The sequence below is a fragment of the Amycolatopsis acididurans genome (assembly GCF_012328925.1).
Classification (GTDB): Bacteria; Actinomycetota; Actinomycetes; order Mycobacteriales; family Pseudonocardiaceae; genus Amycolatopsis_E; species Amycolatopsis_E acididurans.
In genome coordinates this window covers 1-55,935 of the sequence record NZ_JAAXLS010000024.1, presented here as the reverse complement: position 1 = coordinate 55,935, position 55,935 = coordinate 1, and the positions used below count along the sequence as shown (strand labels likewise).

Here is a 55,935-nt window from a genome sequence, read left to right as displayed (position 1 = left end):
CGTTGTGCCGCTTACTGCCCGGCGCGATGCTCGGACCGACATGACCGCTCCCGGCGACAGCGGGTGACCGTGCTGTTCCGCAATGTTCAAAAGTCCTTTGTGGACGGCCGCGCGGGCTGATTCGACAAGTTGTGCTCGCCCCGGCACGTTTCTGTATTGATCCACTGTGGACCGGCTTCCACCGCCGGTCGGCGCCGGTGGTCAACCTCGACTTAAGTTGAAGTTCGGGCTAAGCTGGCGGCGTGAGCAAGCTTGCCGACCACCTCAGCATCGGGCAGGTCGCGGAACGCAGCGGCGTGCCGCATACGGCCCTACGGTTCTACGAGGACCGCGGGCTGATCTTCTCAGAGCGCTCCGCGGGCAACCAACGACGGTATTCGCGCTCCGTACTGCGGCGCATCGCGTTCATCCGCGCGGCGCAGCGGGTGGGCCTGAGCCTGGAGGAGATCAGCGAGGCACTGGTCACCCTGCCGCACGACCACGCCCCCACCAAGGCCGACTGGGCGCGCCTGTCCCGCACCTGGCAGGACGAGCTCGACGCGCGGATCGACGCCCTGCGGCGGCTGCGGGACCGGCTGACCGGGTGCGTGGGCTGCGGCTGCCTGTCGCTGCGGGCGTGCGGGCTGTACAACCAGGACGACCAGATGGCGAAGTTCGGCCCCGGCGCGCGGCTGCTCAAGCCCGCCACCGAGGGCGGCGCCTGAGCGTCCCTGGACGACGACGGACCGGTAGCGCTCTCCAAGCGGCTTTCCCGCCACCTCCGGCACACGCCGCACGACATCAGCCCCACGAGTTCCGCGTCAGTGCGAACGGGGTCTGGCTCACCGCGCACGTGCCACCCCGCTTCCTGCGCGAGCCAGCACAATAAGGGCGTGCACATCAGGCCCGCGGACGTCACCGACGCCGATGCCGTGTTCGAGCTGCTCCGGCAGTTCGTGACCGGCTACCCGGCGCGGCGCCAGGCCTTCGACCGGGACTACGAGTATCTGCTAGCCCAGACCTACGACGGCACCGACCTGCTGGTCGCCGACGACGAGGGCGCCGTGATCGGCTACGCGCTCGCCACCCGGTTCCTCGTCTTCTACGCGGGCGGCCAGGTGTGCGAACTGCAGGAACTCATGGTCGCCCCGGAGCACCGCGGCAGGGGCGTCGGCAGACAACTCGTCGACGCGGTCGTCGCCCGCGCACGCGCGGCCGGCGCGATCGAGGTCCTCGTGCCCACCCGGTGCGCCCGCGACTACTACCGCGCCCTCGGCTTCACCGAGGCGGCCACCGTGCTCAAGCTGCCCCTGACCTGACCTTTCTCGGCCTGCCGAGCAGCTTGCGCCCGACCTCCAGCAGGCTCTCGCGGAGCTTGTCGTCCTCGATACCGGCGAAATCGTGCGCACCGCCGGTCAGCGCGATTCCGGCGATCGCCGCGTGCACGGCCACCGCCCGGCTCACCCCGCCGTCCGGACCGGTCAGGATCTCCGTCATCCGGACGCTGAAGTTCTCCCGCCCCGACCACGACCGGGTGAGCGCACGCATGACGCCGGGATCGCGGCTGACCAGCGCGACGAGCGAGCGGTAGCGCACCACGACGTCCACGAAACCGGCCAGCAGATGGTCGATCCGGGCACCCGGCCTGCGCATCGCGGCGGCCTCGGTGACGATCTGGTCGAGCTCCCGCAGGCCCGGCTCGGCGACCGCCTCGGTGATCTCGTCCTTGGTCTTGAAGTGGTAGTACACGGCGGCCTTCGTGACCCCGAGCGCGTCGGCGATCATCTGCAGCGACGTGCCCTCGACACCGTGCTCGGAGAACAGCCGCAACGCGGTCGCGAGCAGGCGCGCGCGGGTGCCCTCCTGGCCACGCGACGTCGCGCTGGCCGCTTCGGCCGTCATCTGACCTCCCTGTGAGCAGGCCGAGGATACGTGGCCTTTTCACCAAGAGGCAACCGCGAAACCCCTAGCCGTGCGGCTAGTCACACACTAGCCGATCGGCTTGTTGATGACCTTGCCGATCGGCTAGCGTTTTCATCACCCGAAGGAATGACGAACGGAGCACGACCGTGGCCACCCTGCTTTACCGGCTCGCCCGGGTCTCCTTCCGCCACCGCTGGCGGATCGTCGGCCTCTGGGTGGTGGCGCTGATCGCGCTCGGCGCCGGCGCGCTGACGCTGTCCGGGCAGATGTCCAACTCCGTGACCATTCCCGGCACGGAGTCGCAGCGCGCGATCGACCACCTCAAGGAACGCTTTCCGCAGGCGCAGGTCGGGGGCGCGACCGCGAGGGTCGCGATCGAGGCACCATCGGGACAGAAGCTCACCGATCCGGTCAACCACGCCGCCGTCGAACAGCTGGTGACCGAGCTGAAGACCGCGCCGAAGGCCCGCATGGTCGCGGATCCGTTCCAGGGCAGGACGATCTCGCCGGACGGCCGGATCGCGCTGGTCCAGGTCAGCTACGGAGTGCAGGCGTCCGAGATCACCGACGGGGATCGCGCGGCACTGACGACGCCCGCGGACACGTTGCGGCACGACGGTTTCACGGTCGAGTTCGGCGGTGACGCCATCCAGGGCGTCCCGGCGACCGGTGCCACGGAAGGCATCGGCGTCATCGTCGCGGCGATCGTGCTGACCGTGACGTTCGGCTCGCTGATCGCCGCCGGGCTGCCGCTGCTGACCGCGCTGATCGGCGTGGGCGTCGGGATGACCGGGATCATGACCGTCTCCGGTTTCGTCGAGCTGAACTCGAACACCCCGATCCTCGCGTTGATGCTCGGCTTGGCCGTCGGCATCGACTACGCGTTGTTCATCGTCTCGCGGTACCGGCACGAGCTCGGTGCCGGCCATGAGCCCGAAGAGGCGGCCGCGCGCAGTGTCGGCACGGCGGGTTCGGCGGTCGTGTTCGCCGGGCTGACGGTGATCATCGCGCTGGTGGGGCTGACCGTCGTCGGCATCCCGTTCCTCGGCCAGATGGGCATCGCCGCCGCGGCCACGGTCGCGATCGCCGTGCTCATCGCGCTCACCCTGCTGCCCGCGATCCTGGGCTTCGCCGGGCGCAAGGTGCTGCCGAAGCGGGCGCCGAAGCCCAGCGGTGGCGCGGGCCGGCGGTGGGCGGGGTTCGTCGCGAAGCACCGGGTTCCGGCCCTGTTGCTGGGTGTCGCCGGGCTGCTCGTGGTCGCGATCCCCGCGCTGAGCATGCAGCTCGGTCTGCCCAACGACGCCACGGCGGCGCCCGATTCCACGCAGCGCAAGGCTTACGAGATGGTCAGCCGCGGGTTCGGTGCGGGGACCAACGGCCCGCTGATCGTGGTGGTGTCCGACGCGACGACGGCCGCCGCGACGCAGGCCGCCGACGACGTGTCGCGGCTGGGCGACGTGGCCGCGGTGACGCAGCCGATGTTCAACGCGCAACGGGACACGGCGATGTTCACGGTGATCCCGAAGAGCGGGCCGAGCAGCGACCAGACCGAGCAGCTGGTGAGCGACATCCGCGCGCTGCCGAGTGACGCGCAGTTGTCGGTGACCGGGCAGACCGCGATGCAGATCGACGTGTCGAAGAAGCTCGGCGCGGCGATGCTGCCCTATCTGGTGCTGATCGTCGGGCTGGCGTTCCTGTTGCTGATGCTGGTCTTCCGGTCGGTCGTGGTGCCGCTGAAGGCGACGCTCGGGTTCCTCGGTTCGGTCGTCGCGACGTTCGGTGCGGTGGTCGCGGTGTTCCAGTGGGGCTGGCTCACGAATCTGCTCGGTGTCTCCTCGACCGGGCCGATCATGAGCATGCTGCCGATCCTGCTGATCGGTGTGCTGTTCGGGCTCGCGATGGACTACCAGGTGTTCCTGGTGACGCGGATGCGCGAGGAACACGTGCACGGCGCCGACCCGCAGGAGGCGATGGTGACCGGTTTCCACCACGGTTCACGCGTCGTCGTCGCGGCCGCGCTGATCATGATCAGTGTGTTCGCGGGTTTCGTGCTGGCCGATTCGAGCCTGATCCAGTCGATCGGTTTCGCGCTGGCGTTCGGGGTCGCGGTGGACGCGTTCGTGGTGCGCATGACGATCGTGCCCGCGGTGATGTCGCTGCTGGGCAAGGGAGCCTGGTGGCTGCCGAAGTGGCTGGACCGCGTCCTGCCGGACATCGACGTCGAGGGCTCACGCCTGGCCCACCGCCTCGAGAAGCGCGTGCCGGAGAAGGTCTGATCGAACGCTCTTCAAAAGTGGCGGAGCGGATTTCCTGCGAACAGTCCCTAGCCGACGAACCAGATGATGGCGCCGCCCAGCGCGAGCAGGGCGGCGACCATCAGGAGTCCGGCCAGCAGCTTGGCCGTCTTCCACGTGCTGTAGACCCCGCCGGCGAGGAATCCCGCCACGGCGAGCAGGATGATCCCGACGACCTCCTTGCTCACAGCACTCCCTTGGTCGACGGGATGCCGCCCGCGCGCGGGTCGGCTTCGGTGGCCGCGCGCAGTGCCCTCGCGACCGCCTTGAACTCGGCTTCGGTGATGTGGTGCGGGTCCCGGCCGTGGACGACCCGCACGTGCAGCGCGATCTGCGCGTGGAACGACAGCGAGTCGAACACGTGCCGGTTCAGCACGAACGGGTAGTTGCCGCCGATGGTGAACGTGTTGAACTCGGCAGGCTCGCCCACGTGCACGCAGTACGGCCGCCCCGACACGTCGATCGCGGCGTGGGCGAGGGTTTCGTCCATCGGGATCCACGCGTCGCCGAAGCGGCGGATGCCCTTCTTGTCCCCCAGCGCCTGCCGCAGCGCCTGCCCCAGCACGATGGCGGTGTCCTCGACCGTGTGGTGCGCGTCGATGTGCACGTCACCGGTCGCCTCGATCTTCAGATCCAGCGAACCGTGCACGCCGAACGAGTGCAGCATGTGGTCGTAGAACGGCACGCCCGTGGAGACCTCGACCTCCCCGGTGCCGTCGAGGTCGAGCACGACCGAGATCGAGGACTCCTTGGTGGTCCTGGAAACCTTGCCGACCCGGGTCACCGGGGCACCTCCTTGCTCGCCGCCAGGAAGGCGTCGTTCTCCTCCGGGGTGCCGATCGTGACGCGCAGGTGCCCTTCGATACCCACGTCCCGGATCAGCACTCCGGCATCCACATAGGACTGCCAGCTGGCCTTGGCGTCGTTGAACCGTCCGAACAGGACGAAGTTGGCGTCACTGGGCACCGGGGTGAAACCCAGTCCCAGCAAGGCTTCCACCACCCGGTCCCGCTCCGCGGCGAGCTTCGCGACCGTCGCGAGCGTCGCGTCGGCGTGCCGCAGCGCGGCCCGCGCCGCCGCCTGCGTCAGCAGCGAGAGGTGATAGGGCAACCGCACCAGCTGCAGCGCGTCCACGACCGCGGGCGCCGCCGCGAGATAGCCCAGCCTGCCGCCCGCGAACGCGAACGCCTTGCTCATCGTGCGCGACACGATCAGCTTGGCCGGGAATTCCGCCAGCAGCCGGGTGGCGCTGGGCTGCGAGGAGAACTCCGCGTAGGCCTCGTCCACCACCACGATCCCCGGCGCCGCGCGCAGCAGGGATTCCAGCTCCGCCAACGGAATCGAGCCGCCGGTCGGATTGTTCGGGCTCGTCACGAACACGACGTCGGGCTTGCGCTCGGCCACGATCTCCGCGGCCCGCGCGGTGTCCAGGGTGAAGTCCGCCCGGCGCGGCGTCGGCGCCCATTCGGTGCGCGTGCCGGCCGCGATGATCGGGTGCATCGAGTACGACGGCTCGAAGCCCAGCGCGGTGCGGCCGGGCCCGCCGAAGGCCTGCAGGATCTGCTGCAGCACCTCGTTGGAACCGTTGGCGGCCCACAGGTTGCGCTCCGACAACGCCACGCCCGTCGAGCGGCTCAGGTAGCTCGCCAGATCCTGCCGCAAGGCGATCGCGTCCCGGTCCGGGTAGCGGTGCAGCCCGGCGGCGGCCTCGCGCACCGCCGCGGTCACGTCGTCGACCAGCTCGGGCGGCGGCGGGTACGGGTTCTCGTTGGTGTTGAGCCGGACCGGCACGTCCAGCTGCGGCGCGCCATACGGGCTGCGGCCGCGCAGGTCCTCGCGCAGCGGCAGGTCGTCCAGCGTCACATCGTCGGTGCTCACGAAGCTCCTCGCGTAAAGCGCGCCGTCACGGCCTCACCGTGGGCGGGCAGGTCCTCGGCGTTGGCCAGCGCGACCACCTTGTCCGCCACCTCGCGCAACGCCTGTTCGCTGTAGTCGATCACGTGGATGCCGCGCAGGAAGCTCTGCACGGACAGCCCCGAGGAATGCCGTGCGAAACCGCCGGTGGGCAGCACGTGGTTCGAACCGGCGCAGTAGTCGCCGAGCGAGACGGGCGCGTACGGCCCGACGAACACCGCGCCCGCGTTGCGCACCCGCGCCGCGACCTCGCGCGCGTTGGCGGTCTGAATCTCCAGGTGCTCGGCCGCGTAGGCGTCGACCACCTTCAGCCCGTCATCCACAGTGGACACCAGGACGACGCCGGACTGCTTGCCCCGCAACGCTTCCCCGACGCGTTCGGTGTGCTTGGTCGCGGCGACGCGGGAGTCCAGCTCGCGGTCGACCGCGTCGGCCAGCTCGGGTGAGGTGGTGACGAGCACGCTCGCGGCGAGCGTGTCGTGCTCGGCCTGGCTGATCAGGTCCGCGGCGACGTGGCCGGCGTCGGCGGTCTCGTCGGCAAGGATCGCGATCTCGGTCGGCCCGGCCTCGGAGTCGATGCCGATGATGCCGCGCAGCATGCGCTTGGCGGCGGTCAGGTAGATGTTGCCGGGACCGGTCACCATGTCGACCGGGGCCAGCTCGCCGCCGTCGGTGTCGGTGCCGCCGTAGGCCATCAGCGCCACGGCCTGCGCGCCGCCCGCCGCCCACACCTCGTCCACGCCGAGCAGCGCGGCCGCGGCCAGTGTCGCCGGGTGCGGCCTGCCGCCGAACTCGGCCTGCGGCGGCGTGCACAGCACGAGCGAACCGACGCCCGCGGCCTGCGCCGGCACCACGTTCATCACGACGCTGGACGGATACACCGCGAGCCCGCCCGGGGCGTAGAGCCCGACGCGCTCGACCGGCACCCAGCGCTCGGTGACCGTGCCGCCCTCGGCGACCTTCGTGGTCACGTCGGCGCGGCGCTGGTCGGCGTGCACCTTGCGGGCCCGCGCGATGGCCTCCTCCAGCGCGGCGCGCACGGCCGGGTCGAGCTCGGCCAGCGCCTTGTTCAGCTCCGCGGCGGGCACCCGCACGGTCGACGGGCGCACCCGGTCGAACTGCTCGGTGTACTGCAGCACCGCTTCGACACCGCGGTCGCGCACCGCCTCCACCACCGGGCGGACCCGATGCAGCGCGGCGTCCACGTCGATCTCGGCGCGGGGCAGCGTGGTGCGCAGCTCGGCGGCGGACGGGACCTTTCCACGCAGGTCGGTGCGGTTCAGCATGGGTCTAGGGTACGAGCCGGGAGGTCACCCGCGACGACCGGCCGGGCGCGGGTGCCCCGCACCACACGGGAGGTTGCTGTGCTGCGCGTCGGCTTGTGTCAGGTCACATCGGGCGAGAACCCGGCCGGGAACATCGAACTGATCCGCGAGCAGGTGGCCAGGGCCGCGGCCGAGGGCGCTCGCGTGGTCGTGTTCCCGGAAGCGGCGATGGCGCGGTTCGGCGTTTCGCTGAAACCGCTGGCCGAGCCGCTCGACGGGCCGTGGGCCAAGGCGGTGGCCGGGATCGCGACCGAGCACGACGTGCTCGTCGTCGCGGGCATGTTCACGCCGGCCGACGACGGGCGCGTGCGCAACACGCTGCTCATCACCGGTCTCGGCGAGCACCGCGGCTACGACAAGATCCACCTCTACGACGCGTTCGGCTTCCGCGAGTCGGATACGGTCGCACCGGGTGAGGAGGTCGTGACGCTCGATGTCGACGGTGTCACGCTCGGCTTCGCGACGTGCTACGACATCCGCTTCCCCGAACTGTTCCGCCGCCTCGGCGACCACGGCGCTTCGGCGATCGTGGTGCCGACGTCCTGGGGCGCGGGCGAGGGCAAGCGGGAGCAGTGGGAGGTGCTGGTGCGCGCCCGCGCGCTGGACTCCGGCTGCTGGGTGCTGGGCTGCGGGCAGGCCGATCCGGCCGCGACCGGCACGACGGTGAACCCGAAGGCACCGACCGGCATCGGCTACTCGATCGCCGCGGACGGTTTCGGCAAGGTGCACGCGCAACTCGGGCCGGGGCCGGAGATCGTCGTCGTGGACGTCGATCCGGCCGTAACGGACAAGGCGCGCGCGGCGACGGGAGCGCTGGCGAACCGCCGCCTGGGCTAGACGGCAACCTCACAGGCGCTACGGCTACAGTGGGCGCTCCCCGCCAAACCCCCCGCAGAAAATGCCGCGTAGATGCCCCCACACCTCACGGTCCACCTGCCCGCTTTCGGTTCGCTGCTGCGGCACGCCGGAAAGCATTTGCTCGAATCGACAATCGTGCCGCTCGGCCTGTTCTACGTCATGCTCACGCTGGTGAGCTTCGACGGCGGGCTGATCGCGGCGCTGGCCTGGTCGCTGCTGGCGCTGGTCCGCCGCGTCGTGCTGCGCCGCCCCATGCCCGCCGTACTCCTGCTGACCACGACGCTGCTGGTGGCCAGGACGATCCTCGGCCTGGCCACGGGAAGCGCGTTCCTGTACTTCCTGCAGCCCACCTTGCAGAACTTCCTGATCGCCGTCGTGCTGGTGGCCTCGGTGCCGCAGCGGCGCCCGTTCATCGCGAAGCTCGCCGACGACTTCTGCGCGTTCCCCGACGCGCTCAGCAGGCATCCGCGTGTGCTGGTGGTGTTCCGGCAGCTGTCCCTGCTGTGGGCGCTGGTGTTCGTCACCAACGGCGCCGTCACGCTGTGGATGCTCGCGCAGCGCACCATCGGGAACTTCCTGCTGGTCTCCACGGCAGGCTCGTGGAGCATCATCGGGCTGGCGATCGTGGTGTCGCTGCTGTGGTTCCGCCGCGCGCTGCGTGGTGAGGGCATCGCCCTGCGGATGGGCGCTCCCGCCTAGGTGATGCCCTCCTCGATCGCGAACCGCGTCAGGTCGGGGCGGCGGCGCCGGCCCGTCTTGTCGCGGATGCGTTCGAGATAGGAGCGCACCGTACGGACACTGATCGACATGGCCTCGGCGATGTCGGCGTCGCGTTCCCCCGCCGCGACGAGCGAGAGCACCTGGCGCTCCCGCTCGGACAGGATGCTTTTCGCGCCACGCGTGGAGTTCAGCAGGAACGACGCGAGTGCCGGCGAGACGTAGGTGCTGCCCGCCGCGATCTCCCGCACCGCCCGCAGGATGTCCGCCCCGTCCGCGTCCTTCGACAGGTACCCGCGTGCCCCGGCGGAAATGGCGCCGAGCACCTCCTCCTGGCCCGCGTGCGCGGAGACGACGAGTACCTTGTGCCCCATCCCGACGACCTTCTGCACCGCCGCGGAATCGGTGACACCACGCAACTTCAGATCAAGGACCACAACGCATCCGGCTGGTTCCCGCGCCGCCGCGAACGCGGGCACCGAATCGGCCACCGGGGCCAGCTCGATGTCCTCGGCCTCCGACAGGACCCGGGCCACCGCGGCACGGTACAGCGGGTGATCCTCGATCACGCCCACCCGAATCATCTGCCCTCCTGTGGACATTTCTACCGGCAGAAAACGCCACGCAGGCGTTTATTCTGTACCAGAAAGCAACGAGAGGCGTCGAATTTGACCACCGCCGATGCCCGCATCCCGGGTTTTCCCGGGGACGGCGACGCACACACCAGCCGGACCGGCAGGCTCGCCGCACGCATGCTACCGATCCGGCTGACCCAGCTGGCGGCCTGGGAAGCCGCGATCGTCGCGATCCCGCTGACGTTCGGGCTGGTCGGCCTGCCGGGGCGTCTCGCGATCGGGATCGCCGCACTGCTCGTCGTCGCCACCACGTCGGTCCGCGTCGCGGGGCGGCATTTCGCGGGCTGGACGCTGACCTGGATCTCCTACCGGCTGCTGCAGCACGACGACCGCAAGCTGGCCCGCGATCCGCTTCTCGTGCTGGTGCCGGATTTCCGGATGCGCCAGCACATCGACCGGGCGGGCAATCGCTACGGGGTCGTGGGCGTGGGCGACGGGTGGAGCGCGGTGCTGCGCGTGCACGGCGAACCGGATGTCGAGGCCGTGTCCGAGCTGCTGCGAAAAGCCTGCGATGACGCCGAAATCCCGCTCGCCGGCGCGCAACTCACGATCCGCACCGACGGCGTGGCCAGGGCGTACCTGGTTGCGGTGCGTTACCGGCCCGCCGACGCGCCGCTGGCCGCACTGTCCCGGGGCCGCGGCGAACTCGGCGAACTCCGCGCCACCACGCGTGCGGCGCTCGGCGTGCTGGGCACGCTCGCCGAGGCCGGTTACCGCGCCTCGGTGCTGGAAGCCGGTGAGCTGGCGGCCGAACTGCGCACCAGCCTCGGCGGACCCGGCCCGGACGCCGTGGTGGACGACGGCTGGCACGCGTGGTCCGCGGGCACCGTCAGCCACGCCGCTTTCGCCGCGAACGCCGACGCACTCGGCGCGCACGCCCGCGGTGCGCTGTTCACCGTCTCCTCCCGCACGCTGATCCGGACGCCGGGCGCGGGCGTGCGGGAGGAAATCACGGTGCGCGCCGCCGCCGGGCACGCCCCGCCGGCCACCCGGGACTTCGACGTCCCCGTCGTTACGCTGTACGGGCGTCAGGAGCCCGCCGTCCGACGCAGTCTCCCACTCGCCCTCACCCGCTGAAACGCTTTCCCGACTTCCGTAGGTACCTCGTTATCCGGCAACGAAATACGTTCGGCGTGTCGTTCTTCCCTTCAACGCCGGAGGTAATTTCCCATGCGAAAGATGGGTGCGATCCTGCTCGCCGCGACGGCCATCGCGGGCGCGGGCACCGTGACCGCGCAGGCCGCCGAACCCCTCATCATCGGTGGCGACACGGTGAGTTCCGCGCCGTGGGGCGCCCAGATCTACTGGAACGACGCCACCGACTTCGGCGGTTTCAACTGCTCCGGAACGATCATCGCCGCACAGTGGGTGCTCACCGCCCAGCACTGCCTCAACGATCCCGGAATGCACGTCAAGGTGGGCAACGTAGCGCTCGGCCAGGGCACCGAAGCGGCCGTGGACAAGCAGCTGGCCTCACCCAACGGCGACATCGCGCTGCTGCACCTGTCCAGCGCGGTCAACACGACCTACATGCGCCTGGCCGACAGCGACCCGGCCGTCGGCGACACCAACCAGATCTACGGCTGGGGCCGCACCCAGGGCAGCAATCCGCCGTCGGACACCCTCAAGACCGCGGACGTGCGCGTGACCGGCGACGGCACCGACGCCTACGGCGGCGACGCGATCACCAGCAAGGGCGTCACCGGTTCCTCCTGGCACGGCGACTCCGGCGGCCCGCAGCTCGCGAACGGCAAGCAGGTCGGCGTGTGCTCGACCGGGGAGAACGACGGCACCCAGACCGACGGCACGCAGAACTACGCGAAGATCTCGGCCAGCCGCGCCTGGATCAAGCAGACGGCGGGAGTGTGACCTGTGGGAAGGTAGCCGGGTGAGCAAGCGCCCGTATGTCCTGGCCTCGGCCGCGATGTCCCTCGACGGCCGTCTCGACGACACCAGCGACACTCGGCTGCTGCTTTCCAGCTCGGCGGACTTCACCCGCGTCGACCGGGTTCGCGGCAGTGTGGACGCGATCCTGGTCGGCGCGAACACCATCCGCGCCGACAATCCCCGGCTGCTCTCGGCGTCCGGTCCCGATCCGGTGAAGGTCACGCTGACCTCGACCGGCAACCTCGACCCGGACGCCAGGTTCTTCACCACCGGCGACGCCGCCAAACTCGTCTACGCGCCCACCCCGCTCGTGCCCGGTCTGACCGAACGGCTGCCCCGCGCCACCGTCGCCGACGCCGGGGACCCGTTCGATCTCCACCGGATGCTCGCCGATCTGGCGGCGCGCGGCATCGGGCGGCTGATGGTCGAGGGCGGCGAGCGCGTGCACACCATGTTCTTTACCGAGGACGTCGTCGACGAGTTGCATCTGGTGGTGGCGCCACTGTTCGTCGGGGACGAGCACGCGCCGCGCTTCGTCGGGCCCGGCAAGTACCCGCAGGGCCGGATGCTGCTGGCCGAGGTGCGGCAGCTGGAGGACGTGGTGCTGCTGCGGTACCTGACGGGACAGGCGGCCAAGGACCACGCGCGGCTGCGTGAGGCGGTCGCGCTCGCCGACAACTGCCCGCCGTCCACGACGTTCCGCGTCGGCGCGATCGTCACCGACGCCGACGACCGGGTGCTCGCCACCGGATACTCGGGCGAGACCGATCCGCACGATCACGCCGAAGAGGTGGCGCTGGCCAAACTCGGCGACGATCCCGGGCTCGCGACGGCCACGATCTACAGCTCGCTGGAACCGTGCAGCTCCCGCACCTCGCGGCCGAAATCCTGCACGCGGCACATCCTCGAGGCCGGGATCCCCCGCATCGTCTTCGCCTGGCGTGAGCCCGCCGTGTTCGTGGACTGCGTCGGCGCGGAAACCCTGCGCGCGGCCGGGCGCGAGGTGATCGAACTGCCCGAACTCGCGGACCTGGTCAAGCACACCAACAGTCACCTGCCCGGGGTCACTGCGGAACCCACATCGTGACGCGGGTACCGCGCCCCGGTGCCGACTCGATGCGTGCCCAGCCGCCGACCTCCGCGAGGCGCGCCTTCATCGACTCGCTCACCCCGAATCCCGGCGGCCGCTGGTCCTCGTCGTAGCCGACGCCGTGATCCCGCGTGATCACCACGATCCCACCGTCGCATTCCTCCATCCGCACCACGACCTCGCGCGTGCCCGCATGCTTGATGGTGTTCCGCAACGCCTCCCGCGCCGCGTCGCGCACCGCCGTGCGCCGGGCCTCGGACAGCCGGTCGTCGCCGATGTCGGACAGCGCCAGCTCCGCCCGCAAGCCTTCGCGAGCCATTTCCGCCGCCAGCGCGGCGAGTTCGGCGGACAGGCCGTCGGTGCTTCCAGTGTCGGTCAGCGCGCGGCGCAGCTCAGCGGCCTGTGCCCGTGCGGTCACGCGCAGGCGGGCGAGCTGGGGCCCTGGTTCGGTCTCGTCGGCGCGCACGCCGACCGCCATCGCCTCGAGCCCCTGCAGCACGGTGTCGTGCAGCACGCGTTCGGTGCGGACCCGCTCGGAGTCGTGGCCGATCCGCAGCCCGATGGCGAGCGCGATCCTGGTCGCGAGGCCCAGCAGGATGAGCGCGCCGGTCGCGGTCACGACGGCGGCCAGCAACAGGCCGGACGCGTTGACCAGGCTCGCCACATCGCCGCGGCCGATCCGCTCGCCGGGCGTGAGCGTCAGCACCAGGCAGCGCAGCACGACACCGGCCACGGCGACCAGCACACCGGCCACCACGCCGTGGCACATCGTCCACAACGCGACCGTGCCGGTCAGCGACACCAGCGCCACCGAACCGCCCGGCGGGCTCACCCCGCCCAGCGCGCACACCGCGATCGTCAGCACGGCGTCGGCCGCCAGCAGCGACCACGTGACGCGTCCGCTGCGGTCCTGCACTCGCAACCGCACGGTGACACCCGCGATGTTGCCTGCCACGGCGACCCAGGTGATCACGGTCAGCGTGGGCGCGGCGCCGTAACCGACGGCCACCGACAGCCAGGCCACGGGCAGCAGCACCGTCCGGTACGCCAGCGGCAGGAGCACGGCGTAGCGCGTGGCCCTGATCATCAGCGGTTCGACACGCGCGGACATCCGGCTCGCGGCCATGGCCCGCATGCGCCGCACCGGGGGTAGTGGCTCGGGATCGCCGACCTCGGGCGGCATGTCCTCCGGTGTGGACGCCAGTACCGGCGCACCGCGCCGGAGCAGCGCCGTCAGGAACGTCGACCCCCGCGCCAAAATGGACCCCCCGAAGCCGTGCGTCAGTGCAAGTCGAGGCCGAGGTCCAGGGCCGGCGAGGAGTGCGTGAGCGCCCCTACCGCAAGATAATCCACGCCCGTCCGTGCATATGCACGGGCATTCTCCAACTTGAGTCCGCCGGAGGCCTCCAGCCGGGCCTTCGACCCCACCTCGTCACGCAGCCGCACGGCCTTCGCGCAGTCGCCGGTGGTGAAGTTGTCCAGCAGGATCTCGTCGGCCCCCGCGGAAAGCGCTTCCTCGAGCTGGGCCAGCGTGTCCACCTCGACCTCGCACGGCAGTTCGGGCGCGTGGCGCCGCACCGCCTCCAGCGCGGCGGTGACCGAACCGGCGGCCACGACGTGGTTGTCCTTGATCAGCACCGCGTCGCCGAGCGCCATCCGGTGGTTGACGCCACCGCCGCAGCGCACCGCGTACTTCTCCAGCGTCCGCAGACCGGGCAACGTCTTGCGGGAGTCCCTGATCCGGCAGTCCGTACCGTCCACTTCGGACACCCAGGCGGCGGTCGCGGTGGCGATCCCGGACAGGTGGCACACCAGGTTCAGCGCCGTCCGCTCGGCGGTCAGCAGGCCGCGCACCGAACCGCGCACGACCAGCGCGGGCTCGCCCGCGGTCAGCACGCTGCCGTCCTTGCGCGCGGCGAGCACCTCGTAGCCGGAGCCGAGCACCTCGTCGAACACGGCCAGCACGGCGGCCACCCCGGCGAGCGTGCCCGGTTTGCGCGGGACGATCTCGGCGAGTGCCGTGGCGTCGGCGGGCACCGTGGCTTCCGTGGTGGCGTCCGGGCCGTATCGCAGGTCCTCGGCCAGCGCGGTCTTCACGACGCGCCGCAGGTCTTCGATCTCCTGGTCGTTCATGCCACTCCCTCCGCGGCGATGGGGTCGGCCAGCACGGGCTGCCCGGACGGGCTGAGCCGGATGAGCTGGCTGCGCTGCCAGGTCGCGTCGTCCCGTTCGGGGAAGTCGGCGCGGACGTGGCAGCCACGCGATTCGGTGCGCCGCCCGGCGGCCGCGACGAGCGCCTGGGCGACCAGGGTCAGCGCCGCATCCTCCGCCTCGCGGTGCGAGCGCACCAGCTTGTCCTCAATGGACAGATCAAGCACAGAGCCGAGCACCGCGAGCCCATCGGAGTCGCGGCCGATGGCGGCGTAACGGCTCATCACCCGCTGCAACGCGTCTCGCTCCGCGACCGGCACCGGCCGCGGCCGCGGCGCGCTCGCCTGCCTCGGATCGGCCAGCGACCCGGTGGCGAGATCGGCCGCGACGGCATCGGCGGCCGCGGTACCGGCCACGAGCCCTTCCAGCAAACTGTTGGAGGCCAAGCGGTTCGCCCCGTGCAGCCCGGTGCGCGCGACCTCGCCGGCGGCGTAGAGCCCGCGCACCCCGGTGCGGCCGTCGGTGCCGGCCAGCACCCCACCGCAGGCGAAATGTGCCGCCGGGGCAACGGGAATCGGGTCGCGCGCCGGGTCCACGCCGATGGCACGGCATGCCGCGTGGACGGTCGGGAACCGGCTCGCGAACTCCGCGATTGCCGTGGCGTCAAGGAAAACGTGGTCGTCCACGCCGCTGGGCGCCTCCACCATGCGGCGCGTGATGGCCGCCGAGACCACGTCGCGCGGCGCGAGATCCAGCAGCGGGTGCACGCCTCGCATCACCGATTCGCCCGCACCGTCGAGCAGCACCGCGCCCTCGCCGCGCACCGCCTCGGTGACCAGCGGGCAGCGGCCCCGCGCGCCCGGGGTGTAGAGCACCGTCGGATGGAACTGCACGAACTCCAGATCCGCCGCCTGCGCACCGGCCCGCAACGCGAGCGCGAGCCCGTCGCCGGTGGCGATCTCGGGATTGGACGTGGCCTGGTAGAGCTGACCGAGACCGCCCGTCGCGAGCAGCACCGCCGGAGCGCGCAGCACGCCCGGAACCCCGTTCGGGTCCAGCACCGTCACGCCCGCGACGTCGCCGAGCGGGGTGAGCAGCGCGTCGAGCGCGATGTGCCGCTCGAGCACGGGCAGCCTGCGCCCGGTCGCCTCGGCGACCAGCGTGCGCTCCACCTCGGCGCCGGTCGCGTCGCCGCCCGCGTGGATCACGCGGAACGCGCTGTGCCCGCCTTCGCGGGTACGGGCCAGCAGTCCCGGCGCCGCGGGGTCGAAGCGGGCCCCGACCTCGCGCAGCCACGACACGGCCTTCGGCCCGCCGTGCAGGATCGCCGCTACCGCGTCGGGTTCGCACAGGCCGGCGCCGGCGATGAGGGTGTCCTCGACGTGGCGCGCGACGGAGTCACCTTCGTCGTGCTGGTCGTCGAGCACCACGGCGACGCCGCCCTGCGCCCAGCGCGTGTTGCCGTCCTCGACCGCGGCCTTGGTGACGACGAGGACGCGCAGCCCGAGTTCCTGTGCCCGCAGCGCGGCCGTCAGCCCCGCCACGCCACTGCCGAGGACGAGCAGATCCGCCCTGGCTTCCCACACCGGAGTTTTCGACTGAAAGTCGCTAATCATTCGCCGCCGCCGGGCTTGCCGATCTCGATCATCCGCTGCACCGAGGCCCGCGCCCTGGCCGCGGTGTCCGGGTCGACGTGCACCTCGTCGGCGCCCTCGCGCAGCGCCCGCAGCAGCGCGGCGGGGGTGATCATCTTCATGAACCGGCACGACGCGCGGTCGTTCACGGCGCGGAAGTCGATCTCCGGGGCGGCCTTGCGCAGCTGGTGCAGCATGCCGACCTCGGTGGCGACCAGCACCGTGGTCGCCTTGGTGTCGCGGGCCTCGTGCACCATGTCGCCGGTGGAGAGGATCTTGACCTTCTCGGCGGGCACGGTGCCCTCGCCGGCGAGGTAGAGCGCCGAGGTGGCGCAGCCGCATTCGGGGTGGATGAACAGGTCGGCGTCCGGGTTCTCGGCCGCGCGCTGAGCCAGCTCCGGGCCGTTGATGCCCGCGTGCACGTGGCACTCCCCGGCCCAGATGTGGATGTTCTCCCGGCCCGTCTCACGCTTGACGTGCGCGCCGAGGAACTGGTCCGGACAGAAGAGAACCTCCTGGTCGGCGGGGATCGAGGCCACCACGTCGACCGCGTTCGACGACGTGCAGCAGATGTCGGTCTCGGCCTTGACCTCGGCCGTGGTGTTGACGTAGGAGACGACCACCGCGCCGGGGTGCTCGGCCTTCCACTCGCGCAGCTGCGCGCCGGTGATCGAGTCGGCGAGCGAGCAGCCCGCGCGCGCGTCCGGGATCAGCACCGTCTTCTCCGGCGCCAGGATCTTCGCGGTCTCGGCCATGAAGTGCACACCACAGAAGACGATCGTCGAGGCGTCGCTGGCGGCCGCGATCCGGGACAGGGCCAGTGAGTCACCGGTGTGATCGGCGATGTCCTGGATCGCCGGCGCCTGGTAGTTGTGCGCGAGCAGCACCGCGTCCCGTTCACGGGCCAGCTTGCGCACCTCGTGCGCCCACGCCTCGTCCGGTTCGACGCCGGTGTACGGCGCGAGGTCCTGCACAGCCATGCCGGGCATACGCCCCTCCTAGACCAGCTCCTAGTTTTCGCCTTACAATCGAAAACCGTGCGTAGCCATATTAACAGCAGCTCCCCGTTGGCACACGAGGTTTTGGCGGCCGTATTACAGGTGCGTTACGCCACACTGAGAGTGCTGCTGTGGCGTCGCGCGCTCGATCCACATCTGGGCCGCTGGTCGCTGCCGGGCGGGCGGCTGCGGCCGGACGAGGACGTGGAGACCTCGATCCGGCGGCAGCTCGCGGAGAAGGTCGACATCCGCCAGCTCAAGCACGTCGAGCAGCTCGCCGTGTTCAGCGCGCCCGACCGGGTGCCCGGGCCACGCGTGGTGGCCACGGCGTTTCTCGGGCTGGTGCCCTCCGACGTGGACCCGGAGGTCCCCGAGGACACCGCGTGGCACGAGGTGGACAACCTGCCGCGCACGGCGTTCGATCACCGGGAGATCGTGCTGAAGGCGCGGGACCGGCTGCGCTCGAAGCTGAGCTACACCAATGTCGGTTTCGCGCTCGCCCCGCACGAGTTCACGATCTCGGCCCTGCGCGAGATCTACTCGGCGGCGCTCGGCTACAAGGTGGACGCGACGAACCTGCAACGCGTGCTGTCCCGTCGTGGCCTGCTCGAACCGACCGGCCACACGGCACCGTCCGGCCGCGGCGGCGGGCGCCCGGCGGCACTGTTCTCCTTCGGCTGCGAGGGAATCCGTGTGACAGACCCGTTCGCGGTGTTCCGGCCGCCACCGTCCCGGCGCTGAGCGGAATACCGGGTTTGGAAGTACCGTGTAGGCCGTGACGGATGCGGAACAACCGGACGGCGACAAGGTGACCTTGCCGCTGTTCCCGCTGCAAACCGTGCTCCTGCCGGGCGCCGTGTTGCCGCTGCACCTGTTCGAGCCGCGCTACCGGCAACTCGCCGTCGATCTGCTGACCGGCGCCGTGCCGGACCGGCGCTTCGGCATCGTCGCGATGCGGACCGCGGCCGTGCGCGAGGTGGAGACCGTAGACCACGTGCACACGGTCGGCTGCACGGCGCTGCTCGGCGACAGCAAAAGACTGCCGGACGGCCGGTTCGACATCGTCACCACCGGCGAGCGGCGCTTCCGGCTGCTCGACGTCGACCACACCCGCGCGCCCTATCTGGTCGGCACTGTCGAATGGCTGGCCGACGAGCCCATGCCCACCGGCGCATCCGAGGCGACGGCGCGGCTGTCCGAGGCGGCCCGCTCGGCGTACCGGCGTTACTGCGAAGCGGCGTGGGAACGTGACTCGTGGTCCAGTCCGGCGCCGGACACCGCCACCGATGAACTGAGCTACCTGCTCGCCGCGGACTGTCTGCTGCCCCTGGCAGACCGGCAGCTCCTGCTGGAGGAAACACACCCGCTGCGCCGGCTGCGGAAGGTCTGCCGCCTGCTCTCCCGCGAGGCCGGATTCCTGTCCACACTGCACGCCGTGCCCGCGCCGCCGCCCGATCTGCCGACGGTGACGACCCGGGCGAGCCTGAACTAGCCCCGACCCGCCCGCATTCCCCGTCCTGGCACGGAGACCCAGGCAGTCCACTTCGGACAGATCGTGGGTGCCCCTGGCTCTACCCCAGCCTCCGGCCGAGGTCGTCGCGGCCGTTCCAGCCCGCGAGCAGGCCGTACACGATCGCGGTCGCCAGCGGCTGCAGCACGATGACCCAGCCCGATTCCAGCCGCGGCGCCTTGTCGATCACGTCGCCCACCTTCGGTGCCGTCGCGACCGTGTACAGGCTGTTCGCGAACGCGCCGCCCATCATCACGGCGAGCCAGCCCGCCAGCAGACCGCCGAGCGCCGCCGCGATCATGATCACCGGGCCGCGGCGCTCACGCAGCAGCCACAGCACCGCACCCGTGACGATGCCGGCGCCGAGGCCGAGCATGCCGAAGATCGCGATGTCGTCGAAGCGGTGCCAGCTCTCCAACTGCAGCGGGATGAGCTGGTTGCCGTCGAACACCCGCACCCGCTCGGGCGGGGCGAGCCTCGACCAGATCCAGCCGAGCGGGATGCCGATGAGGCCGATCAGCGACAGCACGCTGATCGCGGGCAGCAGATCGGCCTTCACGATCACACGCGGAGGCTGCCGGGGCAGGCTGAACACCATCCTCGGACCTTCGATCGGGCCCTGCTCGGCCACTGCGTGTCTCCCTCTCACCGCGCTGCTGGCACAGGGAGACTAGCTGGTGCCCTCGCTCGTGTACTCACCGTGTCGGCTGCAACGCGCCGACCATCCCGTCGGGGTCACCTGGACGACCATCCGGCGGGCGCACTGCGCGCAGAAACGCGGCGGTTCCAGCGTCGTCCTCGGGGTGCGGCACGACGTGTGGTCGCCGCTCGCGGGGTGCCCGCAGTGGACGCAATACGCCTGCCCGGTCATGGTCACAACGTCTCGCTCAGCGCCTTGATCGGCATCTTCAGCTCGTCGAGCATCTCCAGGTCCGCGCTCGCCGGGCGGCCGAGGTTGGTCAGGTAGTTGCCGACGATGATCGCGTTGATCCCGCCGAGCATGCCCTGTTCGGCGCCGAGGTCGCCCAGCGTCAGCTCACGACCGCCGGCGAAGCGCAGCATCGTGCGCGGCATCGCGAGCCGGAACGCGGCGACGACCCGCAGCGCGTCCTTGCCCTCGACGGTCTCGTAGTGCTCGTACGGCGTGCCCGGCTGCGGGATGAGGAAGTTCATCGGCACCTCGTCGGGCTCCAGCTCGGCGAGCTGCACCGCGAACTCGGCGCGCTGCTCGACGGTCTCGCCCATGCCGATGATGCCGCCGGAGCAGACCTCCATCCCGGCGTCGCGCACCATGCGCAGGGTGTCCCAGCGCTCCTCCCACGCGTGCGTGGTCACGACCTCCGGGAAGTGCGAGCGGGCGGTCTCGAGGTTGTGGTTGTAGCGGTGCACGCCCATCTCGACCAGCTCGTCGACCTGCTCCTGGGTGAGCATGCCGAGCGAGCAGGCGATCTGGATGTCGTTGCCGTCCTCGCGGATCGCCTTGACGCCCTCGCGCACCTGCGAGAGCAGCCGCTTGTCCGGGCCGCGCACGGCGGCCACGATGCAGAACTCGGTGGCGCCGGTCTCGGCGGTCTGCCGGGCGGCCTTGACCAGGCCGGGGATGTCCAGCCAGGCCGAGCGCACCGGCGTGGGGAACCGGCCCGACTGCGAGCAGAAGTGGCAGTCCTCGGGGCAGCCGCCGGTCTTGAGGCTGACGATGCCCTCGACCTCGACCTCGGGGCCGCACCAGCGCATGCGCACCTCGTGCGCGAGCGCGAGCAGGTCGGACAGCCGGTCGTCCCCCAGGCGCAGCACGTCGAGCACCTGCTCCTGGGACAGGCCGACGCCGCGTTCGAGGACCTGCTCCCGGGCGACGGCGAGCACGTCGGTCTGTTCGGGCGCTGAGGTCACGGACTTCTCCTCTTCGAGCGACTGCGGTCAGCTAGTCATGCTGCCTTACGTCATGGGTACCGGCATAGCGACGCATATCACGTTCGCGAGGAGGCGCTCTTCTCAAAGCGTTCGGAATCGAAATCGCCGCCGAACCATGGTGACAGACCGGCCCGCGCCCGCTCCAGGAACTCCGCCCGCTCCAGCCCGCCGACACCCTCGGGCAGCGCGCCGAGCAGTGGCGCGCCGGCCGCGACCGGCAGGTCGGCGACGTTGGACAGCATCGCGAGATCGGGCTCGGCAGGCCAGGAGCCGATCACCACGCCCGAAACGTGCAGGCCACGCACGGTCGCGACTTCCGCGGTGAGGGCGGTCGCGTTGAGCGTGCCCAGCCCCGGCTCGGCGACCAGCAGGAGCACCGTGCCCAGCGCCCACGCGACGTCGGCCAGTGTGCTGCCGTCCGGCCCGTAACGCACGAGCAGCCCGCCCGCGCCCTCGATCAGCACCAGATCGTGGGTGTGGTCCAGTTCGGTGGCGGCCGCGGCGATCTCGGCGGGGCTCAGGACGGGCTGCCCGCTGCGCCGCGCCGCCGCCTCCGGCGAGAGCGGATCGGGGTATCGCCGCAGCTCACGCGTGGTGACCTCGCCCGCGAGGCGCACGACCTCGGCGAGATCACCCGGTTCGCCGGGGGCGACCCCGGTCTGCGCGGGCTTGAGCACGGCGACCCGCTTGCCCTCGTGTCTGGCCAGCGCGGCGATCGCGGCGGTCACCGCGGTCTTGCCGACGCCGGTACCCGTTCCGGTCACCACGAACATGCTCACGGAATTTCACCGTAGTACCGGCGCCGGCCGGACAACTGGCCGCCGTCCTACTGGGGCGTGACGATCCGGTTACCCGCCGGTCCGAACACCCCACTTTCCGGGTCGTAGACGTGCACGCGAGCGGCCCCGACGTCGAAGTACATGCCGATCAGCTCGATGTCCCCGCGTGCCTCGGCGCGCGCGATCGTCGGGTACTCGCGCAGTCGTTCGAGCTGCTGGAGCACGTTGTGCAGCGCCAGCCGATCGGCGTCGGACTCCGGCAGCTCGCCCTCGATCGTGACCGGCGGAGCCGAACGCGCCCTCGCCACACTCGGCTCCGCGTGCCGCAGCCACGACCGCAGCGCGGGCGCGTCGTCGGGTGTCCCGCCGAGCAGGGCCTTCATCGCCCCGCACGAGGAATGCCCGCACACCACGATCTCCCGCACCTTGAGCACGTCCACCGCGAACTCCAGCGACGCCCCGATCGAGGCGTCGGCACCACCGGCGCAGGTGGCGTGGTCGGGCACCAGGTTGCCGATGTTGCGCATGGTGAACAGGTCGCCGGGCCCGCTGCTGGTGATCAGGTTCGGCACGATCCGCGCGTCGCCGCACGTGAGGAACAGGGTTTCCGGCTCGTGCACGTTGGCCAGCCTGCTCAGGTACGGCCTCACCAGCTGCGACGTGCGCCGCTCGAACTCGACCATGCCACGCCGCATCGACCCGCGCTGCCGGGGCACGGCCGCCTCGGCGACTTCCTCCTGCGCCTGCCACTCCGACCACGGCGCGAACCAGCGGGGCACCACGTTGCGCGCCCCGGCCTTGGACACGGTCGGCTCGCCGGCCTTGCCGCGCTCGTAGTAGGGGTGGCCGATCTCGTCGATGATCACCTCGCCGCCGGCCCGTTCGTGCGAGTGCTGCCAGGCCGACACCGTGTCGAACGCGGCGTGGTCCATGTAGTCCACGACCAGCTCCAGCGTCACCCGCGTACGTTGCGGAATGCCACCGAGCACTGTGGACAGTCGCGGAATGGACAGTGCGGACAGCGCGCCCTCCACCACGACCCGCCACTCGTCGCCGTCGCGTTCGGCGTGGATGCCCGACCACAGCAGCCTGCGCAGCATCAGCAGCGCCGCGGCCGCGATGCCGATCAGCACCCCGCTGAGCAGGTCGATCGCCACGACCCCGATCAGCGTGATCAGGTAGACGGGCAGGTCTCCGTGCCGCAGCACGGTTTTGATGTGCTCGACGTTGACCAGCTTCGCGCCGACGTGCACCAGCAGCCCGGCCAGCGCGGCGAGCGGGATGTTGCGCAGCAGTCCCGCGAGCACGGCGACGAACAGCAGGATCCACAGCCCGTGCAGGATGGCCGACGCCCTGGTGCGCGCCCCGGTCTGCACGTTGGTGGAGCTGCGCACGATCACGCCGGTCACCGGCAGCCCGCCGATCGCGCCGGAGGCCATGTTGGCCGCGCCCTGCCCGATCAGCTCCCGGTTGAGGTTGGCGCGCTTGCCGGTGTGCATCTTGTCCACGGCCACCGCCGAGAGCAGGCTCTCCACACTGGCGACGAGAGCGATGGTCACGACGGCGACGCCGAAGTCGAACCAGCCCGTGTCCGGGAACATCGGCGCGAACCGGATGTCCAGCACGTTCGCGGGCACGTCCACCCGCGGCACTGCCGTGTTCACCACGACGGAGAGCACCGTGACGGCGACGACGGCCACGAGCGGCCCGGGGATCCTGCGCACGGCGGCGGGCAGCCTGCCCCACACGAGCAGGATCGCGATCGTGAGCAGGCCGATCAGCGTGGCCGGTCCGTGCAGGTTGACCACCTGCCTCGGCAGTTCGATCAGGTTGTCGATCGGCGAGCTCTGCGCGCTGCCGCCGAACACGATGTGCAGCTGTGCGAGCACGATCGTGACGCCGATGCCGGCCAGCATGCCGTGCACGATCGCGGGCGAGATGGCCAGCGCCGCGCGGGCGATCCGGCTGAGCCCGAGCACGATCTGCAACGCGCCGGCGAGCACCGTGATGGCGCAGGTGGCCGCCCAGCCGAACTCGTTGATCGTCTCGGCCATGATCACCGTCAGGCCGGCGGCCGGGCCGCTGACCTGCAGCGGTGAACCGCCGAGCGCCCCGGCGACGACGCCACCGACGATCGCCGCGATGAGCCCGGCGACGATGGGCGCGCCCGAGGCCAGCGCGATCCCGAGCGAGAGCGGGACCGCGACCAGGAACACCACCAGCGACGCGGGCACGTCGTGCCGGAGGTTCTCCAGCATCGCCCGCCGGCGTCCGTTCGGACCCGGCGGTGCGTGCTCGCGTTCGCGTGCGGACATGTCGATCATTCACGCCTCCGTGATCATTTCCCCGATGCGCGGGGGTGGAATGGAAGATCGAGGCGGTCTCCAGCGACCAGCCGTCACGCCACAGGTACCGAAAAATGCCGCGAATGTCCGGTATGTGAAGAAGTCTTCACGTATTGCCCGTAGCGGGTTGTGACTGTCCAACACCGACCACAATGACCAAAACCGGCGAACCGTGTGATCACGTGGCCAAAGACGTCACCAAGATCCACCGTCCGTAATGGCCGACGCCGCTATGTTCCTGCTCACACCGAATCGGGTGATCTTCCCCGCGAGTGGTGGATCAGGCCGCCGCGGCCACCGCCACGATGGCCTCCGCGATGGCCCTGACCTCCGCATCCGTGCAGACGTAGGGGGGCATGGCGTAGACGAGGTCGCGGAACGGTCGCAACCACACTCCGCAGTCGGCCACTACTTCCGTGGCCTTGGCCATGTCGACGTCGTGGTCCAGTTGGACGACCCCGATGGCCCCGAGTACCCGCACGTCGCGCACCGCGCCCAGGCCCGCGGCCGCGGAAAGGCCCGCGTCGAGTTCCGACTCGATCCGCCCCACCCGCGCCTGCCAGTCCTGGCCGGTCAGCACGTCCAGCGAGGCGTTCGCGACCGCCGAGGCCAGCGGATTGCCCATGAACGTCGGACCGTGCGCGAGGACCGGCAGCTCGCCGCGCGAGATGCCCTCGGCCACCTCGGGTGTGCACAAGGCGGCAGCCATGGTCAGATAGCCGCCGGTCAGAGCCTTACCGAGGCACATGACGTCCGGTGTGACGCCGGCATGGTCCGCCGCGAACAGCGCGCCGCTGCGCCCGAAACCCGTCGCGATCTCGTCGAAGATCAGCAGGACGTCGTTGGCCTCGGTCAGTTCCCGCAGCGCGCGCAGGTAGCCGGGATTGTGGAACCGCATACCGCCCGCGCCCTGCACGACCGGTTCGACGATCACCGCGGCCAGTTCGTCCGCGTGCCGCTCGATCTCCGCGGCCAGCATGTCCACATAGGACTCCTCGAGCGGTGCATCGAAACCGGCGGGTGGTTCGGGCACGAAAACCTGTTCGGGCAGCACACCGCGCCACAGCGAATGCATTCCACCCTCGGGATCGCACACGCTCATCGGGTGGAACGTGTCACCGTGATAGCCGCCGCGCCAGGTCAGCAGCCGCCGTTTTCCCTTGCGCCCCAAGGACTGCCAGTACTGCAGGCACATCTTGACGGCGACCTCGACGGACACCGAACCCGAGTCGGCGAGGAACACGTGCTCCAGTCCGGCCGGGGTCAGCTCGACCAGCCTGCTCGCGAGCCGGATCGCGGGCTCGTGGGTCAGCCCGCCGAACATCACGTGGCTCATCCGGCCGGCCTGCTCGGTCAGCGCCGCGTCCAGCACCGGGTGCCGGTAGCCGTGGATCGCCGCCCACCACGAGGACATGCCGTCGATCAGCTCGCGGCCGTCGGCCAGCCTGAGCCGCACGCCCGACGCCTCGGTCACCAGCAGCGGCTCGACCTGGCCCGGCATCGGCCCGTACGGGTGCCAGACATGCCGGGAATCCAGGTCGAGCAGCTGCGCGGGATCCACTCCCGCACTCTAGGACGAGCTTCAGCGAACCCGCACCGGGAGGGTCTGCAAACCACGCATCAGCGTGCTGTCGCGCCAGCTCAGCCGCTCGGGCTCGCCGTCGAGCGCGATGTCGCCGAAGCGGTCCAGCAGGCCCCCGAGCGCGATTTCGGCCTCCAGCCTGGCCAGCGGGGCGCCCACGCAGTAGTGGATGCCGTGCCCGAACGCCAGGTGCCCGCCCGCGGGACGCGTGATGTCGAGCTTGCCGGGATCGGCGAACCGTTCCTCGTCGCGGTTGGCCGCCAGCAGCGACACCATCACGAACTCACCCGAGGGGATCTCGACATCGCCGATCTGCACCGGTTCGGCCGTGAACCGGATGGTCGCGAGGTTGATCGGCCCCTCGAAACGCAGGAACTCCTCGACCGCGCCCGGCAGCAGGGAGCGGTCGGCCCGCAGTGCGGCGAGCTGGCCGGGGTTGCGCAGCAGCGCGAGCACCCCGTTGCCGATCAGGTTCACCGTGGTCTCGTGCCCTGCGACGAGCAGCAGGAACGCCATCGAGATCAGCTCTACCTCGGACAACCGGTCGCCCTCGTCGGAGACGTGCGTGAGGTCGGACAGCAGATCCTGCGTCGGGTTCGCACGTTTCGCGGCGATCAGCTCCTGCAGATAGGCGGCCAGCTCGGTCGAATGCCGGTGCAACTGCTCCGGGCTGACCGAGGAGACGATCGTGTTCGACCACGTGCGGAACGAGTCCCGGTCGGCGGTGGGAATGCCGAGCAGCTCGCAGATCACCGTGATCGGCAACGGGAACGCGAACGACTCCAGCAGATCCACCGAACCGGCCGCGGCCACCTCGTCGAGCAGTTCCGCGGTGATCTGCTCGATCCGCGGCCGCAGCCGGGACACGGTGCGGGCGGTGAACGCCTTGTTCACCAGCTTGCGCAGCCGGGTGTGATCCGGCGGGTCACTGTTGAGCATGTGTTCCGACAGCAGCGACGAGGCCGCGGGACCGCCGGTGGCGGTGAGCCGGGACGTGAAGAGCTCCGCGATGCGCTTGTTGTCCTTGGACAGCCGTGGATCCGCGAGCAGCGACCTGGCCTCGGCGTACCCGGTCACGATCCAGACGCGCAGCCCCCTCGGCATGATCGCCGGACGGACCGGTGCCCCGGCGCGAAGGTGTTCGTAGGCGGTGTGCGGGTCCTGGAGGAAGTCGAGGTCGAGGTGGATCGGGTCATCGAGCAGTCGCACAGTGTCAGCCCTCCCTTGTCGAGTAGACAACGGCTCAACGGCGTTCAACGTTCCGGTGTGAGAGAAGATCGGGGCATGAGGTACCGGCCGATCTCCTTCGAACGGCTCGCGGCCGAACTGGTCGACCGCGTGCTGACCCTGCCGGGCACGCCGTGGGTCCGGGTCGCGGTCGACGGCGCGACCGGCACCCGGCTGCTCGCCGACGAGATGGTCGATCCATTGCGGGTCAACGGAAGGCCAGCACTCCGAGTGTCCACTGCAGACTTTCTGCGACCGGCGTCGCTGCGGTTCGAAAAGGGCAAACGGGATCCCGATGCCCGCTACGAGGACTGGCTGGACGAGGGCGCGCTGCGGCGCGAGGTGCTCGATCCGCTCTCGGCGGGCGGAACCGGGATGGTGCTGCCCGCGCTGTGGGACGCCGGACGGGACCGGGCGACCCGGCTGGAGCGGGTGGAACTTCCTGCGGGCGGAGTGCTGATCGCCGACGGCGAACTGCTGCTCGGCCGTGGGCTGCCGTTCGAGCTGACCGTGCACCTGTCGCTGTCGCCCGGGGCGTTGCGCCGCAGGCTTCCCGAGGACGACCAGTGGGCGCTGCCCGCGTTCGAACGCTACGAGAACGAGGTCGATCCCGGCGCGGTCGCCGACGTGCTCGTCCGCGCGGACGACCCGCGTCACCCCGCCGTGGCCGCCTGACCCGTCACGCGGGCGTGAGCAGTTCCGCGAGACGTTCCGCCAGCACGCTCCACTGCCAGTGCTCGCTCACCCACGCCCGGCCCGCGGCACCCATCTTGCGCGCCCGCGACGGGTCGTTCAGCAACGGCGCCAGCGTCTCCACGAGCTGGTGCACGTCGCGTCCGTCCACCACGTGGCCGGTCACCTCGTCGAGCACCGTCTCCGGGGCGCCCCCCGAGCTTCCGGCGATCACCGGCAGGCCCGTCGCGGCGGCCTCCAGGTAGACCAGGCCGAGGCCCTCGACGTCCAGGCCCCTGCCGCGGGTACGGGCGGGCATCGCGAACACGTCACCCGCCGCGTAGTGCGCGGGCAGCTCCGCCCACGGCACTGATCCGGTCAGCACGACGTCCCCGGCGAGGTCCATGCGCTCGACCAGCCGGGTCAGCTGCTTGCGGTACGGTCCGCCGCCGACGATGAACAGCGCCACGTCCGGCACCCGCTTGCGCAGCTCCGGCATGGCGTGGATGAGCATGTCCTGGCCCTTGCGCGGCATGAGCCGCGACACGCACACCACGACCGGCCGGTCCCCGAGCCCGTGCCGGGCCCGGATCTCGGCGCGGGCCGCCTCGTCGGCGTGGAACAGTTCGGTGTCCACACCGGATGGCAGGTGCTCCAGCCCGGCCATCGGCCCGAAGGCCGAGGCGAACCGGCCGCGGGTGTACTTGCTCACGTAGGTCAGCACATCCGTCGTGTCGCCGATGCGCCGCAGCGCCTGGCGCGCGACCGGCAACATCGACCAGCCGACCTCGTGCCCGTGCGTGGAGGCGACGATCCGCCGCGCCCCGGCCGCGCGCAACGACGCGGACAGCAGCGCCAGCGGGGCCGCGGCGCCGAACCACACGGACTCGCAGTCCCGCGCGCGCATGATCTGCTTCGCCCGGCGCAGCACGTCCGGCGTGGGCAGCATGAGCGACGTCGGATGCCGGACGACTTCGAACGGGGCGGCGGCATCGAACTCCGGATGCGAACCGGACGAGCCGTGCCAGGACGGGGCGTAGACGACCAGGTCATCCGGCGGCAGCCGGTGGGCCAGCGCGCTGAGGTAATTCTGGATCCCCCCTGGACGCGGCGGGAAGTCGTTGGTCACCAGCAGGGTCCGAGGCACGGTGGGAGGTTACCGTCCTGCCGGAAAGCAACAGGGGCGGCGCCGACCCGCGGCACCGCCCCTGCTGGAACACGTCGGATCAGGTGGCGACCCGGCGGGCGTTGACGACGTTGTTCGGCACCGCCGAGACCTTGACGACGTCGCCCGACGTCGGGGCCTGCACCACCTTGCCGTCACCCAGGTACATGACGACGTGGTAGGCGGGCGAGCCTTCGAAGAGCAGGTCGCCCGGCTGGATGGCCGACAGCGGCACCGCGACGCCGGCACTCTGCTGCGAGGCCGCGGTACGCGGGAGGCTGACCCCCGCCTTGCCGTAGGAATAGACCATGAGGCCCGAGCAGTCGAACTGGTCCGGACCGGTGGCACCCCAGACATAGGGGTCACCGAGCTTGCTCAGCGCGACGTCGATCGCCTGCTGGGCGGCCGCGGTGGGCGCGGGCACGTTCGGCGCGGCCCCGCCCTTGTCCTGCTGCAGCGCCTTTTCCGCGGCCGTGAGACGGCCGCTGATCTGCTTGAGATCGTTGACCTGCTTGTTCAGCGCGTCCTGGCGGGCATGCAGGTCGTTGAGTGTCTGCTGCGCGGCGTCGGAAGCGGCTTGCGCGCGGTTGCGCGCGTCCGTGGCCTGCTGCTGCGCGGTGGCGGCCGCCTGCACGGCGCCGGTGTACTGCGCCAGCGCCTTGTTCTTGTCGTTGGCCAGCACCGCGAGCGCGGATGAGCGGTCCAGGAAGTCCTGGGCCGAGGTGCCCGACAGCAGTGCGGAGAGCTTCGTGTACTGAGCGCCGCTGACGAACGAGGCATCGGCGAACTTGTCGACGACGGTCTGGAACTGTGCCGCCTGCGCCTGCGCCGTCTGCACCTGCTGGGTCAGGCCGGCGATGTCGGCGTTGGCCTTGGCGACGTCGGCCTGTTTGGCGTTGAAGTCTTCCTGCGCGCGAAGCGCTTCCTCGTTCAACTGCTCGGCCTGTGCCGCCGCCGCGCGGTACTGCGCGAGGGCATCGGCGGAGTTGGTGGGGGGAGCCTGGAGGGCGGGGACGGAGGTCAGTGTGACCGCGCTGGCCGGGGCTCCAACGCAGACCGCGGTGATCACTGCGGTGGCGGTCAGAGCTCCTGCTACCACGCGCTTGACTGGTTGCGACTGCACGCCGCGCGTGTCTCCTTTGCGCTCGGCCACCTACCGGTCGCCGTACGCAGAGGTCGGGGGCCCTCTGCTCGCCTGGCAGCGGCTGATGAAGCACCGACTGCCTGCGAACGGCTCTAGCACCACCGTGCGCGGGCACGCGGGTATCCCATCTGGGTCGCGCACTGCACAGTGGTTCCGGCGCAGCTCCCCGACAAAGCTGCTTCGGTGGCAACCTCGCGTCGCCGTCGCGGTTGCGACAGCTACCGACCGCGAGATCTCGGCTAGGTTACGAAACGACCGTCGCCGCGTCCAGCAGGAGCGGGCCCAAAACTCTGCGTAGTCACCGTTCCGCCCGATCGGACCAGGTATGACTCCTTGGGTGTGACCAGCGCAACAATTCTCTGCGTTATGGCTACTGACCGTTCACCGCACGAAAAGACCGTTCGTCACCTTCGGCCGGTCGTTCCCCCTCAGGCAGCTTTGCTCGTGTTTTCTTCCCCGGCGGGCACCAAACGCAGCCTCGGAATCAGCCCGCCCTCGGCGAGCGCGTCGATGGCACGTAACTCGGCACGGTCCCATTCCACTGTCGGTGGAGCGTTCAGCAGCACGCTGACCGCACAGTCGGAACACCCGATGCCCCGCACGACGCAGCGGCCACAGTCGACGATCGCGGTGTTGTCGTTCATCGCTACCTCCTGTTCGAGCCCGGTTGGCTCGGTCAGGAAGCACGGTAGAGACACCCACCGACATTTTTCGGTTTCGAACTCACACGCGACCGAGGCGAGCGAGCAATACCGAGGACGCGGCGGGATGCGCACCCGATGCCCGGCAGGAGTCCGCCACCGCGCGATCCGACGTCGCGACCACCAGCGGACGGCCCTTCGGCTCGGCTTTGACCAGGTCACGGATGACATCGTCGGCCAGCACACCGGGCGCGGAGAACAACACCCGGACGCCACGCGGGGCCGCCGTCGGCACCGATAAAACACCCGCGCCGTCGAAAACAACGGTTATCTCGGCACCCGTTCGGGCGGCGAGTGCACCCAGTTGCTGCACCAGCCGATCGCGTTGATCGGCCAATGGGAGTTCGGGATAACCCGTTTTGGTGACGTTGTACCCGTCGACGATCAAATGGACGGCGGGTAAGGCGAGTACACGATCGAGTGCAGTCGCGTCGCGCACCTGGCTGCCGAGCCCTCCGCCGGCGGCGGCGCTGTGCACCCGGTCGGCAGGCCTGCGCGCGCTGGCCTCGAGAGCCAGTTCGCGGCGAATCCCGGTCGCCGCGCCTTCGAGGGTGTCCAGCAGCAGCGCGAGGCGCACCTCGTCCGCTTCCCGGGCCTCACGGGCCGACTGGCGGGCGATCTCGGCCTCGGCGAGCGCACGTTCGGCACGGGCCCGTTCCGTCGCCGCACGCTGGCGCTCACGCTCCAGCTGAGCGGTCAGCGCGGCCAGCTCCTCGTCCCGGCCGTTGCCCGCGCTTTCGGCGTCCGCACGGGCCGCCTCGGCCGCGTCACGGGCCTGGCGGAGCTGGGTGCCCTGCTCACGGAGCCGTCCGCGCAACCGGACCAGCTCCTCCTCGCGATCCTTACGGGCCTCTTCCACGGCCTGCAGCGCCCGTGTCAGCTCCTCGCGCGTGTTCGCCAGCTCGGCTTCCAGCTTCTGGTTGCGCGCGACCGCGGCGTCCCGCTCGGCCCGCAACGCCGTCTCGGCCGCGTTCTTGGCGACCAGCCGCACCCGCGATGTGGCGCTCGACTCGCCGAGGAGCACGGCGGCGGTGGCGGCCACGACCGAATCGTCGTCGTTCGGGTCGAGCGCGTCCTGCCGGTACTCCCGCAGCCATTCGAGCACGGCGGTACGGAACGCGGAGGAGTCCTGCAACGTGGACAACAGCGCGGTCGCGCCGAGGCGGGCGCGTTTGGCGGGCGCGAACTTCGCGACGGGCCGCAGCTGTTGCGGGATGTCGGTGCGGGGCATCCGGCCGAGCGCGTCGGCGGCGAGTTCGGCGAGTCTGTTCCGGACCGGTTCGGGCAGCTCACGCCATTCGATGGGCGGGGCCGGATCCGGTTCCGGCCGCTGGGCAGCAGCCGATGCGCGAAGACCGGGGTCTTCGGGCTGTTCGGCGTGCGCGGAGGGCGGCATTCATCCAGGGTAGTCGCTTCCCATTGCGGATCTCTCGTCGTAGGACGACGGAAACTGTCGGTGCCCTTACTTAGGGTGCCGACCATGCACGGGGCGCACGATCAGCTGACTTTCGACGAGCTCGGCACGCCACTTCGGGACACCACGTTCGTCGTGTTCGACCTGGAGACGACGGGCACCAAGCCGGGGCCGGACGGGATCACCGAGATCGGTGCCGTGAAGGTGCGCGGCGGCGAGGTGCTCGGCGAGTTCGCGACACTGGTGAACCCGGGAATGCCGATTCCGCCGCAGATCGTCGCGCTGACCGGGATCACCGGTGCGATGGTGTACGACGCGCCACTCATGGACGAGGTGCTGCCCGCGTTTCTCGAGTTCGCGGCGGGTGCGGTGCTGGTCGCGCACAACGCCCCGTTCGACACCGGTTTCCTGCGCGCCGCCTGCGCCGCCCATGGCTACGCCTGGCCCAAACCGGCCGTCGTGTGCACCGTCCGGCTCGCGCGGCGGGTGCTGAGCAGACAGGACACGCCGAGTTTCCGGCTCGGCGCGCTGGCCGCGCTGTTCGGTTCTGCGACCACGCCGAACCACCGCGCGCTGCAGGACGCCCGCGCCACCGTGGACGTGCTGCACGCGCTGCTGGAGCGGCTCGGCCCGGTGGGCGTGCACTCGCTGGAGGAGCTGGTCGACTATCTGCCCGAGGTCACGCCCGCACAGCGCGCCAAGCGTGGGATGGCGGCGCACCTGCCGGAGCTGCCGGGCGTGTACCTGTTCCGCGGGCCCGGTGACGAGGTGCTCTACGTCGGCACGACGGGCAACCTGCGGCGCCGGGTGCGGCAGTACTTCACCGGTTCGGACAGCCGGGGCCGGATCCGTGAGATGGTCGGGCTCGCGCACCGGGTCGACGGCATCGAGTGTTCGCACGCGCTGGAGGCGCAGGTGCGGGAGCTGCGGCTGCTGGCCGCGCACCGCCCCTCCTACAACCGGCGCTCGAAGAACCCGCGCAAGTCGTGGTGGGTCGTGCTCACCGACGAGGCGTTTCCCCGGCTGTCGGTGGTGCGGCTGCCCAAGGACGGCGCGCTCGGCCCGTTCAACTCGCAGGCGATGGCCAAGCTCGCGGCGGACGTGCTCGCCGGCGCGTCCGGCCTTCGGACGTGCAGCCAGCGGATCTCCGCGACCGCACCGTCGGGGCGGCCGTGTGCGCTCGCGGAGCTCGGGCGCTGCGGGGCACCTTGCGCGGGCCGGCAGAGCGTCGAGGCCTACTCCCCTTCGGTGTTCGCGGTGCGAGACCTGATCGGCGGCCGCAACGCCAAGCCGCTGCGGTCGGCGTTGCGGCAGCTGGAGGATCTGGCGGCGGCCCAGCACTTCGAGCAGGCCGCCCGGCGACGGGACGAGCTGGCGATTCTCGTGCGCGCCGTCGCCAAGGCCCACCGGCTGAGCGCACTCGCCGCGATTCCCGAACTGGTCGCCGCCGCGCCGGACGGCAAGGGTGGCTGGGAGTTCGCGGTGATCCGTCACGGGCGGCTCGCCTCGGCCGGGGTGGCGCGCAGGGGCGTGCCGCCGATGCCGATCGTGGACGCTCTCGTCGCCTCGGCGGAGACCGTCGCACCGGCGGACGGGCCGCTCTACGGTGCGCCGCCGGAAGAGGCCGGGCTGCTGCTGCGGTGGCTGACCAAACCGGGTGTCCGGCTCGTCCGCACCGCCGTGCCGTGGGCCGAGCCCGCGTACGGTGCGGGCGGCTGGCAGGACTGGCTCGAGCGCGCCAGCGTGGCGAACGAGCTGGAACGAGCGGTGGGCTGAGTGACCTGGATACGATCGCGACGCTGACATCTCGGGCGAGGAGGAGTAGACGTGATCACCGCGATCGTGCTGATTCATGCCGTGGCGGACAGCATCCCGGAAACCGCGCAGGCGATCGCGGACATCGAGGGGGTGTCCGAGGTGTACTCGTGCGCCGGCGACGTCGACCTGATCGCCATCGTGCGCGTGCACGACCATGAGGGCCTTGCGGACCTGATCCCCGGCAAGATCAGCCGCGTGGAAGGCGTCATCGACACCGACACCCACATCGCCTTCAGGTCGTACTCCACAGCGGACACGGAAAGCGCCTTCGCCATAGGCGCCGAAGAGTAGGCAGAAGCGAGCGAAACGCCCAGCAAACAAACGAAGCCGCCAGGTGTGGTCATCCCGTCGCCTGAACACCGCAGGCGACGGGATGACCACACCGCCCGGCGACCCACCTCCCAAGGCGAGACGACCCCGTTCCCGAAGGTCATCCCGGAGCCTGCCCGCCGGCGAGGCATCTTTTCCCCGGTGCCGGTTCCCCCGGTGCCGGTCCGCCCGGTGCCGGTCCCGTCCTCGGCTGCCGGGAACCTCCCCCACCCCGCTCCCCTGAGCGTTCTACGCCGCGCTCGGGCCGTGTCAAGGCCGCCTTCGGCGCCGCTGCGCGGTTGCTGCGCAAGCCTGGACACCGCAGAGCGCGGCGTTGTTCGGCTGGGGATCGGGGCGAGGGAGGTCTGGCGTTCGCTCGGCTTCGCCATCGTTGCCTGCGGCGGTTCGTTGCCTGGTCGCTCGGTGCGGTGGCGCCGCCTGGCGTTGTCCATCCACGTCCATCCACAAAGAAAGAGGCCCCGCCAACCCGGTGGGGGTGGCGGGGCCTCTTCTCTTGCTTGCTAGTGCGACTCCGGCGTGGACCAGCCCGCCGGGACCTCCTGCTCCGAAGGCGCACCGTGGCCGTTGCCCTTGGCACGTTCCAGAGCGGCGCTCTCCTCGGCCGGGTCCGGGGCCAGGATGGTGCCCGGCACCGGGCGTCCGGCCGCACCCAGCGCGTTCATCTTCTTCGGCACCGGCGCGCCCTGGTACTCCAGCGGGATCGCGTGGCCGTGGGCGTCCACACCGCCGAGCGGCTGGTGGACCTCGATGAACTCACCGTGCGGCAGGCGCTTGATGATGCCCGTCTCGATGCCGTGCTCCAGCACCTCGCGGTCCGCCCGCTGCAAGCCGAGGCAGAGCCGGTAGGTGATGAAGTACGCCAGCGGCGGCACCACCAGGATCCCGATCCGGCCGGCCCACGTCGTCGCGTTCAGCGAGATGTCGAAGTGGTAGGCGATGATGTCGTTGAAGCCCGACAGCTCGATCACCATGAAGAACGCGAGCGCCATCACGCCGATGCTGGTGCGGACCGGTGCGTCACGCGGGCGCTGCAGCAGGTTGTGGTGCGCGGTGTCCTTCGACAGCTTGCGCTCGATGAACGGGTACGCGATGAGCAGCCCGATCAGGACCGGCATCCACACCGCACCGGCGAAGAACACCGCCGGGACCGTGTAGTTGCCCAGGTACAGCTCCCACGCGGGGAAGACACGCAGCAGACCGTCCGCCCAGGCCAGGTACCAGTCCGGCTGCGAACCGGCCGACACCTGTGAGGGACTGTACGGTCCGATGTTCCAGATCGGGTTGATCTGGAACACACCCGCCATCAGCGCGATGATGCCGGTGGTCAGGATGAAGAACGCGCTGGCCTTGAGCGCGAAGTACGGCATGATCCGCACGCCGACGACGTTGGTCTCCTTGCGCCGCACACCGGGGAACTGGGTGTGCTTCTGGTACCAGACCAGCGCAAGGTGCGCGCCGACGAGCGCGAGCATGATGCCCGGCAGCAACAGGATGTGCAGCGTGTACATGCGCGGCACGATCACGTCGCCGGGGAACTCGCCGCCGAACAGCGCCCAGTGCAGCCAGGTGCCCATGATCGGCACCGAGAGCACGATGCCCGACAGGGTGGCCCGGACGCCGGTGCCCGACAGCAGGTCGTCCGGCAGCGAGTAGCCGAAGAAGCCCTCGAACATGCCCAGGATCAGCAGCAGCGCACCGATGATCCAGTTCGCCTCACGCGGCTTGCGGAACGCTCCGGTGAAGAAGATCCGGAACATGTGCACCATCATCGCCGCGACGAACACCAGCGCCGCCCAGTGGTGCAGCTGCCGCACGAACAGGCCGCCACGCACGTCGAACGAGATGTCCAGCGTCGTCGCGAACGCCCGGGACATCTCGACGCCCTGGAGGTTCTTGAAGCTGCCGTGGTAGGCGACCTCGGCCATCGACGGGTCGAAGAACAAGGTCAGGTACACGCCCGACAGGATCAGGATGATGAAGCTGTAGAGCGCGATCTCGCCGAGCAGGAACGACCAGTGCGTCGGGAAGACCTTGTTGAACTGGTGGCGGATGCCCTTGGCCAGGCGATACCGCTGGTCCATGTTCTCCCCGGCCTCGGCCGCCTGCCGTTGCAGGAGGCTCGAGCCCTTCGTGGGGGTGGTGAGTGAACTCATGACTTCCGCTCCCAAAAGGCCGGTCCCACAGGCTCGATGAAATCGCCCCGAGCGACCATGTATCCCTCTTCGTTCACGGTAATGGGCAACTGGGCCAGAGCGCGAGTCGCCGGACCGAAGATGGGCTTCGCATAGTGCAGCGCGTCGAACTGCGACTGGTGGCACGGGCAGAGGATCCGGTTGGTCCGCTGCTCATACAGCGAGGTCGGGCAGCCGACGTGGCTGCAGACCTTGGTGTAGGCGTAGTACTCGCCGAAGTTGAAGTCCTCCTGGCCCTTGCGCTTGACGACGCGCTGGGCGTCCTCCGGGCGCAGGCGGATCAACATGACCGGGCTGTCGGACCGCAGGAAGATCGCGGCGAGCTTCTCCGGGTCGTTGCGCTCGGACTCGCGGAACGGGTACACCGTCTCCATCGCGCCGGCGTCGAGATCCTCGGGACGGATCAGCTTCACCTCGTGCGGGTCGCCGGTGTAGCGCCGCATGTAGACCACCTCGTTGGGGGTCTCCTTCATCCACGGCGTGTGCCACAGCGTGTTCGCCGGGTCGCTTTCCTTCCACGGGCTCTTGATGAAGGACGCGACCGGGAGCGCGACCAGGCCGAGGCCGAGCGCACCGCCCGCGAGGCCGACCGACCGCTTGACCAGCGAGCGGCGGGCGATGGTGCTGCGGCTGCCCGCGTCCTCGAGGTGCGCGACGATCGTCTTGCGGTCGATCTCGGCGGAGCCTGTGCCGTTGCCGTCGTGCCGCTCCTGCACCGCGAGCTCGTGCGGGACGAACCGCTTGGTGTACAGGATGATTCCGGCACCGAGCGCGATCACGCAGATGCCGAGCGTGATGCCCAGCATCGGCGTGTAGAGCGAGTACAGGAACGTGCCCTGCTGGCCCGGGGCCTTGTACTGCCACGGCCACCAGATGAGGCTGACCACGAAACCGAGCCCGGCGAGACCGGCGATGGTGAACCACAGCGCCACCACGCGCTCGGCACGCTTCTCGGCCCGGGTGCCCTTGACCGGCCACGGGTCCGGGTAGTCGACGAGCTCGACCCCGTCGAGCCGGCCGCCCAGCTCGAGAAGCTGGTCGCGGTCCATGCCCGCCAGCTCTTCGTCCGACGGGAGGTTCGTCCCCTCGTTGCTGCTCATGCCCTCGATCCAATCCACAGGGTCACACCGACCAGCGCGGCGATACCCACGATCCACGCGATGACGCCCTCGGATGCCGGCCCGAACCCACCGAGCGAGTCGCCACCCGGATTGTTGTTGTTGTCCGACACCGACTTGATGTAGGCGATGATGTCCTTCTTCTCGTCCGGCGTGAGCTGCCGGTCGGAGAACTTCGGCATGTTCTGCGGGCCGGTCAGCATCGCGGTGTAGATCTGGTCCTCGGTGGCCGCGTCCAGCTGGGGCGCGAACTTGCCCGCGGACAGCGCGCCGCCGCGACCGGTGAAGTTGTGACACGAAGCACAGTTGAGGCGGAACAGCTCACCGCCGCGGGCCGGGTCGGAGCCCTGCAGCGCCGCGCCGGTCTCGGCGGGCCGCTCCGGGCCGCCGCCGTTGGCCTGGATGTAGGCGCCGACCGCGTCGATCTCCTCGGGGCTCAGCTTCGGCGGCTTGCGCTCGGCCTGTGCCTCCTGGCGCACCATCGGCATGCGGCCGGAGGAAGTCTGGAAGTACACGGCGGCGTCGCCGACACCGATGAGGCTCGGTCCACGGTCCTGCACACCCTGCAGGTTCGCGCCGTGACAGGTGATGCAGGTGTTGTTGTAGACCTGCTGGCCCAGCCGCAGCTGCGCCGGATCCTCCTGCGCCTGCGCGGTCTGCGCCTTCGGCACGAAGACGGCGTAGATCGCGCCCGCCCCGATCAGCGCGACGCCCAGTGCCAGCAGGCCGGCGATCCGCCTGCGCATCTTGGTGCGCGCGCCGAAGCGACGCCCGGAGGACTTCTTGCTGGTGGTCATCTTGCGGCAACCCTTGCTGTTTGGTGAGTTCGGGACGAGCTGGGTGCGGTCAAGGAAGGATCTCGATGACCGCGAACAGGCCGATCCAGACGATGTCGACGAAGTGCCAGTAGTAGGACACGACGATCGCCGAGGTGGCCTGCGCCGGCGTGAATTTGCTCATCTTGGTGCGGATGAGCAGGAACACGAACGCGACGAGCCCGCCGAGCACGTGAAGTCCGTGGAACCCGGTCGCGACGAAGAAGATCGAGCCCCACGCCCCGGACGGGATGGTCACACCCTCCTTGATGAGGCTGATGTACTCACCGACCTGCCCGCCGATGAAGACCGCGCCCATCAGGAACGTGATGATGTACCAGCGGCGCAGGCCGTAGACGTCACCCTTCTCGGCGGCGAACACGCCGAGCTGACAGGTGAACGACGACGCCACCAGGATGATGGTGAACGGCAGCGAGTACGGGATGTCGAGATGGATCGGCTCGCCGGTCGCCTGGTTGATCGGCGGCCATACGCCGCTCGTGTTCTGCGCCTTGACCGTGAAGAACATCGCGAACAGCCCGGCGAAGAACATGAGCTCGCTGGAGAGCCACACGATCGTGCCGACACTGACCATGTTCGGCCGGTTCAGCGAGTGCACCCGCTGGCTGATGTTGGGAGCTGCCGTTGTCACGAGTCGCATTATGTCTCCCACGAAACCGGCCTGCTTGGTCGGGTCGGCACGTGCGTTGGTCACATCCACCAACACCGAGGGTGAGGATTGCCGGTGAGTTTGCTCGATCGAGTCCGTGACCTGCTGAGAAAGGAGAAAATGCCGGAGCTCACACCCGACACGCCGGGGCTCGCGGTGGTGGCGGAGGCCTTCGAGATCGGCGAGGCGGATTCCGCAGTGCTGGCGAGATCACACTCGTGGCGGGAGAACGAGGTCGCGGTGCTGCGCCACCACCTGTCGCTGCCGGCCGGACGGGTGGCGGAGGCGGGCGGGTTGCTGGCCCAGGACGGGTGGGAATTACGCACGGTGTCCGAATCGGAGGGAACTTCGCGGTTGCACGCCTTGCGCGTCCAGCATCTCGACGCGTTGCACTGCGCCCAGGAACGGTCCCGGATGGCCGGGCTCGCGCAACGGCTCGGCGGCGACTCACTCGGCTGGGACGCACTACAGCCGATGGACTCTCGGTAGTTGGGCGCGCGACCGCTAGCATCAAGGCACCAGTTGCAGCGATGAGGCCGGAGGCTTGACGTGACCGAGCAGCCGATGAGGGTCCTGGTGTTCAGCCACCGGGCGGACGTCCGCGAGTCGATCATGAACGCGATCGGGCGGCGCCCCGCGACCGATCTCGGCCGGGTGAACTACGTCGAGGCCGACGGGGTCGCCGACGTGCTTTCCGAAATGGACGGGGGAGCGATCGACCTGGCGATCCTGGACGGCGAGGCGCAGCCGACCGGCGGCATCGGACTGTGCCGCCAGCTCAAGAACGAGATCGACGACTGCCCGCCGATCGTGATCGCGGTGCGGCGCAAGGACGATCGCTGGCTGGCCACCTGGTCGCAGGCCGACGCCGTCCTCGTGCACCCGCTCGACCCGCTGACCTCCGCCGAGACCGTCGCGGACGTGCTGCGGGGCCAGCGGGTCCCGGCCGTCCAAGCGTGATGGCGCAGACCTGGCCCGCTCTGCTCAGCGTCCTCATCGACGGTGAGGACCTGTCCGCGGAGGACACCGCCTGGGCGATGGACCAGGTGATGTCCGGTGAGGCGACGCCGTCGCAGATCGCCGGTTTCGCCGTCGCGCTGCGCGCGAAGGGCGAGACGCCCGCCGAGATCGCCGGCCTGGCCGAGGCCATGCTCGCGCACGCGCGGCTGGTGCACGTCGACGGCCGCGCCGTGGACATCGTCGGCACCGGCGGCGACCGCTCGGGTTCGGTGAACATCTCGACGATGGCCTCGATCGTGGTGGCCGCGGCCGGCGCACCGGTGGTCAAGCACGGCAACCGTGCGGCATCGTCCAAATCGGGCGCGGCCGACGTGCTCGAAGCGCTCGGCGTCGCGATCGACCTCGACCCGGACCGCGTCCAGAAATGCGTCGCGGAGCTGGGCATCGGGTTCTGTTTCGCGCCGGTGTTCCACCCCGGTTTCCGGCACGCGGGCCCGACCCGCAGCCAGCTCGGCGTACCGACGACGTTCAACCTGCTCGGGCCGCTGACCAACCCGGCACAGCCGAGCGCGGGCATGATCGGCTGCGCCTACCCGGACAAGGTCGAGGTGCTGGCGCGCGTGTTCGCCCGGCGCGGCGGTTCGGTGCTCGTGGTGCGCGGGGACGACGGGCTCGACGAGATCACCACCACCACGACCAGCACGGTCTGGGCCGTTTCCGGTGGCGAGGTCCGGCAGGAAAAGCTCGACCCCGCCGACTTCGGCATCGCGCGGGCCACCGCCGAAGACCTGCGTGGCGGGGACGCCTCGGTCAACGCCGGCGTCGTCCGCGAACTCGTCGCGGGCAAGCCGGGCCCGGTGCGCGACGCCGTGCTGATCAACGCGGCGGGCGCACTGGCCGCGTACACCGGCCTGACCGGCTCGCTGCGCGACGATCTGTCCTCGGCACTGGTGCGGGCCGCGGAAGCGATCGACACGGGCGCAGCGGCCGATCTGCTGGCTCGCTGGGCGGCGTTCCACTGATCGGCGACAGCCGGCCACACGACGAAGGCGCCCCTCCCGGATTCCGGAAGAGGCGCCTTTCGCGTTGGTCGTGCGAGATCACTCGTCGTGGGGGCCGGTGTGGTACTCGAACACCAGACCGCCGACGGTCAGCAGGATGAGCGCACCGGCGACGACGATCATCCAGATGTGGAAGAACGCCAGCGACAGGCCCGCGAAGGCGGCCGAACCGGCGAGCGCGATCGGCCAGTAGCTGCCCGGGCTGAAGAAGCCGAGCTCACCGGCGCCGTCGCTGATCTCGGCGTCCTCGCGGTCCTCGGGGCGGGCCTCGATGCGGCGCGAGACGAACCGCATGTAGCTGCCCGCGATCAGCGCCAGCCCGCCGGTCAGGATCAGCGCGACGAGCCCGACCGGCTCGACGCCGAACCCGCTCCAGAAGTACGTGGTCACGCCGTACACGATCGCGATGAAGAAACAGAACCCCGTGACCAAATCGAAAATACGGGCTTCGACCTTCATGAAGCTGTCCTCACTTCTGTGTCAAACACTCGACTTTGCCCGGTGTGGCCTCAGCCGGAGGCCGTCCGCGCGGTGCGGTCGGTGTTGAACGGCTGCGTTGTCACCGCGTGCGGGGTGCACAGCTGCCCACAGTTCATCGCGGCGAGCGCCTCGGCGGCCGTGTTCGGCAGCCCGGTGGCCGGGTTCACCTGCGTCCGCAGCTGAATGTACTGCTTGTAGAGGTTGTCCGGCAGTGCACGGACCTCGAAGTTCATCATCGAGTGGTACGTGCCGCACAGCTCGGCGCAGCGCCCGACGAACGAACCTTCCTTGTCGATCGTGTTCTGGAACGACGAGTCCTGGTTGTTCCGCTCGGGGTACGGGAAGACGTCGCGCTTGAAGTGGAACTCCGGCACCCAGAACGAGTGGATGACGTCGGTCGAGCGCAGGTTGTACTGGATCGTCTTGCCGGTGGGCAGCACCAGCAGCGGGATCTCACCCGAGTTGCCGACCGTGCGGATCATCTGACCGGTCGCGTCCTTGGGCTCGTTCGGGTAGTCGAACTCCCAGTTCCACTGGAACGCGGTGACGTTGATCGTGACGTCCGGGTTCGGCTTCTTCGCGAGCACCTGGTTCTCGGTGGTCGCGGTGAAGAAGAACAGCACACAGACCATGACCAGAGGCACGACGACGCAGAACAGCTCGAGCGGGACGTTGTACTGGAACTGGCGGGGCAGCTCGGTCGGGTCCGCGTTCTTCTTCTTGCGATGGAACGCCGACGCCCAGAAGATCAGCCCCCACACGATCACCCCGACGACGAGCGCGGCGATGACGGACCAGGTCCACAACCACCGCATCTTGTCGGCCTGCTCGGTGACACCTACCGGCCAGCCGAACCGAAGCACCTCGTCACCGGAGCACCCGGTCGCCAACAGGGCGACGAGCCCGGCCAGCGCGGCGACCTTACCGACCCTCTTCAACCCAGGCCTCCTCGAATTCTGGCGTGACGACCGGAGCCTAGCTGAGCTGACAGCTTCCGCTGACCAAGGGGTAACGGTTGGTGGCGAATCGACCCGGCATACTGGCCCTCACCATCCAGCCCCTACCCCAGAGGTGTGTGATTACGCGTGTGCGGCCTGCTCGGACTCGTGTGTCCCAGTGAGAAAGACGCGGTCAACGCCCGTGCGGCGGTCGGCGCGGCCCTGCGCTGCCAGCGTCACCGCGGACCGGACGAGACGGACACCTGGGCCGATTCCGAGGTGGTCTACGGCTTCAACCGGCTCGCGTTCATCGACGTCGAGCACGCCCACCAGCCGCTGGTGTGGGGTCCGCCGGAATCGCCCCAGCGGTACACGCTGAACTTCAACGGCGAGATCTACAACTACCGTGAGCTGCGAGAACGCCTCGTCACCGAGCACGATGCGAAATTCGCCACAGAGGGCGACGGCGAAGCCATCGTGGCGGCCTACCACTACTGGGGCCCGAACGCGGTGAGCAGGCTGCGCGGCATGTTCGCGTACCTGATCTGGGACGCCGACGAGAAGGTCCTGCACGGGGCACGCGATCCGTTCGGCATCAAGCCGCTGTTCTACTCGGCGGGGCCCGGCGGCACGGCCTTCTCCAGCGAGAAGAAGAGCCTGCTGGAGCTTTCCGGCGTCCTCGGCGTCAAAGAGGAGCTGGACACCAAGGCCCTGCAGCACTACCTGACGCTGCAGTACGTGCCGGAGCCCGAATCGCTGCACACCGGTGTCCGCCGGATCGAATCCGGCACCTCGTTCACGATCACCCCCGGCGGTGAACTGAAGCAGGAGCGGTACTTCTTCCCGCAGTTCAACGCCAAGCCGGTCAACGGCGACGCCGAGGCGAAGGCGCTGCACGAGCGCATCGCCGACGTGATGCGCGACTCGGTCGCCAAGCACATGATCGCCGACCCCGACATCACCGTCGGCACGTTCCTCTCCGGCGGCATCGACTCGACCGCGATCGCCGCGCTGGCCAAGGAACACAACCCGAACCTGATCGCGTTCACGACCGGCTTCGAACGCGAGGGCTACTCCGAGGTGGACGTCGCGGCCGAGTCCGCGGCGGCCATCGGCGTGAAGCACGTCGTGCGCACCGTCACCGCGGACGAGATGATGGAGGCGCTGCCGCTGATCGTCTGGTACCTCGACGATCCGGTCGCGGACCCCGCGCTGGTCCCGCTGTGGTTCATCGCGCGGGAGGCACGCAAGCACGTCAAGGCCGTGCTCTCCGGCGAGGGCTCCGACGAGCTGTTCGGCGGCTACACGATCTACAAGGAGCCGATCTCGCTCGCGCCGTTCGAGAAGGTGCCCGGCGGGCTGCGGAAGCTGCTCGGCAGGATGTCCGAGCTGATTCCCGAGGGCACGCGCGGCAAGAGCCTGCTCGACCGCGGTTCGATGACGCTGGAGCAGCGCTACTACGGCAACGCCCGCAACTTCCGCGACGAGCAGTTGCGCGCGGTGCTGCGCGACTTCGCCGAGGGCGTCGGCCACCAGGACGTGACCGCCGAGCACTACCGCACCTCGGCGGGCTGGGACCCGGTGGCGCGGATGCAGCACGTGGACCTGTTCACCTGGCTGCGCGGGGACATCCTGGTCAAGGCGGACAAGATGACCATGGCCAACTCGCTGGAGCTGCGGGTGCCGTTCCTGGACGCCGAGGTGTTCAAGGTCGCGGCCGGGATCCCGATCGACCAGAAGATCACCAAGGAGACCACCAAGTACGCGCTGCGCCGCGCGCTGGACGGGATCGTGCCCGCGCACGTGCTCAACCGGCGCAAGCTCGGCTTCCCGGTGCCGATCCGGATCTGGCTGCGCGACGAGATGTACGACTGGGCGCGCGGCATCATCAACGACTCGCAGACCGACGCGCTGCTGGACAAGCAGGCCGTGCTGGCGCTGCTGGACGAGCACAAGGCGGGCCAGTTCGACCGCAGCCGCCAGATCTGGGCGCTGCTGGTGTTCATGCTCTGGCACGGCATCTTCATCGAGCACCGGATCAAGCCCGAGGTGCCCGAGCCCGCCTACCCGGTCAAGATCTGAACCATGATTCATCACGTGCAGGTGGCGTGCCCGGCCGGCAGCGAGGACCGCGTCCGGGCGTTCTACCACGGCGTGCTCGGCTGGGAGGAGCTGCCCAAGCCGCCGCTGCTCGCGGTGCGGGGCGGGTGCTGGTTCCGGGTGCCCGGCGTCGGCGGTCCCGACGGTGAGCTGCACGTCGGCGTGGAAGCGGACTTCCGCCCCGCCCGCAAGGCGCATCCGGCCTTCGTGGCCGACGTCGACGCCGTGGCCGAGGCCGTCGGCGCCGCCGGCTACGAGGTGCACTGGGCCGACCCGGCGGAGATCCCCGGCCGGCGCCGCTTCCACACGTTCGACGCCGTGGGCAACCGGGTCGAGTTCCTCGACCGCTGAGCCGCCCCTCAGGCGTTGATGACCTCGCCGATCTCCACGGCGGCGTCCGTGCCGTAGGCGTCGGACACGCGCTTGAGGGCGCTCGCGGGGTCGAGCTGCCATTCCTGGGTGCCCACGGTCTCCAGCACCAGCACGGCGATCAGCGAACCGAGCTGCGCCGACCGCTCCAGGGTCAGGCCCCGGTGCAGCCCGGCGAGGAAACCGGCCCGGAAGCCGTCCCCGACGCCCGTCGGGTCGGCCTTCGCGTGCTCGGGGACGGCGGCGACCTTGAACGACGTGCCGTCGGCGCCGACGATCTCGACCCCGTGCTCGCCGAGCGTGGTCACCCGGTAGGCGACCTCGCCGAGCACGTCGGACTCGCTCCAGCCCGTCTTCTGGCGCAGCAGCTCCCACTCGTAGTCGTTGGTGAACAGGAACTTCGCGCCCGCGACGAAGGCGCGCGCCTGCTCGCCGGTCATGCGCGCGAGCTGCTGGGACGGGTCGACCGCGAACTCGTAGCCGCGCTGGCGGCATTCCTCGGCGTGGCGGAGCATGCCGTCGGGGTCGTCGGGGCTGATCAGCACCGTGCCCAGCCCGCCGACGCGGTCGGCGATCGGCTTCAGCTCGATGTTGCGGGCCTCGGCCATCGCGCCCGCGTAGAAGGTCGCGATCTGGTTGAGGTCCTCGTCGGTGGTGCACACGAAACGGGCGGTGTGCGCGACCTCGGAGACGTGCACGCCGGAGGTGTCGACGCCGTGACGCTCCAGCCAGGCGCGGTAGTCCGCGAAGTCGTCGCCGACCGCGCCCACCAGCACCGGCGCCACACCCAGCACGCCGAGGCCGAAGGCGATGTTGGCGCCGATCCCGCCGCGCCGGACGACGAGGTCGTCGGCGAGGAAGCTCAGCGAGATGCGGTGCAGCTGGTCCGCGACGAGCTGTTCGGCGAATCTGCCAGGGAAGTGCATGAGATGGTCGGTTGCGATACTGCCGGACACCGCGATCTTCGCGTTTCCTGCCACCAGTGCTCCCTGCTGTTACGAAGTTACCCGCCGGTCATAGCCCGTCGGAGGTAATTCAGCGCCGCGCAACGACCCTACCCTCAAGTAAGGGCCTAGCGTCGCCGTCGTGACCACGTCGACCGAACCCGAGAACCTCGCAGAGCTGATCAGCGACTGCGCCGACATCCCAGCGGGCCTGCGGGTCCGGCGGGAAGCCACACCCCGTCCGCCGGCCCCGCGAGGCTGGTCCGTGGACGAGGCGTGCCACTCCACCGTCGCCGACCTGGACGACTACGCCTGACTTCCCGCCACGAGCGCAGGAAAACGGGCGCTGGTCACAAGTGAAGTGACCAGCGCCCGTTTCGTGTCCGGATCAGTGGAAAGAGTCGCCGCAGGCGCAGGAGCCGGTGGCGTTCGGGTTGTCGATCGTGAAGCCCTGCTTCTCGATCGAGTCCACGAAGTCGATCACGGCCTCCTGGACGTACGGCGCGCTCATCCGGTCGACGGCCACACGCAGGCCGTTGAAGTCGCGGAACAGGTCGCCGTCGAGCTCGCGCTCGTCGAAGAACAGTTGGTAGCGCAGACCCGCGCAGCCGCCCGGCTGCACCGCGATACGCAGGTGCATGTCGTCGCGGCCCTCCTGCTCGAGCAGGGCCTTCGCCTTGGCAGCGGCGGCGTCGGTCAAGGTCACGCCGTGAGTGGCTTCGGTCTGCGGGGCGCCGGTCTCAGCGGTCGTCATGGCTCTCCCTCGGTGTTGCTGGGGTGGGCAGGGGTGCCTCCTGAACCGGATCAACACTCCCAGGGCCCGTTCTGTTCCCTGCCGTGGCGTTATGTTCATGGTCGCACATGTTTCGACCGGCTGAACACCGACGGTGCGGTCTGGAATATCCTGGCTGCGTGAGGTTTCTACGTCGCAGCAGCGCAACCACCGAGGACAGCCCGGAGAACGAGGCGGCCGAGGTGGCCGAAAGCGTCGAATCTCACAGGGCGAACTACACGCCGGGCAAGGGCAAGCCCACCCCGAAGCGCAAGGAAGCCGAGGGCAAGCGCCGCGGCCCGGTCGCTCCGCCGCCGCGCACGATGCGCGAGGCGATGAAGCGCAACAAGGAGCTGCGCAAGGCCAACCCGGTCAGCAAGGAAGACCGTCGCGCCGCCGCCAAGGAGCGGCAGGCGCGCATGGCCGCCGGTGACGAGCGCTACCTGCTGCCGCGGGACAAGGGCCCGGTCAAGGCGTACGTGCGGGACCTGGTCGATGCGCGGCGCAACCTGCTGGGGCTGTTCATGCCGCTGGCGGTGCTGGTGTTCGTCGCGATGCTCGTGCCGTACCCGCGCATCCAGACCTACGCCACGCTGATCTGCATGGTGATGCTGCTCGCGATGGCCGTCGAGGGCTTCCTGTCCGGCCGGCGGATCGCGCGGCTGGCGCGGGAGAAGTTCCCGAAGGAGACGGTCAACGGCCGCTCGGTCGGCTGGTACGCCTTCGTCCGGGCCACGCAGATCCGCAAGCTGCGCATGCCCAAGCCGCGCGTGCAGCCCGGCGAAGCGGTGAGCTGACCGGCGCCGGCGAGCACACGCCTCAGCGCGCCGAGGTCAGCACCTGTTCGGCGACGACGAGGTCGTGCGGATAGGTGACCTTGAAGTTGCGTTCCTCACCCGGCACCCACCGCACCGGCAGCGACGAGAACCGCTCCATGACCGACGCGGTGTCGGTGCCTTCGAAGCCTTCCCGCGCCGCCTGTTCGTAGGCCTCCAGCAGCGGACGCGCCCGGAAGCCCTGCGGAGTCTGGGCGCGCACGACGGTGCCGTCGGGGCGGCCGGCGAGCAAGTCGCCCTCCCCCGCCGCGTGGATGTCGTCGGCGGCCAGTCCGGGCATCGCGCCGCCGTGTTCCCGTGCCGAGGCCAGCACGGCGTTGATCAGCGCGGGGGTGACCAGCGGCCGTGCCGCATCGTGGATGAGCACGGCGTCGATGACGTTCTCGTCGATGCGCGTCGCCAGGTGCCGCAGGGCGCGCAGCTCGGACTCCTGCCGCGTGCGTCCACCGTGGACGACCTCGACGGCCGCGCCGTCCACCTCGTGCTCGAGCACCGCTTTCACGAGCTCGTCGTCCTGCGGTCGCACGACCAGCACGATCGCCCCGATCGCCGGGACCCGCGCGAACGACCCGATCGACCACGACACGATCCGGCGCCCGGCCAGCGGCAGGTACACCTTGTTCAGGCTCGCCCCGACGCGTGTGCCCGCCCCGCTTGCCAGGACCACACCGGCGGCGAACGGGATCCCTCGTGGTGTCGGCACGAGGCGGATCATACGGAGCCGCGGGACACTCACCACCGTCACTCGGCCGGACGGCTAGATTGCCCCCGTGACTCCTGAGTTTCCCGCCGTGCCGCAGCCCGACGAGCCCACCCGTGCGCTGGCCCGCAGCCGCCACGCCGCGCTGGCCAAACCCGCGGGGTCACTCGGCACGCTCGAGGATCTCGGTGCCTGGGTGGCCGCGTGCCAGGCCGCCTGCCCGCCCCGCCCGTTCACGCGGCCGCGCGTGGTGATCTTCGCCGGGGACCACGGGATCGCGGCCAAGGGCGTCTCGGCGCAGCCCGCCGGGACGACCGCGCGGCTGTTCACCACGCTGCTCGACGGGAACGGGGTCACCAACGCGCTCGCGTCGGTCGCGGGAGCGGGTCTGCGGGTCGAGGACATCGCCGTGGACGCCGACACGCCCGGTGCGAAATTCAAGGTGCGCAAGGGTTCCGGCTCGATCGACGTCGAGGACGCGCTGAGCGCGGACGAGGTCGCGGCCGCGCTCAAGGCGGGCGCCGACATCGCCGACGCCGAGATCGACTCCGGCGCCGACCTGCTCGTCGCGGGCGATCTCGGGGTCGGCGTGACCACGCCGTCGTCCGTGCTGATCGCCGCGCTCACCGGCACCGAACCGGTCGCCGTCGTCGGTCGCGGGTCCGGGATCGACGACAACGCCTGGATGCGCAAGGCCACCGCGATCCGGGACGCGCTCCGCCGCGCGCGAGCCGTGCTCACCGATCCGGTCGCGCTCCTGCGTACCGCCGGCGGCGCGGACCTCGCGGCGATGACCGGTTTCCTCGCGCAGGCCGCGGTCCGGCGCACCCCGGCGCTGATCGACGGGCTGCCCGCGGCGGCCGCCGCACTGGTCGCCGAGGAACTCGCGCCGAACGCGCGCTGGTGGTGGCTGGCCTCGCACCGCTGCACCGAGCCCGCCCACGCGATCGCGCTGGACCACCTCGACCTCAGCCCGGTGCTCGATCTGCACATCGGGCTGGGCCAGGCCTCGGGCGCGCTGGCCGCGCTCCCCCTGCTGCGGATGGCGGCCCACCTGCTCAGCGACGTCGCCGAAATGCCGTGAGGGACCCGTTCCTGGCGCTCTGAGCCAGGAACGGGTCCCTCACGGGAACAGGTCAGGACAGTTTGTGCATCCAGCCGTGCGGGTCGGGGCGGGTGCCCTCCTGGATGCCGGTCAGCTCGGCGCGCAGCTTCATGGTCAGCTCACCGGGCTCGCCACCGTTGACGAGGAACTCGCCTTCGGCGTGCTTCACCCGGCCGACCGGCGTGATCACGGCGGCGGTACCGCACGCGAACACCTCGGTCAGCTCACCCGAGGCCGCCGCCTTCTCCCACTCCTCGGTGGAGATGCGGCGCTCCTCGACGGCGAGGCCGTTGTCCTTGGCCAGCTGCAGCAGCGAACTGCGGGTGACGCCGGGAAGCAGCGAACCGCTCAGCTCGGGCGTGACCACCTTCGCGTCGGCACCCGAGCCGAAGACGAAGAACAGGTTCATCCCGCCCATCTCCTCGACCCAGCGGCGCTCGTTCGCGTCGAGCCACACCACCTGATCGCAGCCCTGCTCCACGGCCTGCGCCTGAGCGAGGAAGGACGCCGCGTAGTTGCCCGCGCACTTCGCGAACCCGGTGCCGCCGGGCGCGGCACGCACGTACTCGGTGGACAGCCACACGCTCACCGGCTTCACGCCGCCGGTGAAGTAGCTGCCCGCGGGCGAGCCGATGAGGATGTAGAGGTACTCGCTCGCCGGCGCGTTCACGCCGAGGCCCACCGAGGTGGAGATCATGAACGGCCGCAGGTACAGGGTCTCGCCCGGGGTGCCGGGCACCCACCGGTTGTCCACCGCGATCAGCTCGTGCAGCGATTCCACGAACAGCTCCTCGGGCAGTTCCGGCATCGCGAGCCGGCGCGCGGAGGTGCGGAAGCGGGCCGCGTTGGCATCCGGCCGGAACGCGGCGATGGAACCGTCGGGCTGGCGGTAGGCCTTGAGACCCTCGAAGATCGCCTGGCCGTAGTGCAGCACGGACGTGGCCGGGTCCAGCGTGACGGGCTCGTAGGCGCGCACGGCACCGTCGTGCCAGCCGCGCTCGGTGCTGTAGCGGATCGTGACCATGTTGTCCGTGAAATACGTCCCGAAGCCCGGGTTCGCCAGTACCTCGGCTACACGCTCCGCGGAGGCGGGAGACGTGTTCGGGGTACGGGTGAAGGGCATCGTGGTCGTCATTCGATCAGAATATCTCTTTGTTGGACGTCCGAGAATTCCTCCTCCCCTACGATGAGGGCGTGACCACCAACAGTGTCTCCGCTGGCACCGGCTCCGACGTGCGGACTTTCCTGGCGGCCGCGCTGCTCACCTTCGGCACCGGCGTGCTGGTGCTGGACGGCTACATCATGCTGGACGTGTTCGGCGGCATCCTCGGTCTCGTCGGCGCCGTCTTCGGGATCGTCTGGTGGCGCAGCAAGTTCGACAAGGTGTTTCCGCGCGACCTGCCGGTGAAGGCGGTCGTCATTCTGGCGGTCGTGGACGCGGTGCTGACCCTGCTCGCGTTCCTGTTGATCGCCTAGCCACCACCGCGACGGCGATCACCGCGACCGCGAGCAGCAGATACAGCGGCGGCAGCCACGCCAGCAGGGTGATCGCGAATGCCGCGCCGAGCACCGCGCGCACGTCCCGGCGCCGCATCGACAACGTCAGCAGGCTGCTGATCAGCACCTCCGCGAGCGCGATCGCCGCGGCCAGCAGCAGCGCCCGCACCGGATCCAGCAGCGCCGCGCCCACCGCGGCGGCCAGCCCGCCCGCGACCGGCGGCAGGTCACCACGTGTCTCGCGGAACGCACCCAACGCGGCCGACACCGTCGCGATCACCGCGACCCCGGCGAGCAGCGGTTCGATCGGCTGACCGTCCACAGCGGCCAGCAGATCGCGCAGCGGCACGCCGGAGAGTCCGAGCCGGACCGGGCCGAGCTGGTACAGGGCCACCCCGCACACCACGAGCGCGGCTCCGACCGATCCGGCCAGCCACCAGTTCACCTTGGCCTCGCGGCGATACAGCAGCGGGAACAGCGCCGCACCCGCGGCGAACATCCCCGTCGCGCCCGGGCCGCCGCCGGTCCCGCGCTCGGGTGAAATCGCCAGACAGAGCGCGATCAGGCCGGCACCGACGACGAGCAGGATCCCGAGCACCCACGCCCGCAGGAACCGGGGCAGCGCGACACCGAACGTGCTAGCCACGGTCACCACCAGCACGAACGCGACGGCGGCGAACGCGCGATGCCCGGGCACGAGGTAGGCGCCGAACACCGACGCGTACACGGGCACGACGGCCAGCCGTACCGCGTACCGCGCGCCCCCGACCAGCGGCTCGGCACGCTCGGGCACCGGGGCCGGCCGCGCGGCGCACCACGCGAGGATCCCGGCCAGCGCCACCCCGGCGGGCAGCCACCAGCCTGCGGCCGCGGCTCCGGCCGCCACGGCGATCAGCAGCCCCGCACCCAGCCGCACGGCCGCCACCTGCCTTTCTGCACTCTTTCACCGCTCATTAGCATGGCTCACGATTGACATCCACCTCAGTGCGCGAGGAGCCATAAGTGACCGTGCCGAAGTTTGCCCTGTACGAGAACGCCGAGACCGCGCTGGCCAAGAGTCGCGCCGAGGTCGTGGTGATCGGCCTGCTCCAGGGCGAGAAGGCGGGCGTGCTCGCACCCGGCGCGGAGGCCGTGGACAAGGCGTTCGACGGGAAGCTCGAAAGCGTGCTGTCCTCGCTGGGCGCGAGCGGCAAGGCCGAGGAGATCGTCAAGGTGCCGACGCTGGGCAAGCTCGGCGCGGACATCGTCGTCTCGGTCGGTCTCGGCAAGCCGGGCGAGGACGGCGGCGTCAGCGCGGAGCAGGTGCGCCGCGCGCTGGGTGCGGCCGCGCGCTCGCTGGCCGGCACCGCCCGCGCGCTCGTGTTCCCGTCCACGCTGGACCTGCAGGCCGCGGTCGAGGGCACCGCGTTGGGCGCGTACAAGTTCACCGCCTACAAGTCGGAGCCGGGCGACGCGCCGCTGGCCGCGGCCGAGTTCGTGCAGCCCGCCGAGGGCACCGCGCGGGCGCACAAGGCCACGCTCAAGGCGGCCACCGCGATCGCCGAGTCGGTGATCATCGCGCGTGACCTCATCAACACCCCGCCCAACGACCTGTTCCCCGCCTCGTTCGCCGAGCGCGCGAAGAAACTGGCCGACGAGGCCGGTCTCGACTTCGAGGTGCTCGACGAGAAAGCCCTGAAGCGCAAGGGTTTCGGCGGCATCCTCGGCGTCGGCGGCGGTTCGTCGCGACCGCCTCGGCTGCTGCGCGTCGGCTACAAGGGACCGAAGGCGGGCAAGAAGATCGCCTTGGTCGGCAAGGGAATCACGTTCGACTCGGGCGGTATCTCGATCAAGCCCGCGGCCAACATGGACCACATGACCTCCGACATGTCCGGCGCCGCGGCGGTGCTGGCGTCGGTGGTGCTGGCGGCGAAGCTCAAGTACCCGCTGGAGGTCACCGCGCACATCCCGCTCGCGGAGAACCTGCCCTCGGGCACGTCGTACCGGCCCGGTGACGTGCTGAGCATGTACGGCGGCAAGACGGTCGAGGTGCTCAACACCGACGCCGAAGGCAGGCTGGTACTGGCCGACGCGATCGTGCGCGCCGCCGAGGAGGACCCGGACTACCTGATCGAGACCTCGACGCTGACCGGCGCGCAGATCGTGTCGCTGGGCAACCGCACGGCCGGGATCATGGGCTCGGACGAGTTCCGGGACCGGGTCGCCGCGATCGCCCAGGCCACCGGCGAGGGCGGTTGGCCGATGCCGTTGCCCGACGAACTGCGCGGCGACCTCGACTCGCGGATCGCGGACCTCGCCAACGTCACCGGCCACCGCTGGGGCGGGATGCTCGCCGCCGGGATCTTCCTGCGCGAGTTCGTCGCCGACGGTCTGCCGTGGGCGCACATCGACATCGCGGGCCCGTCGTTCAACACCAGCGGCCCGTGGGGCTACACCGGCAAGGGCGGCACGGGCGTGCCGGTCCGGACCATCGCAGCCGTGCTGGCGGACATCGCCGACGCAGGCTGACAGGCCGCGAAGGCCCCTCACCGGCGACGGGAAGCGCAGCCGAGCAAACGCCAGACCTCCCACACCCGACCGGGACCGGAAAAAGATGCCTCGCCGGCGGGCAGGCTCCGGGATGACCTTCGGGAACGCGGTCATCTCGCCTTGGGAGGTGGGTCGCCGGGAGGGCGGCTTCGTTTGTTTGCTTACTTGCCTTGGTTCTTCATGCGCTGTGTGTATTCGCGCATTCGCTTCGGGTAACCGACCTTCGCGACTTCGTACACGGGGATTCCGTGCTTGCGGCCGAACCGCTGCGCTTCGTCCAGGCTGCCGATGCGGCGGCGGGTCCATTCCCCGTCGTGCGCGATGAGCACCACCGTCGTCTCGGTGACGCTGGTGCGGGGCTCGACGTAGGCCTCCACGCCGCGCCGCGCGGCCGACCACGTCTCGAGGTGCCGGGTGTCACTCTCGCTGGCCCGGCGCATCGTGCCTGGCCTGCGTTTCCTGCGCAGCGAGTCGAACAGACCCACCTCGACCACCCCATCTCCGACTGCTTCGTCACACCATTATCCCGGTGATCACGAATGCGCCGAGTAACACACCCGGCTACCTCGCAAGCATGAAGTCCCTAGTGACAAGATGATGAGGGCCAAGACGTAATGCGACGCTAAGACGACGCTCATCGAGGAGAATTGACGTGACCGACACCTCCGCCGACCTGGTGATCCTTGGTGGCGGATCGGGCGGCTACGCCGCGGCTTTCCGCGCGGCAGAGCTAGGCCTTTCCGTAATCCTGATCGAGAAGGACAAGCTGGGCGGAACCTGCCTGCACCGTGGCTGCATTCCGACCAAGGCGCTCCTGCACGCGGCGGAGGTCGCGGACACGGCACGTGAGGGCGAGCAGTTCGGCGTCAAGACCACCCTCGAGGGCATCGACATCGCGGGCGTCAACAAGTACAAGGACCAGATCGTTTCGCGGCTCTACAAGGGCCTGCAGGGACTGGCCAAGGCCCACAAGGTCACTCTCGTGGAAGGCACCGGCACCTTCGTCGGCGGCACCAGCGTCGAGGTCGAGGGCACCCGCTACACCGGCAAGAACCTCTTGCTCGCCACCGGCTCCTACTCCAAGACGCTGCCCGGCCTCGAACTCGGCGGCCGCGTCATCGCCAGTGAGGAAGCGCTGTCGCTGGACTACATCCCGGAGAAGGTCGTCGTGCTCGGCGGCGGCGTCATCGGGGTCGAGTTCGCCAGCGTGTGGGCCTCCTTCGGGGTGGACGTCACCATTGTGGAAGCACTGCCGAGGCTCGTTCCGAACGAGGACGAGTTCGCCTCCAAACAGCTCGAGCGGGCCTTCCGCCGCCGCAAGATCGCCTTCAAGACCGGCGTGAAGTTCACCGGCGCCAAGCAGGACGACAACGGCGTGAGCGTGTCCCTGGAATCGGGCGAGACGCTGGAAGCCGATCTGCTGCTCGTCGCCGTCGGCCGCGGCCCCAACACCGCCGGCCACGGCTACGAGGAGGCCGGGGTCCGGATGGAGCGCGGTTTCGTGCTCACCGACGACCGGCTGCGCACCAACCTGCCCAACGTGTACGCCGTCGGCGACATCGTGCCGGGCCTTCAGCTCGCGCACCGCGGCTTCCAGCAGGGCATCTTCATCGCCGAGGAGATCGCGGGCCTGAACCCCCGCGCGATCGACGAGTCCGGTATCCCGCGCGTCACCTACTCCCACCCCGAGGTCGCCTCCGTCGGCCTGACCGAGGCCGCCGCCAAGGACAAGTTCGGCGCCGGGGTCACGACGTTCACCTACGACCTCGCGGGCAACGGCAAGAGCCAGATTCTCAAGACTTCCGGCGCGGTGAAGCTCGTGAAGGCGCCGGACGGCCCGGTGGTCGGCCTGCACCTGGTCGGCGACCGCGTCGGCGAGCTGATCGGGGAAGCCCAGCTGATCTACAACTGGGAAGCCTTCCCCGAGGACGTCGCGCCGCTCGTCCACGCCCACCCCACCCAGACCGAGGCCCTCGGCGAAGCACACCTTGCCCTTGCCGGCAAGCCGCTGCACGTGCACAGCTGACGCGAACCTCTACCGCCACAGACCACAGCAACAAGATTCAAAGGGAGTCAGCGAACGATGGCCTACTCCGTCACATTGCCGGAGCTCGGGGAGAGCGTCACGGAGGGCACAGTCACCCGGTGGCTGAAGCAGGAAGGTGAGACGGTCGCGGTCGACGAGCCGCTACTGGAGATCTCCACCGACAAGGTCGACACCGAGGTCCCCTCGCCCGTCGCGGGCACGCTGCAGCGGATCGTCGCCAAGGAGGACGAGACCGTCGAGGTCGGCGGCGAGCTCGCGGTGATCGACGACGGTTCCGGCGGAGGCTCCGCCGCACCGGCCGCGCCCGCCGAGCCCGCGCAGCAGGCGCAGCCGGAGCCCGAGCCCGAGCCCGAGCCGCAGCAGGCCCCGCAGGGCTCGCCCGCGGTGGACGGTGCGCCGAAGCCGACCGCGCAGCCCGCGCCGAGCGGGTCCGCGCAGGGCACCCCGGTCACCCTGCCCGAGCTGGGCGAGAGCGTCACCGAGGGCACCGTCACCCGCTGGCTCAAGCAGGTCGGTGACTCGGTCGCGGTCGACGAGCCGCTGCTGGAGATCTCGACCGACAAGGTCGACACCGAGGTCCCCTCGCCCGTCGCGGGCACGCTGCTGGAGATCAGCGTGAACGAGGACGAGACGGTCGAGGTCGGTGGCAAGCTCGCCGTCATCGGTGACGCCTCCGCCGCGCCCGCCGCTCCGGCGCCCGCGCCGCAGCCCGAACCGGAGCCGAAGCCCGAGCCCACGCCGGCTCCGCAGCAGCAGGCGCCTGCCCCGCAGGCACCGGCCCAGCCCGCCACGCCGCCCC

59 protein-coding genes (1 of these 59 only partly in view) are annotated in these 55,935 nt (G+C 70.2%); 26 read left to right on the top strand and 33 right to left on the bottom strand.

Annotated features, from left to right (window positions below):
- The 3 genes from HFP15_RS27180 to HFP15_RS43600 all read left to right on the top strand — a co-directional run.
- Positions 1-44: the 3' end of a hypothetical protein gene (locus HFP15_RS27180; RefSeq protein WP_168519589.1), read on the top strand. The gene continues 325 nt to the left of window position 1, outside the view; the window shows 44 of its 369 coding nt (coding positions 326-369); its start codon lies beyond the left edge, outside the window; its stop codon occupies positions 42-44.
- 198 nt (positions 45-242) lie between these two features.
- Positions 243-704: a redox-sensitive transcriptional activator SoxR gene (soxR, locus tag HFP15_RS27175; protein ID WP_168519588.1), complete on the top strand. Its 462-nt coding sequence runs from the start codon at positions 243-245 to the stop codon at positions 702-704.
- A gap of 168 nt (positions 705-872) precedes the next feature.
- On the top strand, positions 873-1,298 hold the full coding sequence (locus tag HFP15_RS43600) for a GNAT family N-acetyltransferase (protein ID WP_168519587.1): 426 nt from the start codon (positions 873-875) through the stop codon (positions 1,296-1,298).
- Here HFP15_RS43600 and HFP15_RS27160 read toward each other — a convergent pair.
- Entirely contained in the window at positions 1,279-1,881 is a 603-nt protein-coding gene (locus tag HFP15_RS27160) for a TetR/AcrR family transcriptional regulator (protein WP_168519586.1), read from the bottom strand. The two genes, HFP15_RS43600 and HFP15_RS27160, sit on opposite strands and share 20 nt — an antisense overlap.
- Before the next feature lie 167 nt (positions 1,882-2,048).
- On the opposite strand from HFP15_RS27160, the gene HFP15_RS27155 reads away from it, so the two are divergent.
- Positions 2,049-4,178, top strand: coding sequence for an MMPL family transporter (locus HFP15_RS27155; protein WP_168519585.1), 2,130 nt, complete (start codon positions 2,049-2,051; stop codon positions 4,176-4,178).
- 47 nt (positions 4,179-4,225) lie between these two features.
- Here the strand turns inward: HFP15_RS27155 and HFP15_RS27150 are convergent, their stop codons facing one another.
- From HFP15_RS27150 to hisD, 4 genes are read right to left on the bottom strand one after another with little or no spacing between them, the layout of a single operon-like run.
- Positions 4,226-4,384, bottom strand: a complete 159-nt coding sequence (locus tag HFP15_RS27150) for a CG2302 family histidine operon protein (protein WP_168519584.1) — start codon at positions 4,382-4,384, stop codon at positions 4,226-4,228.
- Positions 4,381-4,980, bottom strand: a complete 600-nt coding sequence (hisB, locus tag HFP15_RS27145; RefSeq protein ID WP_168519583.1) for an imidazoleglycerol-phosphate dehydratase HisB — start codon at positions 4,978-4,980, stop codon at positions 4,381-4,383. Before hisB ends, HFP15_RS27150 begins: the two co-directional genes overlap by 4 nt.
- Positions 4,977-6,074: a histidinol-phosphate transaminase gene (locus HFP15_RS42975; protein WP_168519582.1), complete on the bottom strand. Its 1,098-nt coding sequence runs from the start codon at positions 6,072-6,074 to the stop codon at positions 4,977-4,979. The genes hisB and HFP15_RS42975 overlap by 4 nt, the downstream gene beginning before the upstream one ends.
- Positions 6,071-7,396 carry a histidinol dehydrogenase gene (hisD, locus tag HFP15_RS27135; RefSeq protein ID WP_168519581.1) on the bottom strand — a complete coding sequence of 442 codons (1,326 nt, stop codon included), beginning with the start codon at positions 7,394-7,396 and terminating at the stop codon, positions 6,071-6,073. Before hisD ends, HFP15_RS42975 begins: the two co-directional genes overlap by 4 nt.
- A gap of 78 nt (positions 7,397-7,474) precedes the next feature.
- Between hisD and HFP15_RS27130 the strand changes: the two genes are divergently transcribed.
- Complete coding sequence (locus tag HFP15_RS27130) at positions 7,475-8,272, top strand: carbon-nitrogen hydrolase family protein (protein ID WP_168519580.1); 798 nt, start codon at positions 7,475-7,477, stop codon at positions 8,270-8,272.
- 72 nt (positions 8,273-8,344) lie between these two features.
- The gene (locus tag HFP15_RS27125) at positions 8,345-8,992 is read left to right on the top strand and encodes a VC0807 family protein (protein WP_168519579.1); all 648 of its coding nucleotides are present in this window, start codon (positions 8,345-8,347) and stop codon (positions 8,990-8,992) included.
- Here the strand turns inward: HFP15_RS27125 and HFP15_RS27120 are convergent.
- Positions 8,989-9,594, bottom strand: coding sequence for a LuxR C-terminal-related transcriptional regulator (locus HFP15_RS27120; protein WP_246272066.1), 606 nt, complete (start codon positions 9,592-9,594; stop codon positions 8,989-8,991). The genes HFP15_RS27125 and HFP15_RS27120 overlap by 4 nt on opposite strands.
- 84 nt (positions 9,595-9,678) lie before the next feature.
- Between HFP15_RS27120 and HFP15_RS27115 the strand changes: the two genes are divergently transcribed.
- The 3 genes from HFP15_RS27115 (at position 9,679) to HFP15_RS27105 (ending at position 12,619) form a co-directional block, all read left to right on the top strand.
- Positions 9,679-10,722, top strand: a complete 1,044-nt coding sequence (locus HFP15_RS27115) for a type VII secretion protein EccE (RefSeq protein ID WP_246272065.1) — start codon at positions 9,679-9,681, stop codon at positions 10,720-10,722.
- Positions 10,723-10,824: 102 nt separating this feature from the next.
- The gene (locus tag HFP15_RS27110) at positions 10,825-11,514 is read left to right on the top strand and encodes a S1 family peptidase (RefSeq protein WP_168519628.1); all 690 of its coding nucleotides are present in this window, start codon (positions 10,825-10,827) and stop codon (positions 11,512-11,514) included.
- 19 nt (positions 11,515-11,533) lie between these two features.
- Positions 11,534-12,619 (top strand): dihydrofolate reductase family protein, encoded by a 1,086-nt coding sequence (locus tag HFP15_RS27105; RefSeq protein ID WP_168519577.1) that lies wholly within the window; start codon positions 11,534-11,536, stop codon positions 12,617-12,619.
- Here HFP15_RS27105 and HFP15_RS27100 read toward each other — a convergent pair.
- The 4 genes from HFP15_RS27100 to nadA are packed head-to-tail and all read right to left on the bottom strand — an operon-like array spanning position 12,597 to position 17,396.
- A complete protein-coding gene (locus HFP15_RS27100) occupies positions 12,597-13,880 on the bottom strand; it encodes a sensor histidine kinase (protein WP_246272064.1) in 1,284 nt (427 codons plus the stop codon). The two genes, HFP15_RS27105 and HFP15_RS27100, sit on opposite strands and share 23 nt — an antisense overlap.
- A gap of 23 nt (positions 13,881-13,903) precedes the next feature.
- Positions 13,904-14,755, bottom strand: coding sequence for a carboxylating nicotinate-nucleotide diphosphorylase (gene nadC / locus HFP15_RS27095; protein WP_168519576.1), 852 nt, complete (start codon positions 14,753-14,755; stop codon positions 13,904-13,906).
- A complete protein-coding gene (locus tag HFP15_RS27090; protein ID WP_168519575.1) occupies positions 14,752-16,389 on the bottom strand; it encodes an L-aspartate oxidase in 1,638 nt (545 codons plus the stop codon). Before HFP15_RS27090 ends, nadC begins: the two co-directional genes overlap by 4 nt.
- Positions 16,386-17,396: a quinolinate synthase NadA gene (gene nadA / locus HFP15_RS27085; RefSeq protein WP_246272063.1), complete on the bottom strand. Its 1,011-nt coding sequence runs from the start codon at positions 17,394-17,396 to the stop codon at positions 16,386-16,388. Before nadA ends, HFP15_RS27090 begins: the two co-directional genes overlap by 4 nt.
- A gap of 111 nt (positions 17,397-17,507) precedes the next feature.
- Here nadA and HFP15_RS27080 point away from each other — a divergent pair, with 111 nt between their 5' ends.
- Both HFP15_RS27080 and HFP15_RS27075 read left to right on the top strand, forming a co-directional pair.
- On the top strand, positions 17,508-18,146 hold the full coding sequence (locus HFP15_RS27080; protein ID WP_312871764.1) for an NUDIX hydrolase: 639 nt from the start codon (positions 17,508-17,510) through the stop codon (positions 18,144-18,146).
- Between the two features lie 34 nt (positions 18,147-18,180).
- The gene (locus HFP15_RS27075; RefSeq protein WP_168519573.1) at positions 18,181-18,897 is read left to right on the top strand and encodes an LON peptidase substrate-binding domain-containing protein; all 717 of its coding nucleotides are present in this window, start codon (positions 18,181-18,183) and stop codon (positions 18,895-18,897) included.
- 79 nt (positions 18,898-18,976) lie between these two features.
- Here HFP15_RS27075 and HFP15_RS27070 read toward each other — a convergent pair whose 3' ends face one another.
- The 7 genes from HFP15_RS27070 to HFP15_RS27045 all read right to left on the bottom strand — a co-directional run bounded on the left by HFP15_RS27070 (position 18,977) and on the right by HFP15_RS27045 (position 26,741).
- Entirely contained in the window at positions 18,977-19,513 is a 537-nt protein-coding gene (locus HFP15_RS27070) for a DUF2567 domain-containing protein (protein ID WP_168519625.1), read from the bottom strand.
- A gap of 72 nt (positions 19,514-19,585) precedes the next feature.
- Positions 19,586-19,786 (bottom strand): biotin synthase auxiliary protein BsaP, encoded by a 201-nt coding sequence (gene bsaP / locus HFP15_RS42970; RefSeq protein ID WP_246272062.1) that lies wholly within the window; start codon positions 19,784-19,786, stop codon positions 19,586-19,588.
- 2 nt (positions 19,787-19,788) lie between these two features.
- Positions 19,789-20,805 (bottom strand): biotin synthase BioB, encoded by a 1,017-nt coding sequence (bioB, locus tag HFP15_RS27065; protein WP_168519572.1) that lies wholly within the window; start codon positions 20,803-20,805, stop codon positions 19,789-19,791.
- A 77-nt stretch (positions 20,806-20,882) separates the two neighbouring features.
- Positions 20,883-21,599 (bottom strand): dethiobiotin synthase, encoded by a 717-nt coding sequence (gene bioD, locus HFP15_RS27060; protein ID WP_210717932.1) that lies wholly within the window; start codon positions 21,597-21,599, stop codon positions 20,883-20,885.
- Between the two features lie 53 nt (positions 21,600-21,652).
- Positions 21,653-23,929 carry a SulP family inorganic anion transporter gene (locus tag HFP15_RS27055; RefSeq protein WP_168519570.1) on the bottom strand — a complete coding sequence of 759 codons (2,277 nt, stop codon included), beginning with the start codon at positions 23,927-23,929 and terminating at the stop codon, positions 21,653-21,655.
- Between the two features lie 301 nt (positions 23,930-24,230).
- Positions 24,231-25,511: an adenosylmethionine--8-amino-7-oxononanoate transaminase gene (locus tag HFP15_RS27050; protein ID WP_168519569.1), complete on the bottom strand. Its 1,281-nt coding sequence runs from the start codon at positions 25,509-25,511 to the stop codon at positions 24,231-24,233.
- 21 nt (positions 25,512-25,532) lie between these two features.
- Positions 25,533-26,741 (bottom strand): cytochrome P450 family protein, encoded by a 1,209-nt coding sequence (locus HFP15_RS27045; RefSeq protein WP_168519568.1) that lies wholly within the window; start codon positions 26,739-26,741, stop codon positions 25,533-25,535.
- Between the two features lie 75 nt (positions 26,742-26,816).
- Between HFP15_RS27045 and HFP15_RS27040 the strand changes: the two genes are divergently transcribed.
- Positions 26,817-27,434 (top strand): nucleoside/nucleotide kinase family protein, encoded by a 618-nt coding sequence (locus tag HFP15_RS27040; protein WP_168519567.1) that lies wholly within the window; start codon positions 26,817-26,819, stop codon positions 27,432-27,434.
- Between the two features lie 4 nt (positions 27,435-27,438).
- Here the strand turns inward: HFP15_RS27040 and HFP15_RS27035 are convergent, their stop codons facing one another.
- From HFP15_RS27035 to HFP15_RS27020, 4 genes are all read right to left on the bottom strand, one after another.
- The gene (locus HFP15_RS27035) at positions 27,439-28,578 is read right to left on the bottom strand and encodes a glycosyltransferase family 4 protein (RefSeq protein WP_312871763.1); all 1,140 of its coding nucleotides are present in this window, start codon (positions 28,576-28,578) and stop codon (positions 27,439-27,441) included.
- A 79-nt stretch (positions 28,579-28,657) separates the two neighbouring features.
- On the bottom strand, positions 28,658-29,719 hold the full coding sequence (locus HFP15_RS27030; RefSeq protein ID WP_168519623.1) for a C40 family peptidase: 1,062 nt from the start codon (positions 29,717-29,719) through the stop codon (positions 28,658-28,660).
- A gap of 449 nt (positions 29,720-30,168) precedes the next feature.
- Complete coding sequence (locus tag HFP15_RS27025) at positions 30,169-30,384, bottom strand: hypothetical protein (RefSeq protein WP_168519566.1); 216 nt, start codon at positions 30,382-30,384, stop codon at positions 30,169-30,171.
- 79 nt (positions 30,385-30,463) lie between these two features.
- Complete coding sequence (locus HFP15_RS27020) at positions 30,464-31,837, bottom strand: NYN domain-containing protein (protein WP_168519565.1); 1,374 nt, start codon at positions 31,835-31,837, stop codon at positions 30,464-30,466.
- An 84-nt stretch (positions 31,838-31,921) separates the two neighbouring features.
- Here HFP15_RS27020 and HFP15_RS27015 point away from each other — a divergent pair, with 84 nt between their 5' ends.
- Positions 31,922-33,631 carry a DEDD exonuclease domain-containing protein gene (locus tag HFP15_RS27015; RefSeq protein WP_168519564.1) on the top strand — a complete coding sequence of 570 codons (1,710 nt, stop codon included), beginning with the start codon at positions 31,922-31,924 and terminating at the stop codon, positions 33,629-33,631.
- A 51-nt stretch (positions 33,632-33,682) separates the two neighbouring features.
- Positions 33,683-33,964 carry an Lrp/AsnC family transcriptional regulator gene (locus HFP15_RS27010; RefSeq protein ID WP_168519563.1) on the top strand — a complete coding sequence of 94 codons (282 nt, stop codon included), beginning with the start codon at positions 33,683-33,685 and terminating at the stop codon, positions 33,962-33,964.
- Between the two features lie 539 nt (positions 33,965-34,503).
- Here the strand turns inward: HFP15_RS27010 and qcrB are convergent.
- From qcrB to ctaE, 4 genes are read right to left on the bottom strand one after another with little or no spacing between them, the layout of a single operon-like run.
- Entirely contained in the window at positions 34,504-36,156 is a 1,653-nt protein-coding gene (gene qcrB, locus HFP15_RS27005; RefSeq protein ID WP_168519562.1) for a cytochrome bc1 complex cytochrome b subunit, read from the bottom strand.
- Complete coding sequence (gene qcrA, locus HFP15_RS27000) at positions 36,153-37,295, bottom strand: cytochrome bc1 complex Rieske iron-sulfur subunit (protein ID WP_168519561.1); 1,143 nt, start codon at positions 37,293-37,295, stop codon at positions 36,153-36,155. Before qcrA ends, qcrB begins: the two co-directional genes overlap by 4 nt.
- Positions 37,292-38,110 carry a cytochrome bc1 complex diheme cytochrome c subunit gene (gene qcrC / locus HFP15_RS26995; protein ID WP_168519560.1) on the bottom strand — a complete coding sequence of 273 codons (819 nt, stop codon included), beginning with the start codon at positions 38,108-38,110 and terminating at the stop codon, positions 37,292-37,294. Before qcrC ends, qcrA begins: the two co-directional genes overlap by 4 nt.
- Before the next feature lie 49 nt (positions 38,111-38,159).
- Complete coding sequence (gene ctaE, locus HFP15_RS26990) at positions 38,160-38,789, bottom strand: aa3-type cytochrome oxidase subunit III (protein WP_168519559.1); 630 nt, start codon at positions 38,787-38,789, stop codon at positions 38,160-38,162.
- A gap of 84 nt (positions 38,790-38,873) precedes the next feature.
- On the opposite strand from ctaE, the gene HFP15_RS26985 reads away from it, so the two are divergent.
- From HFP15_RS26985 to trpD, 3 genes are read left to right on the top strand one after another with little or no spacing between them, the layout of a single operon-like run.
- On the top strand, positions 38,874-39,287 hold the full coding sequence (locus HFP15_RS26985; protein WP_168519558.1) for a hypothetical protein: 414 nt from the start codon (positions 38,874-38,876) through the stop codon (positions 39,285-39,287).
- A gap of 60 nt (positions 39,288-39,347) precedes the next feature.
- The gene (locus HFP15_RS26980; protein ID WP_168519557.1) at positions 39,348-39,758 is read left to right on the top strand and encodes a hypothetical protein; all 411 of its coding nucleotides are present in this window, start codon (positions 39,348-39,350) and stop codon (positions 39,756-39,758) included.
- The gene (gene trpD / locus HFP15_RS26975; RefSeq protein ID WP_168519622.1) at positions 39,758-40,780 is read left to right on the top strand and encodes an anthranilate phosphoribosyltransferase; all 1,023 of its coding nucleotides are present in this window, start codon (positions 39,758-39,760) and stop codon (positions 40,778-40,780) included. Before HFP15_RS26980 ends, trpD begins: the two co-directional genes overlap by 1 nt.
- A gap of 78 nt (positions 40,781-40,858) precedes the next feature.
- Here the strand turns inward: trpD and HFP15_RS26970 are convergent, their stop codons facing one another.
- Complete coding sequence (locus HFP15_RS26970) at positions 40,859-41,278, bottom strand: cytochrome c oxidase subunit 4 (RefSeq protein WP_168519556.1); 420 nt, start codon at positions 41,276-41,278, stop codon at positions 40,859-40,861.
- 50 nt (positions 41,279-41,328) lie between these two features.
- Entirely contained in the window at positions 41,329-42,237 is a 909-nt protein-coding gene (ctaC, locus tag HFP15_RS26965; RefSeq protein ID WP_168519555.1) for an aa3-type cytochrome oxidase subunit II, read from the bottom strand.
- A 147-nt stretch (positions 42,238-42,384) separates the two neighbouring features.
- Between ctaC and asnB the strand changes: the two genes are divergently transcribed.
- Entirely contained in the window at positions 42,385-44,319 is a 1,935-nt protein-coding gene (gene asnB, locus HFP15_RS26960) for an asparagine synthase (glutamine-hydrolyzing) (RefSeq protein WP_168519554.1), read from the top strand.
- Positions 44,320-44,322: 3 nt separating this feature from the next.
- Positions 44,323-44,688: a VOC family protein gene (locus HFP15_RS26955; protein ID WP_168519553.1), complete on the top strand. Its 366-nt coding sequence runs from the start codon at positions 44,323-44,325 to the stop codon at positions 44,686-44,688.
- A gap of 8 nt (positions 44,689-44,696) precedes the next feature.
- On the opposite strand, the gene HFP15_RS26950 is transcribed toward HFP15_RS26955, so the two are convergent.
- Positions 44,697-45,686 (bottom strand): carbohydrate kinase family protein, encoded by a 990-nt coding sequence (locus HFP15_RS26950; RefSeq protein ID WP_312871762.1) that lies wholly within the window; start codon positions 45,684-45,686, stop codon positions 44,697-44,699.
- Positions 45,687-45,792: 106 nt separating this feature from the next.
- On the opposite strand from HFP15_RS26950, the gene HFP15_RS26945 reads away from it, so the two are divergent.
- Positions 45,793-45,966: a hypothetical protein gene (locus tag HFP15_RS26945; protein ID WP_168519552.1), complete on the top strand. Its 174-nt coding sequence runs from the start codon at positions 45,793-45,795 to the stop codon at positions 45,964-45,966.
- Positions 45,967-46,038: 72 nt separating this feature from the next.
- On the opposite strand, the gene HFP15_RS26940 is transcribed toward HFP15_RS26945, so the two are convergent.
- Positions 46,039-46,404 carry a HesB/IscA family protein gene (locus tag HFP15_RS26940; RefSeq protein WP_168519551.1) on the bottom strand — a complete coding sequence of 122 codons (366 nt, stop codon included), beginning with the start codon at positions 46,402-46,404 and terminating at the stop codon, positions 46,039-46,041.
- 158 nt (positions 46,405-46,562) lie between these two features.
- On the opposite strand from HFP15_RS26940, the gene HFP15_RS26935 reads away from it, so the two are divergent.
- Entirely contained in the window at positions 46,563-47,219 is a 657-nt protein-coding gene (locus tag HFP15_RS26935) for a DUF3043 domain-containing protein (RefSeq protein WP_168519550.1), read from the top strand.
- Between the two features lie 22 nt (positions 47,220-47,241).
- Here the strand turns inward: HFP15_RS26935 and HFP15_RS26930 are convergent, their stop codons facing one another.
- Positions 47,242-47,961 carry an IspD/TarI family cytidylyltransferase gene (locus HFP15_RS26930; RefSeq protein WP_312871761.1) on the bottom strand — a complete coding sequence of 240 codons (720 nt, stop codon included), beginning with the start codon at positions 47,959-47,961 and terminating at the stop codon, positions 47,242-47,244.
- A 58-nt stretch (positions 47,962-48,019) separates the two neighbouring features.
- Between HFP15_RS26930 and cobT the strand changes: the two genes are divergently transcribed.
- Positions 48,020-49,042 (top strand): nicotinate-nucleotide--dimethylbenzimidazole phosphoribosyltransferase, encoded by a 1,023-nt coding sequence (gene cobT / locus HFP15_RS26925; protein ID WP_168519620.1) that lies wholly within the window; start codon positions 48,020-48,022, stop codon positions 49,040-49,042.
- A gap of 52 nt (positions 49,043-49,094) precedes the next feature.
- Here cobT and HFP15_RS26920 read toward each other — a convergent pair whose 3' ends face one another.
- Positions 49,095-50,198 (bottom strand): branched-chain amino acid aminotransferase, encoded by a 1,104-nt coding sequence (locus HFP15_RS26920; protein WP_168519548.1) that lies wholly within the window; start codon positions 50,196-50,198, stop codon positions 49,095-49,097.
- Positions 50,199-50,257: 59 nt separating this feature from the next.
- Here HFP15_RS26920 and HFP15_RS26915 point away from each other — a divergent pair, with 59 nt between their 5' ends.
- Positions 50,258-50,539 carry a hypothetical protein gene (locus HFP15_RS26915; RefSeq protein WP_168519547.1) on the top strand — a complete coding sequence of 94 codons (282 nt, stop codon included), beginning with the start codon at positions 50,258-50,260 and terminating at the stop codon, positions 50,537-50,539.
- On the opposite strand, the gene HFP15_RS26910 is transcribed toward HFP15_RS26915, so the two are convergent.
- Positions 50,481-51,476, bottom strand: a complete 996-nt coding sequence (locus HFP15_RS26910; RefSeq protein WP_168519546.1) for a hypothetical protein — start codon at positions 51,474-51,476, stop codon at positions 50,481-50,483. The two genes, HFP15_RS26915 and HFP15_RS26910, sit on opposite strands and share 59 nt — an antisense overlap.
- Before the next feature lie 86 nt (positions 51,477-51,562).
- Between HFP15_RS26910 and HFP15_RS26905 the strand changes: the two genes are divergently transcribed.
- A complete protein-coding gene (locus HFP15_RS26905; protein WP_168519545.1) occupies positions 51,563-53,068 on the top strand; it encodes a leucyl aminopeptidase in 1,506 nt (501 codons plus the stop codon).
- 182 nt (positions 53,069-53,250) lie between these two features.
- Here HFP15_RS26905 and HFP15_RS26900 read toward each other — a convergent pair whose 3' ends face one another.
- The gene (locus tag HFP15_RS26900) at positions 53,251-53,583 is read right to left on the bottom strand and encodes an oxidoreductase (RefSeq protein WP_168519544.1); all 333 of its coding nucleotides are present in this window, start codon (positions 53,581-53,583) and stop codon (positions 53,251-53,253) included.
- Positions 53,584-53,741: 158 nt separating this feature from the next.
- Here HFP15_RS26900 and lpdA point away from each other — a divergent pair, with 158 nt between their 5' ends.
- The gene (gene lpdA / locus HFP15_RS26895; RefSeq protein WP_168519543.1) at positions 53,742-55,115 is read left to right on the top strand and encodes a dihydrolipoyl dehydrogenase; all 1,374 of its coding nucleotides are present in this window, start codon (positions 53,742-53,744) and stop codon (positions 55,113-55,115) included.
- 57 nt (positions 55,116-55,172) lie between these two features.
- Positions 55,173-55,935, top strand: a 763-nt coding sequence (locus HFP15_RS26890; RefSeq protein WP_312871759.1) for a biotin/lipoyl-containing protein, incomplete at its 3' end; no start/stop codon positions are given.

Excerpts from the sequence above, each read along its gene's own strand:
- HFP15_RS27160 (WP_168519586.1), bottom strand. The coding sequence starts at position 1,881 with ATGACGGCCGAAGCGGCCAGCGCGACGTCGCGTGGCCAGGAGGGCACC.
- hisD (WP_168519581.1), bottom strand. The coding sequence starts at position 7,396 with ATGCTGAACCGCACCGACCTGCGTGGAAAGGTCCCGTCCGCCGCCGAG.
- HFP15_RS27125 (WP_168519579.1), top strand. The coding sequence starts at position 8,345 with ATGCCCCCACACCTCACGGTCCACCTGCCCGCTTTCGGTTCGCTGCTG.
- HFP15_RS27120 (WP_246272066.1), bottom strand. The coding sequence starts at position 9,594 with ATGATTCGGGTGGGCGTGATCGAGGATCACCCGCTGTACCGTGCCGCG.
- HFP15_RS27110 (WP_168519628.1), top strand. The coding sequence starts at position 10,825 with ATGGGTGCGATCCTGCTCGCCGCGACGGCCATCGCGGGCGCGGGCACC.
- nadC (WP_168519576.1), bottom strand. The coding sequence starts at position 14,755 with ATGAACGACCAGGAGATCGAAGACCTGCGGCGCGTCGTGAAGACCGCG.
- HFP15_RS27090 (WP_168519575.1), bottom strand. The coding sequence starts at position 16,389 with ATGATTAGCGACTTTCAGTCGAAAACTCCGGTGTGGGAAGCCAGGGCG.
- nadA (WP_246272063.1), bottom strand. The coding sequence starts at position 17,396 with ATGCCCGGCATGGCTGTGCAGGACCTCGCGCCGTACACCGGCGTCGAA.
- HFP15_RS27070 (WP_168519625.1), bottom strand. The coding sequence starts at position 19,513 with ATGGTGTTCAGCCTGCCCCGGCAGCCTCCGCGTGTGATCGTGAAGGCC.
- bsaP (WP_246272062.1), bottom strand. The coding sequence starts at position 19,786 with ATGACCGGGCAGGCGTATTGCGTCCACTGCGGGCACCCCGCGAGCGGC.
- bioD (WP_210717932.1), bottom strand. The coding sequence starts at position 21,599 with ATGTTCGTGGTGACCGGAACGGGTACCGGCGTCGGCAAGACCGCGGTG.
- HFP15_RS27055 (WP_168519570.1), bottom strand. The coding sequence starts at position 23,929 with ATGATCGACATGTCCGCACGCGAACGCGAGCACGCACCGCCGGGTCCG.
- HFP15_RS27040 (WP_168519567.1), top strand. The coding sequence starts at position 26,817 with ATGAGGTACCGGCCGATCTCCTTCGAACGGCTCGCGGCCGAACTGGTC.
- HFP15_RS27025 (WP_168519566.1), bottom strand. The coding sequence starts at position 30,384 with ATGAACGACAACACCGCGATCGTCGACTGTGGCCGCTGCGTCGTGCGG.
- HFP15_RS27020 (WP_168519565.1), bottom strand. The coding sequence starts at position 31,837 with ATGCCGCCCTCCGCGCACGCCGAACAGCCCGAAGACCCCGGTCTTCGC.
- HFP15_RS27015 (WP_168519564.1), top strand. The coding sequence starts at position 31,922 with ATGCACGGGGCGCACGATCAGCTGACTTTCGACGAGCTCGGCACGCCA.
- qcrB (WP_168519562.1), bottom strand. The coding sequence starts at position 36,156 with ATGAGTTCACTCACCACCCCCACGAAGGGCTCGAGCCTCCTGCAACGG.
- qcrA (WP_168519561.1), bottom strand. The coding sequence starts at position 37,295 with ATGAGCAGCAACGAGGGGACGAACCTCCCGTCGGACGAAGAGCTGGCG.
- qcrC (WP_168519560.1), bottom strand. The coding sequence starts at position 38,110 with ATGACCACCAGCAAGAAGTCCTCCGGGCGTCGCTTCGGCGCGCGCACC.
- ctaE (WP_168519559.1), bottom strand. The coding sequence starts at position 38,789 with ATGCGACTCGTGACAACGGCAGCTCCCAACATCAGCCAGCGGGTGCAC.
- trpD (WP_168519622.1), top strand. The coding sequence starts at position 39,758 with ATGGCGCAGACCTGGCCCGCTCTGCTCAGCGTCCTCATCGACGGTGAG.
- HFP15_RS26970 (WP_168519556.1), bottom strand. The coding sequence starts at position 41,278 with ATGAAGGTCGAAGCCCGTATTTTCGATTTGGTCACGGGGTTCTGTTTC.
- HFP15_RS26955 (WP_168519553.1), top strand. The coding sequence starts at position 44,323 with ATGATTCATCACGTGCAGGTGGCGTGCCCGGCCGGCAGCGAGGACCGC.
- HFP15_RS26940 (WP_168519551.1), bottom strand. The coding sequence starts at position 46,404 with ATGACGACCGCTGAGACCGGCGCCCCGCAGACCGAAGCCACTCACGGC.
- HFP15_RS26920 (WP_168519548.1), bottom strand. The coding sequence starts at position 50,198 with ATGACGACCACGATGCCCTTCACCCGTACCCCGAACACGTCTCCCGCC.